This is a genomic window from Streptantibioticus parmotrematis (assembly GCF_019890615.1).
GTDB lineage: Bacteria > Actinomycetota > Actinomycetes > Streptomycetales > Streptomycetaceae > Streptantibioticus_D > Streptantibioticus_D parmotrematis.
The window spans coordinates 1-56,853 of record NZ_JAINVZ010000028.1 but is presented as its reverse complement, the minus strand read 5'-3'; the positions used below and the strand labels follow the sequence as shown (position 1 = coordinate 56,853).

Below are 56,853 nucleotides of genomic sequence, written 5' to 3'. Positions count from 1 at the left end.
CACGACGTACTGCACGACGCGCTCACCGAAGACCTGGCCGCCGACGCCTCCGCCACCCCGGCCGGCCGGCCCCGCACCTCCCTGCCCGACACCGTCCCCTGCGGCGGCCCCGTCCAGCCGGTCCGGGGCGCGGGACTCCCCGGCGGGCGCCGCGAGAGCGCCCTGCGCGCCGGTGCGGGCGCCGGCGCCGCGGCCGCCGTCCGGCAGGCCGCCGCCCTCGACCGCTCCGCCGCCCCCGACGCCCTCCTGCGCGACCCGCGGCCCGCCCCCCTCGTCCTCGCCGCGTGCAGCGGAGGCGCCGACTCCATGGCGCTCGCCTCCGCCCTGGCCTTCGAGGCCCGCAAGCTGGGCGTGCGGGCCGGTGCCGTCACCGTCGACCACGGCCTGCAGGCCGGCTCCGGCGCCCGCGCGCTCGACGTCGCCGCCCGCCTGCGCGACCTGGGCCTCGACCCGGTCGAGGCGGTCGGCGTCACCGTGGGCCGCCAGGGAGGCCCCGAGGCCGCCGCCCGCGACGCCCGTTACGCCGCCCTGGAGCGCACCGCCCGCGACCTCGGCGCCACCGCCGTCCTGCTCGGCCACACCCGGGACGACCAGGCGGAAACCGTTCTCCTCGGCCTCGCCCGCGGCTCCGGCACCCGCTCGCTGTCCGGCATGGCCGCCGTCTCGGGACCCGGCGGCCGCTACCGGCGCCCCTTCCTGCTGCTGGACCGCGACACCACCCGCAAGGCCTGCCTGGTGCAGGGCATCGACGTATGGGAGGACCCGCACAACGCCGACCCCGCCTACACCCGGGCCCGGGTGCGGCACGAGGCGCTGCCGGTGCTGGAGAAGTCGCTCGGCCGCGGGGTGGTCGCCTCGCTGGCCCGCACCGCCCAGCTCTTCCGCGACGACGCCGACGCCCTCGACCAGTGGGCCGCCTCCGCCGGGCGGGACGCGGCGGTCGACGGTGACCCGGACGGCGCGCTCGCCGTCGACCGGCTGACCCCGCTGCCCGCCGCGGTGCGCCGCCGGGTGCTGCGGTCGGCCGCGGTGGGCGCGGGCAGCCCCGCGGGATCGCTGTTCGCACGGCACGTGGAGGAAACCGACCGCCTGGTCACCGACTGGCGTGGTCAGGGCCCCATCAACCTGCCCGGGGGCGTCGAGGCCCGCCGGTCGGATGGCAGACTGGTCTTCCGGCGCGCAACCGCAGCCGAATGACTGATCGACGTTCCGAGCCGGCAGGCCTTGCAGGAAGTAGCGCGGGTGAACGAGAAGGACATGGGCACCGACCTGGAGAAGGTGCTCCTCAGCAAGGAAGAGATCGACGCCAAGCTCGCCGAGCTGGCGGCTGAGATCGACCGGGACTACCAGGGCAAGGACCTGCTGATCGTCGGCGTCCTCAAGGGCGCCGTCATGGTCATGGCGGACCTGGCCCGGGCGCTGTCCACCCCGGTGACCATGGACTGGATGGCGGTCTCCTCGTACGGGGCGGGCACCAAGTCCTCCGGCGTGGTCCGCATCCTCAAGGACCTGGACACCGACATCGCGGGCCGTGACGTCCTGATCGTCGAGGACATCATCGACTCCGGTCTGACCCTGTCCTGGCTGCTGTCCAACCTCAGCTCCCGCGGCCCTGCCTCGCTCCAGGTCTGCACCCTGCTGCGCAAGCCGGAGGCGGCCAAGGTCGCCATCGACGTGAAGTACGTCGGCTATGACATCCCCAACGAATTCGTCGTCGGCTACGGGCTGGACTACGCGGAGAAGTACCGCAACCTCCCCTTCGTCGGCACCCTCGCTCCGCACGTCTACGGCGGCTGACCGGCGGCTGACACCGCGGGTCGAACGGCGGGCCGCCATTCGGATGCCCCTGATGGAACCGAACGCGGTTTCTCGCCGTTGGAGCAAGGGAAGAGGGGTTTGTTAACGGTCCTCGGCAGCTTGGAGTGACAATGCTGAGGTACCGTCCGAAGGTCGGGTCATACACCTAGCTAGCGCACGGCGGCCGAAAAGTGGCCGTGGTGCTCTCACTGTGGCAGGAGGGACGGGGCGTCGCCGCCCCGCATGGATGGACGTCAAACGCTACTTCCGTGGGCCGGTCATGTGGATCGTGCTGGCCGTCCTCGCCGTGGTCGTCTTGATGCAGGTCGTCGGTTCCTCGGGCGGCTACAAGACAGTGGACACCGGCCAGGTCGTCGCCGCGATCGACTCGGGCCAGGCCCAGTCGGCCAAGATCACCACCGGCGATTCGCAGACCATCCAGGTCCAGCTGAAGTCGGGCGCGAAGGTCGACGGCAAGGACCTGGGCAGCAAGATCCAGGCCAGTTACGCGACCTCGCAGCAGGCGACCGAGGTCATCAACAAGCTCCAGACGCAGATCAGCGACCACCAGCGCGGCGGCACCCAGCTGTCCGACGGCTACACCGTGTCGCCGTCGAAGCAGAACCCGTTCGTCGGCATCCTGCTGTCGCTGCTGCCGTTCGTGCTGATCGTCGTGGTCTTCCTGTTCCTGATGAACCAGATGCAGGGTGGCGGCTCCCGGGTCATGAACTTCGGGAAGTCCAAGGCCAAGCTGATCACCAAGGACACCCCGAAGACCACGTTCACCGACGTCGCCGGAGCGGACGAGGCGGTCGAGGAGCTCCAGGAGATCAAGGAGTTCCTCCAGGAGCCCGCCAAGTTCCAGGCCGTCGGCGCCAAGATCCCCAAGGGCGTGCTGCTCTACGGCCCGCCCGGCACCGGCAAGACGCTGCTGGCCCGCGCCGTCGCGGGTGAGGCGGGCGTGCCGTTCTACTCGATCTCCGGTTCCGACTTCGTCGAGATGTTCGTTGGCGTCGGCGCCTCCCGGGTCCGCGACCTGTTCGAGCAGGCCAAGGCGAACGCCCCGGCCATCGTCTTCGTCGACGAGATCGACGCCGTCGGCCGGCACCGCGGCGCGGGCCTCGGCGGCGGCCACGACGAGCGCGAGCAGACGCTCAACCAGCTGCTCGTCGAGATGGACGGCTTCGACGTCAAGGGCGGCGTCATCCTGATCGCCGCGACCAACCGGCCGGACATCCTCGACCCGGCGCTGCTGCGCCCGGGCCGTTTCGACCGCCAGATCGCCGTGGACCGTCCCGACCTCCAGGGCCGCCTGGAGATCCTCAAGGTCCACCAGAAGGGCAAGCCGGTCGCCCCGGACGTCGACCTGCAGGCCGTCGCCCGCCGCACCCCCGGCTTCACCGGCGCCGACCTGGCCAACGTGCTCAACGAGGCCGCCCTGCTGACCGCCCGCAGCAGCGAGAAGCTGATCGACAACGGCTTCCTGGACGAGGCGATCGACCGCGTGGTCGCGGGTCCGCAGAAGCGCACCCGGATCATGTCGGAGAAGGAGAAGAAGATCACCGCGTACCACGAGGGCGGTCACGCCCTGGTCGCGGCGGCCTCTCCGAACAGCGACCCGGTGCACAAGATCACCATCCTGTCGCGCGGCCGGGCCCTGGGCTACACCATGGTCCTGCCCGACGAGGACAAGTACTCCACGACGCGCAACGAGATGCTCGACCAGCTCGCGTACATGCTGGGCGGGCGCGCCGCCGAGGAACTGGTCTTCCACGACCCGACCACGGGTGCGGCCAACGACATCGAGAAGGCGACCGCGACCGCCCGCGCGATGGTCACGCAGTACGGCATGACCGAGCGGCTTGGCGCGATCAAGTTCGGCCAGGACAACTCCGAGCCGTTCCTCGGCCGTGAGATGGCTCACCAGCGCGACTACTCGGAAGAGGTCGCGGGTCTGGTCGACGAAGAGGTCAAGAAGCTCATCGAGACCGCGCACAACGAGGCGTGGGAGATCCTGGTCGAGAACCGCGACGTCCTCGACAACCTCGTTCTGGCCCTCCTGGAGAAGGAGACGCTGAACAAGGAGGAGATCGCCGAGGTCTTCAAGCCGGTCGTCAAGCGCCCGCCGCGTCCGGCCTGGACCGGCTCCTCACGGCGGACCCCCTCGACCCGTCCGGCGGTGCTCTCCCCGCGGGAGCTGGCCCTGACCAACGGTGCGACGACCGCCAACGGCGCCACCCCGCCGTCGGTCTCCACGGTCAAGAAGCCGGCCGACACGGTCGAGCTGCCGGAGGACTCGGGCAACGGCGACAGCTGACGCCCGGGCGGACCGGCTCCGGCCCGGGTCCGCCCCCGGAATGAACGCCGCGTCCCCCAGGGTTCTAGCCTGGGGGACGCGGCTTTTTCGCACGTGCGCGCGCACGCTGTCAAGGAACGAGGCTCATATGACCGACCCGGTGACGCTGAACGGCGTCGGCCCTGCCGGCGAGTTCGACGAGAAGCGGGCCGAGAACGCGGTCCGGGAACTGCTCATCGCGGTGGGCGAGGACCCCGACCGCGAGGGCCTGCGCGACACCCCCGGCCGGGTGGCCCGCGCCTACAAGGAGATCTTCGCGGGCCTGTGGCAGTCCCCCGAGGACGTCCTGACCACCACCTTCGACCTCGGTCACGACGAGATGGTGCTGGTGAAGGACATCGAGGTGCTGTCGAGCTGTGAGCACCACCTGGTCCCCTTCGTGGGAATGGCTCACGTCGGGTACATCCCGTCCCAGGACGGCAAGATCACGGGCCTGTCCAAGCTGGCTCGCCTCGTAGACGTCTTCGCCCGGCGCCCTCAGGTGCAGGAGAGGCTGACCACGCAGATAGCCGACTCCCTGATGCGGATACTGGAGCCGCGCGGTGTGATCGTCGTCCTGGAGTGCGAGCACATGTGCATGTCCATGCGCGGAGTGCGCAAGCCCGGCGCCAAGACCATCACCTCGGCGGTGCGCGGTCAGCTGCGCCACCCCGCAACCCGCGCGGAGGCGATGAGCCTGATCATGGCCAGATAGCACCAACTGTCAGTGCTGCCTCGTAACGTCCCTTCTGGTGTACTCGGTCTCAGGCAAGGGGCGAACCGATGACGGGAGTGCCAGGCAGGCAGGTCGTCAACGTGGTGGGTGGCCGCAAGAGGGCGCGGGACGTCAAACCGGGAGATCACTTGTGGAGCCTGGTGGACGGTAGGACAGTCGAGACCACTGTCCTGTCCGTCCACTCGCGGGCATCACGCCGTCATGTGGAGGTCGTGACCGGGCGAGCCGCCTTCCAGCTGGGAGAGGGCCACAGCCTGGCGTCGAACGAGGGCTGGGTCCCCGTAGGGAGGACGACGGGAACGCTGGTCGAGGGGACCCAGGCACGGAAGCTGTGCCGGACACGCCTCGACCCCGTCCCCGGTTACGACTTGGGCTATCTGGTGGGAGCAACGTGCGCGGACGGTACCGTGCGCGGCAACTATGTGTCGCTCGTCGTCAACGACCGAGGCTTCGCCGCGCGGTTCGCCGAATGCCTGACGTCCTCGACGGGACTGCCGGCGTCGCTGGAGCCGGTATCGCGACCATCGGGGTACCTCGGACGGGACGTACCAGGCTTCCGGGTCCGCGTGGTGTCCTCCTACCTCGCTGATCTGCTGCGTCAATACGTGGGCGGGGACGCCCACCACCTGCGCCAGCGCTTTCCACGCGTGGTCCTGCGTGACCAGGACACCCTCACCGGCTTCCTGGACGGGTACATCGATGGTGACGGGTGCCGGTCCAAGCAGTGGCGGGGGCGGGTCGTCGTCAGCGCCAACGTGCCGTTCCTGGCGGAACTGGCCACGGTCATCGGGGCCCGGTTCACTCCGCGCACGAACGAACGTTCCTCACACTTATGCGTGTCGGACCGCTGGACCGAACGCGGGTCCTTCCACCCCGAACCGCACCCACTGCATCTGGTGGAGTCCGAGTGGACCCGGGTGACGCAGGTCCGCCCAGTGGTCGCCGAGGGCCGCAAGCCCTACACGCTCTACGCCTTCACTCTGGCCCCGCATGAGTCGTTCCTGGTGAACGGACACTTGGTCGGGACGGCTTGATGCGGACACCACCGCGGCCAGGAAGACATCGCCTTCCTGGCCGCTTCGTGCCACGAACGGGTCGCCGCCCCGGTCGGGGCCGGGGTCACTGCGACAGGTGCTTGCTCAGCTGGTCGAGGGCGGCCGGCAGCTCCCGGTTCCACGTGCTGAAGTTGTGGCCGCCGCTGGGCAGGATGATCGACGCGACCTGCATCGGCTCCTTGACCGCCTTGATGAACGCCTGCGTCGCCTTGTAGTTGCCCTCGCCCTTGCGGCTGGTCGTCACCAGGGCCCACACGTCGGGGGACGGCTTGTGCTTCAGCCACCACATCATGTCGCTCTCGTCCTTCAGCTGCGCGCTGCCGCCGAACAGGTCGCCGGTCGTCGGGTCGTCGTGCGTGCTGTAGTAGCCGGACAGCGAGACCGACGCGGAGAACGCCTCCGGGTGCTGCATCGACATCTTGACCGCGCAGTACCCGCCGGTGGAGTCGCCCATGATGCCCCAGTTCTGCGCGGTGTGGCCGACCCGGTAGTTGGCCGAGATGGCCTGGCGCAGGTCCTGGGTGAAGAAGGTCTCGACCTGCGGGCCGTGCGGGACGTCCATGCACTCCGTGTCACGCGGCGGCACCACGGTGGGCCGCAGCATCACCAGGATCGTGGGCTGCATCTGCCCCTTCTGGATGTGCTCGGTCGCCGTCTGCGGGTACTTCATCCGGGTGATCAGCGACTCGGCGGTGCCCGGGTAGCCGGTCAGTATGACCGCGGCCGGGAAGTCCTGCTTGCTGAAGCCCGGCTGGAAGTACTGCGGGGGCAGGTAGACGTAGGCCGGGGTGACGATGCCGGTCTTGGCCCCCTTGATCTCCACCTTGTCGATCCGCCCGGCCCGCGCGGGCACGCCGCCCCCCGGCACCCCGACCGGCTCGTGCCCCTGCATCTGGAGGCCCAGCTTGCCCGGGGTGCCGCCGGAGGAGTAGTCCACGACCTGCCCGGGGGCCTGGTCGGTGCCGAGCAGGTCGGCGAAGGAGGAGTAGAAACCGAAGTAGGAGTTGATCCCCAGGCCCAGTGCCGCCAGGATCGACAACTGACCGCCCACCAGCAGCCCGACCCGCCCGGCCACGGGCCGCACGCCGCTGCGCGACAGCCGGGGCCACAGCCAGATCGTGGCGCAGAACATGGCCACCGCGATGACGGCGACCAGGACCAGGAGTTTCTTGCTGGTGAGACCCATGAGGCGCTTTCCGTTCGGTGGTTCGGCCGTTCCGGCTCCGGGAGTGGAACCCCGGGGGCCGCGTTCACGTCCTAGAGGGCGCCTGACGCAGCGCGTGGGCGTTCAAGGGCAGAAAGATCCGCTTATCGGGGCTGGGAGACCGATGTCTGCACAGAAAGATGCCGAATGCCTCAATGGGGTTCCGTCAGAGGACGGCATCGATGACTGAGGCGTCTGCCACACGGAAGCGCCGGGTGGTCCTCGTACCCGGGTCGAAAGCACCCGCTCTGGTGGGTACGGTGTGCGCCCTGATCGGGCTGCTGAACCTGGCCAACGGCATCATTCCGCGGTTCCGGCACAGCCGTATCCACACCTGGGCGGGATATCTGCCGGGCACGGTGAGCAGCATCGCGGCCGCCGCGTCGATCATCGTTGGCCTCCTGCTGCTGATGCTCGCCCACGGCCTCAAGCGCCGCAAGCGACGTGCCTGGACGGCCGCGGTGGTCCTGCTTCCGGCGGGTGTGGCCGCGGAAGCGCTGCACCACCACGTGTCGCCGGTGGACGTCGTGCTCTCGATCGGACTGTTCGTCACGTTGCTGACCCATCGGGAGCAGTTCGCGGCGCTCTCCGATCCTCGTACCCGTTGGCGCGCGATCTACAACTTCGTGGTGCTCAGCGTCGTCTGTTTTGGTATCGGATTGCTGATCGTCAGTTCCCACCCGAAGTCGGAAATGGGCGATCCCGGTTTCCTCGACCGGTGCCAGACGGTCTTCTACGGGCTCTTCGGCCTCGGCGGTCCGGTGCACTACGCCTCGGACCGCACCGCGGACCTGGTCGGCTACTCGCTCGGCGGCCTCGGCTTCCTCATCCTGTTCACCACCGCGTACCTGGTGCTGCGCCCCGAGCACCCGACCGCGGTGCTCGGCGCGGAGGACGAGGAGCGGCTGCGGGCGCTGCTGTCCAAGCACGGGCGGCGCGACTCGCTGGGCCACTTCGCGCTGCGCCGCGACAAGTCCGTGATCTTCTCCGCCACCGGCAAGGCGGCCATCTCCTACCGCGTCATCTCCGGCGTCATGCTCGCCAGCGGCGACCCGATCGGCGACGTCGAGGCCTGGCCCGGCGCCATCGAGCGGTTCATGGAGGAGTCCAGGGCACACGCCTGGATCCCGGCGGTCGTCGGGTGCAGCGAGACCGGCGGCGAGGTGTGGACCCGCGAGACCGGCCTCGACGCGCTGGAGCTGGGCGACGAGGCGATCGTGGAGACCGAGTCGTTCTCGCTGTCCGGCCGGGCGATGCGCAACGTGCGGCAGATGGTCAAGCGCGTCGAACGCAACGGCTACACCTGCCGGATGCGCAGGGTGAGCGAGCTGACCGAGGAGGAGCGGGCCCGGGTCCGCTCGGCGGCGGCCGACTGGCGCGGCACGGACACCGAGCGCGGCTTCTCGATGGCGCTGGGCCGCTTCGGCGACCCGGAGGACGGCGACTGCGTGGTCGTCACCGCGCACAAGACCGAGGAGAACGACTCCTCGCCGCACGGCGACCTCAAGGCCGTGCTGCACTTCGTGCCGTGGGGCAAGGACGGCATCTCGCTGGAGCTGATGCGCCGCGACCGCTCGGCCGACGCCGGGATGAACGAGCTGCTGATCGTGCACGCGCTCAGCAACGCGCCGGAGATGGGCATCGCGCGGGTGTCGCTGAACTTCGCGATGTTCCGCTCGGCGCTGGCCCGCGGCGAGCGGATCGGCGCCGGCCCGGTGCTGCGCTTCTGGCGCGGCCTGCTGGTCTTCCTCTCCCGCTGGTTCCAGATCGAGTCGCTGTACAAGTTCAACGCGAAGTTCCAGCCCGTCTGGGAGCCGCGGTTCATGGTCTTCCCCAACAACCGCGACCTGCCCCGGATCGGCTTCGCGGTGATGCAGGCGGAGGCCTTCATCACCCTGGAGCTGCCCGCCCGGGTGCGTCGCTGGATCCCCGGGGTCAGCCGGGAGCCGCGCCAACGGGAGTGCGCGCATCCGCAGGACAAGCGAGTGACCCCGCTCGGCCGTAACGCCGCCTGACCGACGCACGGGCCGTGAGGCCGCCTGACCGACGCACGACGCCGTGAGGCCGCCTGACCGCCCGCGCCCCGCCGCGCACCGCCTACGCTTTGGGTATGAGTACGTTGCGAGGCCGGGTGGCGGGTCTGCCCGATTGGGACCGCTGCGCGGTGATGGGCGTGGTGAACGTCACGCCCGACTCGTTCAGCGACGGCGGGCTGTGGTTCGACCCGGAGCGTGCCGTCAAGCACGGCCTGGACCTGATCGCCGCCGGCGCCGACCTGGTCGACGTCGGCGGCGAGTCCACCCGCCCCGGCGCCCGCAGGGTCGACGAGCCGGAGGAGCTGCGCCGGGTGATCCCGGTGGTGCGCGAGCTGGCCGCGGCCGGTGCGGTGGTCAGCGTGGACACCATGCGCGCGTCGGTGGCGGAGCGGGCCGTCGAGGCGGGCGCCCGCCTGGTCAACGACGTCAGCGGCGGCCTGGCCGACCCGGCGATGCTCTCCGTGGCGGCGGACGCCCGCGTCCCGTTCGTGGTCATGCACTGGCGCGGCGCGAGCATCGACATGAACTCCCGCGCGCTCTACGGCGACGTGGTGGCCGAGGTCGTCGACGAGCTGCGGGAGCGGCTGGACGCGGTGGTCGCGGCGGGCGTCGACCCGGAGCGCGTGGTGATCGACCCGGGCCTGGGCTTCGCCAAGGACGCCGGTCACGACCTGGCGCTCGTCGCGCACCTCGACCGGCTGCGCGCGCTGGGCCGCCCGCTGCTGGTGGCCGCCTCCCGCAAGCGGTTTCTCGGCCGGGTGCTGGCCGGTGGTGAGGGCGATCCGCCGCCCGCGCGGGAGCGGGACGCGGCGACCGCGGCGGTCTCCGCGATCGCGGCCCGCGAGGGCGCCTGGGCGGTGCGGGTGCACCAGGTCCGGCCGACCGCCGACGCGGTGCGGGTGGCCCGGGCCGTCGAGGCGGCGACGTGACGGCGGCCGACGCGGGCGGTGCGGGCGGTGCGGACGACGGCGCCGAGCGGGCCGACCACGAGGCGGTCGAGCGCGCCAACCAGGCGTTCTACGACGCCGTGGAGGCCGGTGACCTGGAGGTCCTCGGCGAGCTGCTGCTCGACGGGGAGCAGGGCGAGTCGGTCAGCGTGGTGCACCCGGGCTGGCCGGTGCTGCGCGGCCGCGGCCACGTGCTGCGCTCGTACGCGCTGATCATGGCGAACACCGACTACATGCAGTTCTTCCTGACCGACGTGGAGATCGCGATGGCCGACGGCACCGCGATCGTGACGTGCAGCGAGAACATCCTCAGCGGCGGCCCCGCGCAGGAGGACGGGTCGGCCGGGGAACTGGTCGGCGGTCTGGTCGTGGCCACGAATGTGTTCCGCCGCACACCCGAGGGCTGGCGGCTGTGGTCCCACCATGGATCGCCTGTGCTGTCCGACGGCCCCGACGAGGAGGACGAGGGGACCGGTACCGCCGGGGGGTACCCGCAGGGACCGGACGAGTCCGCCTGAGCCGCCCGGCGCATGACGGGCCGTCAGCCGGGCCAACGCCGTGCACACGATCGAGCCAAGAATCCGGCCGGAGGGGAGTGCGGCCCCGGCACGCAGGGTAGGGGCGCGTCCACCGGGGGACCCCCGTGGGAACGGGCTGTCGGTGGCCGAAGGTAGATTCGGCTCGTAGCTTTCGCAGGGCGGCCCTCCATACGGAGGCGGGACGGCGCCCGTACGTCTCGACCAGCAGGAGGATGTCTCGTGGATCGCGTCGCGCTGCGCGGCCTGAAGGCCCGTGGACACCACGGGGTCTTCCCCCGGGAGCGGGAGGAGGGCCAGACCTTCCTGGTCGACCTCGTGCTCGGCCTCGACACCACCGAGGCCGCCGCCGGGGACGACCTGACCCGGACCGTCCACTACGGCATCGTGGCCGAGCAGGTCGCCGCCGTCGTGGCGGGTGAGCCGGTCAACCTGATCGAGACGCTCGCCCAGCGCATCGCCGACCAGTGCTTCACGCACGAGGTGGTGCGGGAGGTCGAGGTGACCGTGCACAAGCCGGACGCCCCGATCACCGTCCCGTTCGACGACGTGTCCATCACCATCCTCAGGAGGCGCCCGTGAGTTCCGACCCGACCGTGCAGCCGGTCCCCGCCTCCGTCGAGGAGCGGGTCGACGCGGCCGACAGCACGCTGAGCAACCCCAAATGGGCCGTGGTCTCCATCGGCGGCAACCTCGGCAACCGGCTGGAGACCCTCCAGGGCGCGGTGGACGCGCTCGCGGACACCCCGGGCCTGCGGGTCAAGGCCGTCTCGCCGGTGTACGAGACCGAGCCGTGGGGCGTCGAGCCCGGCACCCAGCCGAACTACCTCAACGCGATCGTGCTGCTGAAGACGACGCTTCCGCCGTCGTCCCTGCTGGAGCGCGCCCACGCCATCGAGGAGGCGTTCTACCGGGTGCGCGACGAGCGCTGGGGCCCGCGCACCATCGACGTGGACATCGTCGCGTACCAGGACGTGGTCAGCGAGGACCCGGAGCTCACGCTGCCGCACCCGCGTGCGCACGAACGCGCCTTCGTCCTCGTACCGTGGCACGACGTGGACCCGCAGGCTCAGCTGCCGGGCCGCGGTCCGGTCACCGAGCTGCTGGCGGGGCTGGACGCATCCGACGTACGGGAGCGCGAGGACGTGGAACTCCGGCTCCCGGAGTAGACGTTGCCGCTTCGGCGGCGACGTGTGGAGGAGACTTCGTGAAGCAGCTGCGGTTCCGGGTGCTCATCGGGCTGTTCGTGGTGGCCGGCGTGCTGGCCTGGGCGGGGGCCCGGCTGTGGAACGCGGTCGGCGTGCTGCCCGGCGTGCCGGTCGCCGCGCCCATCGTGCTGGCGCTGATCGCGGTCGTCATCCTCGGCACGGCGCTGAGCCTGCGAGCCCGGCTGCGCGCCCAGCGCGACCGCGAGCCCGACGCCAAGGGCGTCGACCCGCTGGTGGCCGCCCGCGCGGTCGTCTTCGGCCAGGCGAGCGCCCTGGTCGCGGCGCTGGTCGCGGGCGTCTACGGCGGGGTGTGCGTCTACCTGATCGCCTCCCAGCTGTCCGTCCCCGCCCGCCGCGACCAGGCGGTCTACGCGGGCTTCGCGGTGGTCGCGGGCGCGGCGGTGGTGGTCGCGGCGGTCTTCATGGAACGCGTCTGCAAGCTCCCGGACGACGAGGACCAGGGCCCGGACAACGCGACGAAGGCGTAGCGGGGGAGAGCGACGAAGGCGTGAAGGGGGCCGGAGGCCCGGCGGGGCTCACGAGCCCGCGACCGACTCCAGCTGCTCCACCCCGGACACCGACCTGCGCAGCGCCTCGTGCAGCCCCGCCGGGGTCAGGACGCCGCGGAAGCGCTCGTCGTCGTCGAGGACCGCGACCCAGCCCGCGTCGTGCTGGAGCATCACGCTGAACGCCTGCTTCAGCGACGCGCCCAGCGGCAGCCACGCCTCCATCCGGCGGGCGTGGTCGCGTACCGCCGCGCCGTCCGCCAGCGCCTCGCGGGCCACCCAGCCGTGCAGCGCGCCGCCCGCGTCCAGCACGACCGCCCACCGCGCGTCCTGCGCCGCCAGCCGCTCGGCCGCCGCCTCCACCGCGTCGTCCAGCCGCACCACCGGCGGCTGCTCCAGGTCGTCCTGGCCGATCGCGGTCACCGACAGCCGCTTGAGCCCGCGGTCGGACCCGACGAAGTCGGCGACGTACGGCGACGCGGGGGCGCCCAGCACGGTGGCCGGGGTGTCGAACTGCTCGACGCGCCCGGCGCCGTAGACCGCCATGCGGTCGCCGAGCCGCACGGCCTCCTCGATGTCGTGGGTGACGAACAGCACCGTCTTGCGGACCTGCCGCTGAAGCCGGAGGAACTCGCTCTGGAGGTGTTCGCGCACCACCGGGTCGACCGCGCCGAACGGCTCGTCCATCAGCAGCACCGGCGGGTCCGCGGCGAGCGCCCGGGCCACGCCGACGCGCTGGCGCTGGCCGCCGGAGAGCTGGTCGGGGTAGCGGTCGCCGTGCACGGCCGGGTCGAGGCCGACGAGGTCCAGCAGCTCCGCCGCCCGCTCGCGGGCCTTCCGTCGCGACCAGCCCAGCAGCTGCGGCACGGTAGCGGTGTTCTCCAGCACGGTCTTGTGCGGGAACAGGCCGACCTGCTGGATGACGTAGCCGATGCGGCGGCGCAGCTTCACCGGGTCGACACCGGCGATGTCCTCGCCGTCGACCAGGATGCGGCCCTCGGTCGGGTCGATCAGCCGGTTGACCATCTTCATCGTGGTCGTCTTGCCGCAGCCGGACGGGCCGACGAGCGTGACCAGCTCGCCCTCGGCGACCTCGAACGACAGGTCGTCCACGGCCGTGGTGCCGTCCGGGTAGCGCTTGGTGACGTGCTCGAAGCGGATCATGCGCCCTCGTTGCTCGCGGTCTGCGGGAGCCCCCGACCGTAGGTCTGCGGGTGCCTCGACCGTACCCTGCCGCCCGGATGTGAAGGCCGTGTTGCCGGGATGTGGCGGTCCGGGCCGGTTGTCAGTGGCCCGGGTTAGGCTCGCGGAGCACTTGGAGAGACGGGAAACGGACGAGACGGGGGAGGTGCGCGATGGCGGCTGACAACTGCCTGGTGGCCAACGACTGGATCTGCGGTGAGTACGTGCGCACCCGCGCGCACGACCTGACCGCCGCGACGCTCCAGCACCTGTGGATCACCGGGGTCTCGGTGGCGCTCGCGCTGGTGGTGGCCTTCCCGCTGGCGCTGGTCGCGCGGCGGTGGAAACCGGTCGCCGGGCCCGTGCTGGGCTTCACCACCGTGCTCTACACGATCCCCTCGCTCGCGATGTACTCACTGCTGCTGCCGGTCTTCGGGATCTCCGCCTCGGTGGTGGTGACCGGCCTGGTGCTCTACTCGCTGACCATCCTGGTGCGCAACATCCTCGCCGGACTCCAGGCGGTGCCGGAGGACGCCAGGGAGGCGGCGCGCGGCATGGGCTACGGGCCGCTGCGGCTGCTGCTGCGGGTCGAACTGCCGCTGGCGCTGCCCACGGTGATGGCGGGCCTGCGCATCGCCACCGTCTCCGCGATCTCGCTCACCACGGTGGGCGCCATCGTCGGCTACGGCGGCCTGGGCAACCTCATCTACGACGGCATGAACACCCTGTTCAAGGCCGAGGTGCTGACCGCCTCGGCGATCTGCGTGGCGCTCGCGATCGCCGCCGACCTGCTGCTGCTCGGCGTGCAGCGGCTGCTGACGCCCTGGACGCGCACGCGGCGCACGGCCCGCTCCGCCCGGCCGTCCCGGGCCCGTACCGGAGAGGCGGCGGCCTGATGGACGCGATCGGCCAGGCGTGGACCTGGCTCACCACCGGCGCCAGCTGGTCCGGCGCCGACGGCATCTGGCACCGGCTGGGCGAGCACGTCTACCTCACCGTCGTGTGCCTGGCGATCAGCTGCGTGCTGGCCCTGCCGGTCGCCCTGGTCCTGGGCCACCTGCGGCGCGGCGGCACGCTGGCGATCAACCTGTCCAACGTCGGCCGCGCGGTGCCCACCTTCGCGGTGCTGGTGCTGCTGGTGCTCAGCCCGCTGGGGCGGTACGGGCAGTGGCCGACGGTGATCGCGCTGGTGCTGTTCGCCGTGCCGCCGCTGCTGACCAACGCCTACGTCGGCATGACCGAGGTCGACCGCGACGTCGTGGAGTCGGCGCGCGGGACGGGCATGACCGGCGGCCAGATACTGCTGCGGGTCGAACTGCCGCTGGCCTTCCCGCTGATCATGACCGGGGTGCGCACCGCCGCCGTGCAGATCGTCGCCACCGCCACCCTCGCCGCGCTGCCGGGCGGCGGCGGTCTGGGCCGGCTGATCACCGCGGGCTTCGCCCAGCAGCACACCTACCAGGTGGTGGGGGGCGCGGTGCTGGTCGCGGCGCTGGCGCTGCTGGTCGAGGCGGTCTTCGCGGGCGCGGCACGGCTCGGCGACCCGCTGCGCCACCAGCGCCGCTCGCGCCGCAAAGAAGTCAATTCCCGTGGACTGTCGAAGAGATGGGTGACCGAATGAACAAGGGCCTGGGCGGCGTGCGTGCCGTGGGCGCGGTGTCGGTGGCGGCGATCCTGGCCGCCTCGCTGTCCGCGTGCGGCGGCAAGTCGCTGGAGGACAAGGGCGGTTCCGCCTCGGCCTCCGGAGGCAGCAAGGGATCGCTGGTCATAGGATCCGCCGGATTCACCGAGAGCGAAGTGCTGGCGCAGTTGTACGCGAAGCTGCTGTCGAACGCCGGTTACTCCACCTCGGTCAAGACGGTGCAGAACCGCGAGCTTTATGAACCGGCTCTGGAGAAGGGCCAGATCGACGTCGTTCCGGAGTACGCGGCGACCCTCGCGGAATTCCTCAACCAGAAGGTGAACGGCGCCTCCGCGCGTCCCGTCGCCTCTCCCGACGTGACCTCCACGGTGGCCGCGCTGACGAAACTCGCCACCCCGCGCGGCCTGAAGGTGCTGCCCGCCGGCCAGGCGGTGGACCAGAACGCGTTCGCGGTCTCCCAGTCGTTCGCCACCCAGCACCACCTCAAGACCCTTTCCGACCTGGGCAAGTCGGGCGTGAAGGTGAAGCTGGCGGCCGGTGACGAGTGCCCGGACCGCCCGTACTGCGAGCCGGGCCTGAAGAAGACCTACGGCATCGACGTCACCGGCATCGACCCCAAGGGCGTCGGCACCCCGCAGTCCAAGCAGGCGGTCAAGGACGGCACCGACCAGCTGGTGCTGACCACCACCACCGACGCGACGCTGGACCAGTTCGGCCTGGTGCTGCTCACCGACGACAAGCACCTGCAGAACGCCGACTACGTGCTGCCGGTGGTCAACGCGGCGCACGCCGGGTCCGCGGGCGTCGCCGACGCGCTGGACAAGCTGACGAAGGTGCTCACCACCGCCGACCTGACCCAGCTGGACAAGCAGGTCGACGCGGACCGGGAGAAGCCCTCCGACGTCGCCGACGCCTATCTGAAGTCGAAGGGCCTGCTCAGCAGCTGAGCCATCGGGAGAACCGAGCGACCGGGAGAGCCGAGTGACCGGGAGCTGAGGGATCGGGAGCGGGGCCCGGCAAGATCGTTCTTGTTGGGCGGAATGTGTTTGCGTGAATGCCCTGCGTGTATATCGGGCCCCGCAATCCCCTATGTGACACAACAGGTGGTGCGAAATCGGGCCGTCGGCTCCCGCCCGCTGCTTTTCCACGCTAAGTTTCAAGCCATGCCCCGTGGACGACACCGCCATTCACCGCCACTGCACCGGCTTCTTCCCCCTTTGACGGTCGCCGGGTCCGCCTCGGTCGTCGCCGTCGGCGCCTGGTTCAGTCCCACCGGTGACGACGGCGTGGTGCTGCGCGTGCTGGTCGCGGCGGCGGCCGCCGCCGCGTGCGCCGGGGCGGTCCTGCTGCGGCAGTGGGACCGTTCCGCCGGCAAGCGGGTCGCCGACCTGGAGGCCGCCCGGGTGCGCGACGAGTGGCACACCGACGAGCGCATAGCCGAGCTGGAGAGCGACGTCGAGGAGTCCCGCGAGCTGCGCCACCGCCTGGAGCGCGAACTGCGCGCCAAGCGGGCCGAGGTGGGCCGCCTGCGCGGGGAGCACGCCGCGCTGCTGCGCCGGTACGCGACCGCCGAGAGCGAGCGGGCCCGCGCGCTGGAGAGCCGTCGCCGCCTCGCCATCGAGGCCGCCGCCGCGCCGAAGGCGATCGACGCGCCGGCCACCGTGGCGGTCGGCCCGGACGCCTACCGCAGGGCCGCCGAGGCGCTGCGCGACTTCGGCCGCAACGCCGCCCGCCAGAAGGCCGACGCCACCGTCGAGGAGGCCCGCCACCGCGAGCCCGCCGACACCGGCGACGACCGGCTCGTCCCGGCGACCGCCACGACCACCGCCACCGCCGTCCTGCCGTACGCGCAGCCCAAGCGCCCGGTGGGCAGGCCGCAGGGCGGCTTCGACTTCTTCGGCGTCCACAAGACGCCCGCCGCCGACGACCTGGCGGACGTGGTCGGCGACGAGGCCGTCGCCCTCAGCAGGAGCGCCGAGCGGGAGCCGGGCCCGGCGCGGGACGCCGAGGACGCGGCGGTCATCGACCTGACCGCGCACGACGAGACCGAGCAGATCGACGTGACGGTGCTGCGGGCCCACTCGTAGCCCCCGTACCCACATGACAGGAGGGGCGCGGCCACCGTGGCCGCGCCCCTCCTGTCACGTCATGTCCGTTGCCGGGAAGCCTACTTGTCGATGTCGCCGACGACGAAGAACAGCGAGCCGAGGATCGCCACCATGTCGGCGACCAGGGTGCCCGGCAGCAGTTCGGTGAGCGCCTGGATGTTGTTGTACGACGCCGAGCGCAGCTTGAGCCGGTAGGGGGTCTTGTCGCCCTTGGAGACCAGGTAGTAGCCGTTGATCCCGAGCGGGTTCTCGGTCCAGGCGTACGTGGTGCCCTCGGGGGCCTTCAGCACCTTCGGCAGCCGCTGGTTGATCGGGCCTGGCGGCAGCTGCGTGAGGCGGTCCAAGCAGGCGTCGGCCAGCGCCAGGGAGTTGTGGGTCTGCTCCAGCAGGCATTCGAACCGCGCCAGGCAGTCCCCGTCGGTCCGGGTGACCACCTTCAGCACGTCGCCCAGTTCGCCGTAGGCGAGGTACGGCTCGTCGCGGCGCAGGTCGAAGTCGACGCCGCAGGCGCGGGCGATCGGCCCGGACACCCCGTAGGCGTGCACGGCCGCCGGGGTCAGGACGCCGACGCCGCGGGTGCGGCCGCGGAAGATCTCGTTGCCGAGCACCAGCCGGTCGTAGACGTCCATCCGGGAGCGCACGTCGGCCACCGCCTGCCGGGCGCGGCCGAGCCAGCCGGCCGGCAGGTCCTCCTTGAGGCCGCCGACCCGGTTGAACATGTAGTGCATCCGGCCGCCGGAGATCTCCTCCATCACGTTCTGCAGTTCCTCGCGCTCCCGGAACGCGTGGAAGACCGGGGTGATGCCGCCGAGTTCCAGCGGGTAGGAGCCGAGGAACATCAGGTGGTTGAGCACCCGGTTCAGCTCGGCGAGCAGGGTGCGGGTCCACACCGCGCGCTCGGGGACCTCCATGCCGAGCATCCGCTCGACGGCCAGCACCACGCCGAGTTCGTTGGAGAAGGCGGACAGCCAGTCGTGCCGGTTGGCCAGCATGATGATCTGCCGGTAGTCGCGGGCCTCGAAGAGCTTCTCCGCGCCCCGGTGCATGTAGCCGATGACCGGCTCGGCCTCGCGGATCCGCTCGCCGTCCAGGACCAGGCGCAGGCGCAGCACGCCGTGCGTGGAGGGGTGCTGCGGGCCGATGTTGAGCACCATGTCGGTGCCCTCGGCGGCTCCACCGATGCCGACCGTCGTCTCCGTCATGCCCCCAGTCTCTCAGCCCCCGGAGCCTGCCTCCGGTCCCGGTGCCCCTGGTCGGGGGACGTCCAGCGCGGGCGGCAGTGCGACGCGTACCGGCTGGGCGAGCCAGGTGAACGCGCCGAGCCCGCCGGGGGCGGTCAGCTCGGCCGCCTCGCCCGCCGCGGCCAGCGCCCGCACGTAGCCCGCCGGGTCGCGGGAGGCCAGTTCCAGCGGCGGCCTGGCCCCGCTCACCCCCAGCGCCCGCAGCGCGTCACGCTGGGTGAGCAGGGCCGCGCCGGGGCCCCGGCAGGCGTCCAGGGCGACGTGGGAGGTCAGGTCGCACGAGCCGTCCGGCACAGGCCGCACCTCGCGCCCGCCGCGGAAGCCGGTCAGGGTGCCCAGCGGCGGGCGGGCGCCGCGTTCGTGCGCGTAGTCCACCGCGACGGCGAGCCCCTCGGCCAGTGAACCGGCCGCAGCGGTCCAGGCGAGGTCGCGCGGCAGCCCGATCTCGGCGCGCGCCCCCGGTTCACCGGCGATCGGCCACCAGCGCTCCAGCCACCGCGCGTCCGCGCCGTCCACCACCGCGCCCGGCCGCTCGGTGCCGTCGTCGCGCACCTCCACGTAGCGCGGCACCCCGTCCTCCCCGGTCTCGGCGACGTCGACCGGCACGTTGTCCAGCCACTCGTTGGCGAACAGCAGCCCGCGCGGGCCTTCCGGGATCCGGTCGCTCCAGCGCACCCGTGCGTCGAGACCGGCGGGACGCGGGGCGCGCTCGACCGCGTAGGGGACGAGCCGGGCGGCCAGCGCCTTCGGCACCTGCTTGAGCACCCCGGTGGTCAGCTCGCCGCGTCCGGCGCCCACGTCGACCAGGGCCAGCTCGTCGGGGTGGCCGAGGGCCGCGTCCACCTGCTCCAGCAGCCGCGCGACCGCGCCCGCGAACAGCGGCGAGGCGTGCACCGAGGTCCGGAAGTGCCCGGCGGGGCCGGGCCCGTCAGGAGTCACGAAGAAGCCACCGGGCCCGTACAGCGCCCGCTCGGTGGCCTCCCGCCACCCGCACCACCGCGTCGTCACCGCTCCACCGTAGGCGGCGCGACCGCGTGGCCGAGCCGCCGCCCCCGGCGCGGGCGCGGTGCACCCGGAGTCCACCTTGGGGAGTACGCGCCCCGCGCAGGATCGCTCTACCGGCTGACCCCCGCACACAGAACACGTGCCTACGCTGGGTGACGTGCAGCGCCTCTACGACTTCCTCCGCAGACACCCGACCGGGGTCGACTCCTTCTGGGCCGTCCTCCTGCTCGGTATGTCGGCGTTGCAGGTCGTCGCGGAGAGCACGCACCCGTACCGCATGCGGCTGGCGATGGCCGGGATATCGGGGCTGCTGTGCCTGGTGTGGGCGCTGCGCCGGCGCTACCCGGAGAAGATGCTGCTGCTCGCGATCGCGGCGGGCGTCGCCCAGCTGGCGCTCGACACCCAGGTGGTAGTCGCCGACTTCGCGATGCTGATGATCGTCTACACGGTGGCGTCCTGCGGTGCTCGCTGGGCCTCGCGGGTCGCCCTGGTCGGCGCGCTGAGCGCGGCCACGCTGGCCGACTGGCGCTGGCCGTCCGGCGTCGACAGCAGCGGCAACCGGATCGTCAGCGTGGTCTTCCTGACCGTGCCGTTCGCGCTGGCCTGGGTGATCGGCGACAGCGTGCGCACCCGCAGGGCGTACTACGCGCAGCTGGAGGAACGCGCCGAGCGGCTGCACCGCGAGCGGGAGGCGCAGGCCAAGGCCGCGGTGGCCGCGGAGCGCGCCCGGATAGCGCGTGAGCTGCACGACGTGGTCGCGCACAACGTGTCGGTGATGGTGGTGCAGGCGGACGGCGCGGCCTACGTGCTGGACTCCTCGCCGGACCAGGCCAAGCAGGCGCTCGGCACGATCTCGCAGACCGGCCGCCTGGCGCTGGCCGAGATGCGCCGCCTGCTCGGGCTGCTGCGCGCCTCCGACGACAGCGGCGGCGAGTACGTGCCGCAGCCCGGCGTCGACCAGCTCGGCGACCTCATCGAGCAGGTGCGCGGCGCGGGCCTGCCGGTGGACTTCGCGGTGGCCGGCCGCCCGCGCCCGCTGTCCTCCGGCGTCGAGCTGACCGCGTACCGCATCGTGCAGGAGGCGCTGACCAACACCCGCAAGCACGGCGGCCCCGACGTCAGCGCCACCGTGCAGCTGACCTACGGCGACGCCGAACTGCGGATGCTCATCGAGGACGACGGCCGCGGCGCCCAGCGCGAGCACTACGAGGACGGCGCGGGCGGGGCGGACGGCCTCGGCCAGGGCCTGATCGGCATGCGGGAGCGGATCGCCATGGTCGGCGGCACGATCGACACCGGCCCGAGGCCGGGCGGCGGCTTCCGGATCGCCGCGGCCCTGCCCCTGAAGCCGGCCCGCTGACCCGGCCCGGCCCACCCCCGCGAGACCCTCGGCACGACCCCCGTAACCCTGCCGTACGCTCCCGAGACTCGGCCGTACGTCCCCCGAGACCCGACGAATGATGAGGCCCCCATGGCGATCCGCGTGATGCTCGTCGACGACCAGGTGCTGCTGCGCACCGGTTTCCGCATGGTGCTCCAGGCGCAGCCCGACATGGAGGTCGTCGCCGAGGCCGGGGACGGCGGGGAGGCGATCGAGGTGCTGCGCACGGCCGAGGTCGACGTGGTGCTGATGGACGTGCGCATGCCGAAGATGGACGGCGTCGAGGCGACCCGGCGCATCTGCGGCGGCGAGCAGGAACGCGACGGCGGGCCCCGGGTCCTGATCCTGACCACCTTCGACCTCGACGAGTACGCCTTCGCCGCGCTCAAGGCCGGGGCCAGCGGCTTCATGCTGAAGGACGTGCCGCCCGCCGAACTGCTGACCGCGATCCGCGCGGTGCACAGCGGCGACGCGGTGGTCGCCCCCTCCACCACCCGCCGCCTGCTGGACCGCTTCGCGCCGCTGCTGCCGCACACCACGCAGCCCACCAGCCCGCAGCTGGGGCGGCTGACCGAGCGCGAGCGCGAGGTGCTGCTGCTGGTCGCCCAGGGGCTGTCCAACGGCGAGATCGCCCAGCGCCTGGTGCTGTCCGAGGCCACCGTCAAGACCCACGTGGGCCGCATCCTGACCAAGCTCGAACTGCGCGACCGGGTGCAGGCGGTGGTGCTGGCGTACGAGACGGGCCTGGTCCGCGCGGGCGGCGCGGCGTAGCCACCCCAGCCGCCACCCCGTAGCCGCCGCACCGACCGCGAGGCCGCCGACCGCAAGGCGCCGCACCGACCGCGACGCCGCCGAACGTTAGGCCACCGCCCCGACCGCGAGCCCGCCACGCCTCGGCCCTCCTGCGTCCGCGACCCTTCGCGTAGCATTGACGAGAATGCGTCCGGTACCCGTGTGAGGACTGGAACGGAAGGCGACCGAAGCGTGAACGCATCGCACACTCCCGGGCCCAGGTCCGGTGGGGTCGAGGACCGCCCGGCCCGGCTCACCGTCGGCGTGGTTGGCGCCGGACGGGTGGGACCCGCCCTCGCCGCCGCGCTGCGGCTGGCCGGACACCGCCCGGTGGCCGTCTCCGGGGTCTCCGACGCCTCCCGGCGCCGCGCCGCCGCCCTGCTGCCGGACGTGCCGCTGGTCGAGCCCGCCCAGGTGCTGGCCCGCGCCGACCTGGTGCTGCTGACCGTGCCCGACGACGCGCTGTCCGCCCTCGTGACCGGGCTCGCCGAGACCGGCGCGGTACGGCCCGGGCAACTGCTGGCGCACACCTCCGGGCGGTACGGGGCCGCCGTGCTCGACCCCGCGCGCCGCGCCGGGGCGCTGCCGCTGGCCCTGCACCCGGCGATGACCTTCACCGGCACCACCGTCGACGTCCAGCGCCTGGAGGGCTGCTCGTTCGGGGTGACCGCGCCGGAGGAACTGCGGCTGGCCGCCGAGGCCCTGGTGGTCGAGATGGGCGGCGAGCCGGAGTGGATCGCCGAGGAGAACCGCCCGCTGTACCACGCGGCGCTCGCCATCGGCTCCAACCATCTGGTCACCCTCGTCGCCCAGGCCCGCGAACTGCTCCAGGCGGCGGGCGTCGCGCACCCGGGACGGATGCTCGGCCCGCTGCTCGGCGCCGCCCTCGACAACGCGCTGCGCTCCGGCGACCAGGCGCTCACCGGCCCGGTGGCGCGCGGCGACGCCGGCACCGTCGCCGCCCACCTCGACCAGCTGCGGGCGCACTCGCCGCAGACGGTGGCCAGTTACGTCGCGATGGCCCGGGCCACCGCCGACCGCGCCCTGGTCAACGGGATGCTCAAGCCGGAACTCGCCGAACCCCTGCTGGACGCGCTCGCCGACCGGCCGGACGACCAAGGAGCCCGATGACCGTGAAGCTGCTGCGCACCGCGGACGGGCTGCGCGCCCCGCACCGCGGGCGGCGTGCCGTGGTGATGACCATGGGCGCGCTGCACGAGGGCCACGCCACGCTGATCCGCACCGCCCGCGACCACGTCGGCGCGGACGGCCAGGTCGTGGTCACCGTCTTCGTCAACCCCTTGCAGTTCGGCCCGGGCGAGGACCTCGACCGCTACCCGCGCACCCTCGACGCGGACGTCGGGACGGCCGCCGCGGCCGGCGCCGACATCGTGCTGGCGCCGTCCGTCGAGGAGGTCTACCCGGGCGGCGAACCGCGGGTGCGGATCGCGGCCGGGCCGATGGGCGAGCGCTACGAGGGCGCCGCCCGCCCCGGGCACTTCGACGGCATGCTCACCGTCGTCGCCAAGCTGCTCCACCTCACCGCCCCCGACGTCGCGTTCTACGGCCGCAAGGACGCCCAGCAACTCGCCCTGATCCAGCGGATGGCGGCCGACCTGAACTTCGGCGTGGAGATCGTCGGCGTGCCCACCGTGCGCGAGCCGGACGGCCTGGCCCTCTCCAGCCGCAACCGCTACCTGACCGCCCGGGACCGCGAGACCGCGCTGACGCTGTCGCGCGCCCTGTTCGCCGGCCGCGACGCGCTGGACGCCGGGCCCGACGCCGTACGGGAGGCGGCCCGCGCCGTGCTGGAGAAGGCGGACGGGATCGACCTGGACTACCTCGCGCTGGTGGACCCCGCCGACTTCACCGAGGCGGGACCGGCGCACACTGGCCCGGCCGTCCTCGCGGTGGCCGCCCGGGTCGGCACCACCCGGCTGATCGACAACCTGCCCCTGGAGTTCGGGCCCCCGCAGTCCGGGCCCGCGGAGTTTGGAGCGTTCCGATGAGCGACATACGTCTGCTGGCCCCCGCGCCCGGCTGGGCGATCGACGCGGACGTGGTCGTCGTCGGCTCCGGCGTCGCCGGGCTGACCACCGCGCTGCGCTGCGCCGCGGGCGGCGCCCGGGTCACCGTGGTCACCAAGGCTCGCCTCGACGACGGCTCGACCCGCTGGGCGCAGGGCGGCATCGCCGCGGCGCTCGGGGACGGCGACACCCCCGCGCAGCACCTGGACGACACGCTGGTGGCGGGCGCCGGGGTGTGCGACGAGAGCGCGGTACGGCTGCTGGTCACCGAGGGCCCCGACGCGGTACGGCGGCTGATCGCCTCCGGCGCCCGCTTCGACACCTCCGAGTCGAACGGCGAGATCCTGCTGACCCGGGAGGGCGGCCACCACCGCAGCCGCATCGTCCACGCGGGCGGCGACGCCACCGGCGCCGAGGTCTCCCGCGCGCTGGTCGAGGCGGTGCGCACCGCGGGCATCGAGACGGTCGAGAACGCCCTCGTGCTGGACCTGCTCACCGACAGGGGCGGCCGCACCGCGGGCGTGACGCTGCACGTGATGGGCGAGGGGCGGCGCGACGGCGTCGGCGCGGTGCGGGCCCCGGCGGTCGTGCTGGCCACCGGCGGCATGGGCCAGGTCTTCTCGGCCACCACCAACCCGGCGGTCTCCACCGGCGACGGCGTGGCGCTGGCGCTGCGGGCCGGCGCCGAGGTCAGCGACCTGGAGTTCGTCCAGTTCCACCCGACGGTGCTGTGGCTGGGCCCGCAGGCCGAGGGCCAGCAGCCGCTGGTCTCCGAGGCGGTCCGCGGCGAGGGCGCCCACCTGGTCGACGCCGACGGCGTCCGCTTCATGCTGGGGCAGCACGAGCTGGCGGAGCTGGCCCCGCGCGACATCGTGGCCAAGGCGATCACCCGCCGGATGCAGGAGCACGGCACCGATCACATGTACCTGGACGCCCGGCACTTCGGCGCCGAGATGTGGGCCAGGCGCTTCCCGACCATCCTGGCCGCCTGCCGGGCCAACGGCATCGACCCGGTGAGCGAGCCCATCCCGGTCGCCCCGGCCGCCCACTACGCCTCCGGCGGCGTCCGCACCGACCTGCGCGGCCGCACCACCGTGCCGGGACTGTACGCGTGCGGCGAGGTGGCCTGCACGGGCGTCCACGGCGCCAACCGGCTCGCCTCCAACTCCCTGCTGGAGGGCCTGGTCTTCGCCGAGCGCATCGCCGACGACGTCCTCACCCGCGAGCGCCCCGCGCCGGGCGCCCCGGTCCTGCCCGGGCCGTCCCGGGCGCCGCTGCTGGAGCACGGCGCGCGCTACGAGATCCAGCGCGTCATGACGGCGGGCGCGGGCGTGCTGCGCAGCGCGGAGAGCCTGGCGGGCGCCGCCGCCGCGCTGGAACGCGTCCACACGCGGGCCGTCGAGGACCTGGCCCGCGACGAGAAGACCGCGGAGCCCTGCGTGGAGACCTGGGAGGCCACCAACCTCAGCCTGGTCGCCCGCGTCCTGGTCGCCGCCGCGGCCCGCCGGGAGGAGACCCGCGGCTGCCACTGGCGCGAGGACCACCCGGAGCGCGACGATGCCGCCTGGGCCCGGCACCTCGTCGTGACCCTCGCCCCGGACGGCACGCCCGCCGTCCGTACCACCCCCAGCACGGACTTCCCGCCCGTCGAGACCCCGGAGCACTCCGCATGAGCACCCCCGACCTGCCCCTGATCCAGATCGGCCGCCCCGGTGAGGGCGCGGGCGGCGGCTGCGGTGACGGCTGCGGCTGCGGGGGCGACGACGCGTACGCGCTCGACCCGCTGGAGTGCGGCCTCGACCCGGACCTCGCGCAGCTGCTCGCCGACGCCGGGCTCGACCCGGTGCAGGTCGAGGACATCGCGCACATGGCCATCGAGGAGGACCTCGACGACGGCGTGGACGTCACCACGGTGGCGACCATCCCCGAGGACGCCGTCGCGGTGGGCGACTTCACGGTCCGTCAGCCCGGCGTGGTGGCGGGCCTGCGGATCGCCGAGGCCGTCCTGTCGGTGGTGTGCACCGACGAGTTCGAGGTCGAACGGCACGTGGAGGACGGCGACCGGGTCGAGGCGGGCCAGGTGCTGCTGAGCGTGCGCACCCGCACCCGTGACCTGCTCACCGCCGAGCGCAGCGCGCTGAACCTGCTGTGCCGCCTGTCCGGCATCGCCACCGCCACCCGCGCCTGGGCCGACGCGCTGGAGGGCACCAGGACCCGGGTGCGCGACACCCGCAAGACGACGCCTGGCCTGCGCGCCCTGGAGAAGTACGCGGTGCGCTGCGGCGGCGGCGTCAACCACCGCATGTCGCTGTCGGACGCGGCGCTGGTCAAGGACAACCACGTGGTCGCGGCGGGCGGCGTGGCGCAGGCCTTCCGCGCGGTGCGCGAGGAGTTCCCCGACCTGGCGATCGAGGTCGAGGTGGACACGTTGCACCAGGTGCGCGAGGTGCTGGACGCGGGCGCCGACCTGATCCTGCTGGACAACTTCACCCCCGCCGAGACCGAGGAGGCGGTGGCGATCGTCGCCGGGCGGGCCGCGCTGGAGTCCTCCGGCCGCCTCACTCTGGACGTCGCCCGCGCCTACGCGGAGACCGGCGTCGACTACCTGGCGGTCGGCGGGCTCACCCACTCCTCGCCGATCCTCGACATCGGCCTGGACCTGCGCGAGCAGGCCGCCGACGGCACCGCGGACGCGGAGGGCTGAGCGGCATGCTCCTGACCATCGACGTCGGCAACACCCACACCGTGCTCGGCCTGTTCGACGGCGACGAGATCGTCGAGCACTGGCGGATCTCCACCGACGCCCGGCGCACCGCCGACGAACTCGCGGTGCTGTTGCAGGGGTTGATGGGCAGGCACCCGCTGCTCGGCGACGACCTGGGCGACGGCATCGACGGCATCTCGATCTGCTCGACGGTGCCGTCGGTCCTGCACGAACTGCGCGAGGTGACCCGGCGCTACTACGGCGACGTGCCGTCGGTGCTGGTGGAGCCGGGCGTCAAGACCGGCGTGCCGATCCTGGCGGACAACCCCAAGGAGGTCGGCGCCGACCGCATCATCAACGCGCTCGCCGCCGTCCACCTGTACGGCGGCCCGTGCATCGTCGTCGACTTCGGCACCGCGACCACCTTCGACGCGGTCTCGGCGCGCGGCGAGTACCTGGGCGGCGCGATCGCCCCCGGCATCGAGATCTCGGTGGAGGCGCTGGGGGTACGCGGCGCGCAACTGCGCAAGATCGAGCTGGCCCGGCCGCGCAGCGTCGTCGGCAAGAACACGGTCGAGGCCATGCAGTCCGGCATCCTCTACGGCTTCGCGGGCCAGGTGGACGGCATCGGCGAGCGGATGGCCAGGGAACTGGCCGACGACCCCGACGACGTCACGGTCATCGCCACCGGAGGGCTCGCCCCGCTGGTGCTGGGCGAGTCGTCGATCATCGACGAGCACGAGCCCTGGCTGACCCTGATCGGCCTGCGGCTGGTGTACGAGCGGAACGTCTCGACGGGCTGAACGCCTCGACGGGCCGAGGGACGCGCCCGGGCGGACGCGCGCTCCCCGGGCGCGCCCGGCCGGACGCGCACACCGGACGGGCGCGGACACGCCGGGCGGCTGGTCGCGTCGGCGCGTCGTGGGGCGCGCGGCGACGGCGACCCGCCGGGTGAACGCAATCCGCAACATTTGTCCGTTTAGTACGTAAAGTCGGCGCATGCCCACGCCACACGGGACCCGAGGCGGCATGGCGTTCAGCGCGGACGAACTGCGCGTCCTGCGGCGCGCCCTCGCCGACGCCCTCCGCACCGCAGCGACCACCACGACGGCCGCGGACCGCCGCGCCCCGGACGCCATCGCGTTCCCGGCGCCCGCGCGCGACGCCGCCGCGCCGTTCCCGCCGTTCCCGCCGATTCCGGCGCCCGCCCGTGAGCCCGGAACGGCCCGGGAGTACCGCCGGCTGGCCGCCGCGCTGGACGAGGCGGTGCACGAGGGGGCGCGCCTGCGGGCGTTCCTCCTCGCCGACCTCGCCCTCTACCGCGACGCGCTGCCCGGCACCGCCGCCGACTATCTGGAGCGGCTGGCCGAGGCGCTGGACGCCGGTTACCTGCCCGCCCAGGACGACCTGGACGCGTTGCGCTCGCTGGAGCGACTGCCGTGCGGCGAGGCGGAGGCCTACCGCAGGGACGGACTGCGGCGCCGCTGCGAGGAGCTGACGGGCCGTCCCCGGAGCGTGCCGCTCGGCGAGGGCCGGCCGGCCGACCGCGCCCGGCTGTCGACGGTGCCGGGCGGGCGGGTCGTCAGGCCGGCCGGACCCGGTGCGCTCGACGTCCTGATCCCCGTCCCGGCGTCCGGCGCGACGGCCCGCGGCGCCCGCGCGGGCGATCCCGCGCCGCCCGGGCCCGCCCCGGAGCCGGAGCCCGACCCGGACCGGCGGGTGCCGACCCCCGCCGAGCTGTGGCCGCCCCGCCGCCGGGGCGCGCCGGAGCCCGGCGAGAGGACGGCGCGCCACGCCGTCGGCCGCTGAGTCGTATCGGCCACGCCCCCGCGGCGGAATTGCTCACAGAATTCGCACAACATTCCTGGCCCGGGCCGCTTCCCGTACCGCACTCCGCTCGACGCACCACCTGGGCGCGGGGCGGGAAACCGGCGTGGCTACTCTGGAAGTCGCGCAAAGGCGCCTCCGGAGAACGCTCCGGGGAACCCGGAGAAGGAGTGAGCGAACCGTGGAGTACGTCTCGGCGCTGGTACCGCCCCTGGTGATGGCGGTCGCGTTCACGGCCCTCGTCGTCACGATCATCAAGCACCAGGGCGGCGCCAACAAGTCCCGTGAGGACGCGGCCGTCGACAGCATGCTGGCGCGCGCGGAAGCCGCCAAGGAGACCGCCGAGCAGTAGACGGACGCGGGGTGGACAGAGGGCGGACCGGGGATCGCGATCGGCCGCCCGGGTGATCCTCGGCGGTGTCCTTCCGTGGAACCACCCTTAACGCTCCGCACCGAAAAAAGCCGCATCCGTGACATTTGCCTCTACAATTCAGGTGTGCCACGGCCATTGGGAGATCTCGAAGACGCGGTCATGACCAGGGTGTGGCAGTGGAACCGCCCGGTCACGGTCCGCGAAGTCCTCGAAGACCTACAGCAGGAACGGTCCATCGCCTACACGACGGTGATGACCGTAATGGACAACCTGCATCAGAAGGGCTGGCTGCGCCGCGAACACGAAGGGCGCGCCTATCGCTATGAGGCCGTTTCCACGCGTCCCGCCTACGCGGCCGCACTGATGCACGAAGCCTGGGCCGCGAGCGACAACCCCGCCGCGGCCCTTGTGCAGTTCTTCAGCATGATGTCCCCGGAACAACGTGAAGCCTTGCGGGACGCTTCGCGCATCGTGCAGCCCGAAGCGCCGCCCGACGGTACCGACGCGCCCGGACAGGGCACCGGTTCCGGCGCCCCACCCGCCGAACCCGGGGAAGGCGGCGGGCGATAGCGTCCGGCTATGTCGTCAGCCGCGCCGGGGTCCTCCCTCTCCAAAGTGCTCACCGTCCGCCGCGCCAGGACCAGTGATGTCCCCGCGGTCCGCGCCTTGCTGGACGGCTATGTGCGCGACCGCATCCTGCTCGGCAAGCCCACCGTCACCCTTTACGAGGACATCCAGGAGTTCTGGGTCGCCGAACGCGACGAGGACGCCGAGGTCGTCGGATGCGGCGCGCTGCACGTGATGTGGGAGGACCTCGCCGAGGTGCGCACCCTTGCCGTCCGGCCGGATCTGCACGGCAAAGGCGTGGGACACCTGGTGCTGGGCAAGCTGTTGCAGACGGCACGTTGGCTCGGCGTACGGCGAATTTTCTGTCTCACCTTCGAAGTCGACTTCTTCGCGAAGCACGGCTTCGTGGAGATCGGTGAGACTCCGGTGGACACGGATGTCTACAGCGAGCTGCTGCGTTCCTATGACGAGGGTGTCGCCGAGTTCCTCGACCTCGAACGAGTGAAGCCGAACACCTTGGGCAACAGCCGCATGCTCTTGCATCTGTGATCGGTTATGTCCGAATCGCGCCATGCGCACGTCCTACTCACACAACCATGCCGGGACTGGTTCCGCCCAAGGGTTTGAGTTTTCCGGGGAAAAGCGGTTTGCTTTTACCCGTACTCCTTTATCCCGGGGCCTCCCCGGACCATATCGATGAAAGGGAAGCCCGTGGCGCAGAAGGTCCAGGTTCTTCTCGTTGACGACATCACCGGCGGCGAGGCCGACGAGACCGTGACGTTCGCCCTCGACGGCGCGACGTACGAGATCGACCTCACTACGGAGAACGCGGACAAGCTGCGCGGTCTGCTCGCCGATTACGTGGACGCCGGCCGCAAGACCGGTGGCCGTGCCTCGCGCGGCCGGGCGCGTGCCTCGCGTGCCGCCGGCGGCAGCGGTTCCGGCCCGGACACCGCCAAGATCCGCGCCTGGGCCAAGGAGAACGGCTACGAGGTCAACGACCGCGGCCGCGTCCCCGCCACCATCCGCGAGGCGTACGAGAAGGCGCACGCCTGACCGGTCCGGTGGCCCGACCACCGCGCCTGAGCAGCCGTCAGGAGCCGGGCCCGGTGGCACTCGGTGGCCACCGCCCCGACCAGCGACGCGAGATCCACGGGACGCCTGTCCCCGTTGTCGACGTTCTCGACGTTGTCGGTGTTCTCAGCGTTCTCAGCGTTCTTGCTTTCCCCGTCGTCCTTCGCGCCGGTGCCGACGCCGACACTCGTGCCGACGCGCAGGGACGGCAGCGTGGGTTCCACTTCGTGCCCCGGCACGGGAGGCCGTAGCCAGTACGCCTCCCGTGCCGCACGCGTGCCCGCGGCCGGCACCGCCCGCGGGCCCCACGGCGCGGGCCGCGGCGCCGGAATCCGGTCACCCGCTCCCCGTACCGCCAGGTCCAGCGGGATGCCGCTCCACTCCAGCCAGTCGAGCAGCCCGGGCAGCTCCGCCCCGGAGCCCGCGGCCACCAGCAGCAGCGCCCGGCCGCCCAGCGCCGCCGCGGGACCGGTGCGCGCGAATCGCCGCAGCACCGCGAGCCCGGCCGCCAGCGGCACGTCCAGCACGTCGAACCGCACGCCGGTGAGCAACCCCGGCGCGTCGTCCGTACCACCGGTCGGCCAGCCCAGCTCGCTCGCGTACCACTCGCGGATGCCCGCCCGCTCACGGGTGCGTGTGACGCCCATGCCCGGAGCAACTGCCGGACGCCGCAAGGGTTACGCACGGTTCCCTCGGAATCGCCCCCGGTGACCGCGATCGGGGCGCGACCGGCCCTGATCCGGCGCGAGGTTGTTCGCTGGTAGCAGACAGCAAGGGTGCGCGCCGCATGGATTGTCAGGGTGAGCGGGTAAGAAAGTCCTAGTGGGATGGGGCGACCGGAAGGCCGGAGAGGTGGGCGTTCGCCACGGGCGTACGGGATAACGGTTCATCCGCCTGGCCTGCGGGAACATCGTCTCGCACCATCGGGTTGGAGGCGTTGTCGGCTGTGCGGGGCGGAACTGACCGCATGGGTGTCGACGGTTGAAGTGAGCTGTCCCGCTCGCCGGGACTAGCATGCGGAAGGACAGGGAGGGGACCGGCCCCGATCTGCCTGACCGCTCTGAGGAGCGATTAACGATGTTCGAGAGGTTCACCGACCGCGCGCGGCGGGTTGTCGTCCTGGCTCAGGAAGAAGCCCGGATGCTCAACCACAACTACATCGGCACCGAGCACATCCTCCTGGGTCTGATCCACGAGGGTGAGGGTGTCGCCGCTAAGGCCCTGGAGAGCCTCGGCATTTCGCTTGAGGCGGTCCGCCAGCAAGTGGAGGAGATCATCGGCCAGGGCCAGCAGGCCCCGTCCGGCCACATCCCCTTCACGCCCCGTGCGAAGAAGGTCCTGGAGCTGTCGCTCCGCGAGGCCCTCCAGCTCGGCCACAACTACATCGGTACGGAGCACATCCTGCTCGGCCTGATCCGCGAGGGCGAGGGCGTCGCCGCCCAGGTCCTGGTCAAGCTGGGCGCCGACCTGAACCGGGTCCGGCAGCAGGTCATCCAGCTGCTCTCCGGCTACCAGGGCGGCAAGGAGTCGGCCACGGCCGGCGGCCCCGCCGAGGGCACGCCGTCCACCTCGCTGGTCCTCGACCAGTTCGGCCGCAACCTCACCCAGGCTGCTCGTGAGTCCAAGCTCGACCCGGTCATCGGGCGCGAGAAGGAGATCGAGCGGGTCATGCAGGTGCTGTCCCGCCGTACCAAGAACAACCCCGTCCTCATCGGCGAGCCCGGCGTCGGCAAGACCGCCGTCGTGGAAGGCCTGGCCCAGGCCATCGTCAAGGGCGAGGTCCCCGAGACGCTGAAGGACAAGCAGCTCTACACGCTGGACCTCGGCGCCCTGGTCGCGGGCTCGCGCTACCGCGGTGACTTCGAGGAGCGCCTGAAGAAGGTGCTCAAGGAGATCCGCACCCGCGGCGACATCATCCTGTTCATCGACGAGCTGCACACCCTGGTGGGCGCGGGTGCCGCCGAGGGCGCGATCGACGCCGCCAGCATCCTCAAGCCGATGCTGGCCCGCGGCGAACTGCAGACCATCGGTGCCACGACGCTCGACGAGTACCGCAAGTACCTGGAGAAGGACGCGGCCCTGGAGCGCCGCTTCCAGCCCATCCAGGTCGCCGAGCCGTCGCTGCCGCACACCATCGAGATCCTCAAGGGCCTGCGCGACCGCTACGAGGCGCACCACCGCGTCTCGATCACGGACGCCGCCCTGGTCGCGGCCGCCACCCTGGCCGACCGCTACATCTCCGACCGCTTCCTGCCGGACAAGGCGATCGACCTGATCGACGAGGCCGGCTCCCGGATGCGCATCCGCCGGATGACCGCTCCGCCGGACCTGCGCGAGTTCGACGAGAAGATCGCCGACGTGCGCCGGGAGAAGGAGTCGGCCATCGACTCCCAGGACTTCGAGAAGGCAGCCTCCCTGCGTGACAAGGAGAAGCAGCTGCTGTCGGCGAAGGCCAAGCGGGAGAAGGAGTGGAAGGCCGGCGACATGGACGTCGTCGCCGAGGTGGACGAGGAGCTGATCGCCGAGGTCCTGGCGACGGCCACCGGCATCCCGGTCTTCAAGCTCACCGAGGAGGAGTCCTCGCGCCTGCTGCGCATGGAGGACGAGCTCCACAAGCGCGTCATCGGCCAGAAGGACGCCATCAAGGCGCTCTCCCAGGCCATCCGCCGCACCCGTGCGGGGCTGAAGGACCCCAAGCGTCCCGGTGGCTCGTTCATCTTCGCCGGCCCGTCCGGTGTCGGTAAGACCGAGCTGTCCAAGACGCTGGCGGAGTTCCTCTTCGGCGACGAGGACGCGCTGATCCAGCTCGACATGTCGGAGTTCAGCGAGAAGCACACCGTCTCGCGGCTCTTCGGCTCGCCCCCCGGCTACGTGGGGTACGAGGAGGGCGGCCAGCTCACCGAGAAGGTGCGCCGCAAGCCGTTCTCGGTCGTGCTCTTCGACGAGGTCGAGAAGGCCCACCCGGACATCTTCAACTCGCTGTTGCAGATCCTGGAGGACGGTCGCCTGACCGACTCCCAGGGCCGGGTCGTGGACTTCAAGAACACGGTGATCATCATGACCACCAACCTCGGCACCCGGGATATCTCCAAGGGCTTCAACCTCGGCTTCGCCGCCGCGGGTGACGTCCAGGCGGGCTACGACCGGATGAAGGCGAAGGTCGGCGAGGAGCTCAAGCAGCACTTCCGGCCGGAGTTCCTCAACCGTGTCGACGACATCGTGGTCTTCCACCAGCTCAGCGAGGACGACATCATCCAGATCGTCGACCTGATGGTCGCGAAGGTGGACGAGCGCCTCAAGGACCGCGACATGGGCATCGAGCTCAGCCAGGACGCCAAGTCGCTCCTGGCGAAGAAGGGCTACGACCCGATCCTGGGCGCCCGGCCGCTGCGCCGGACGATCCAGCGCGAGATCGAGGACGCGCTGTCGGAGAAGATCCTCTTCAGCGAGCTGCGCCCCGGTCACATCGTGGTCGTCGGCACGGAGGGCGAAGGCGAGAGCAAGACCTTCACCTTCCGCGGCGAGGAGAAGGTCACCGTCGCCGACGCGCCGCCCATCGAGGCGGCCGGCAGCGGCGGCACCGGCCCGAACCTGTCGAAGGACGCGTAAGCGGATCGCTCACCACATCCGCTGAGGGGCTGCCCCCGGCCACCGTTTCCCACGGTCGCCGGGGGCAGCCCCTTCTCCACGCCCGCATGCCCGCATCCCCCTCAAGCGCGGGCGTACGAGACCTCGCGCAGCACCCGCCCCAGCGTCGCCGGGCTCAGCGGCCCGTCGTCGGAGCGGGCGGCCACGAAGCCGTCGGGCCGCACCAGCAGCGCGCCGTCCTCCGGCAGCCCCACCAGCGCCGCCCAGGCGCCCTCGGGGTCGCGCAGCGGCGCGTCGGCGTCGGCAGGGCCGCCGACGCGCCGCACGGCCAGGGGGAGGTCCTTGGCGGCCCGGTCCCAGGCGGTGGAGCCGGTCAGCAGGGTCCAGCCGCGGCCGAACAGGTCCAGCGTGGAGAGCGTCCGGCCGTCGGCCGCCTGAAGCGGGACGTGCGGGAACCGGGTCCCGCTCTGGCCGGTGAGCGCCTCGACCGGGAGCTGTTCGCGGCCGTCCGGGGTGTGGCGGTAGCGCGTCATCACCGCGTCGGTGTCCAGGTGCCGGGCGAGGACGTCCGCGTTGTCTTTGGTGGGGACGCCGTAGCGGGTGAGGAATTCGGTGCGTAGCCTGGCCTGCTCCACGGCGAGCACGGCACGGGGGCGGCGCTCCGGCCGGTAGGTGTCGAGCAGCTCCTCGCGGGAGCGGCCCTCCAGCACGGCGGCGAGCTTCCAGGCGAGGTTGTGGGCGTCGGCGATGCCGGTGTTGGCGCCGAACCCGCCCCAGGGTGCGTGCCGGTGCGCGGCGTCCCCGGCGAGGAAGATCCGGCCACGCCGGTACTCGTCGGCGACCGCAGTACCGGTGTCCCAGGCGCCGCGGGCCAGCAGCTCGATGCCCAGGCCGTCGGCGAACGGGCCGATCGCGGCGCGGATCAGGTCGAGGCAGCGCGCGTCGGGGTAGTCGGCGGGGGTCTCGGCGGCCGGGTCGTACTCCAGGTGGAAGGTCCACTCGTCGGTGTTGTTCTTGGCGGCGAAGAGCCCGGCGACGCGTTCGTTCCGTATCTCGCACTGGCTGAACGTGGCGTCCCGGACCAGCTCGGTCAGGTCGGCGCGGAAGAAGAGGTTGAGGTAGTGGTGGGTGGGCGGCTGCCGGGTGGAGGCGATGCCCAGCGCGGTGCGCACGCCGCTCGCCGCGCCGTCGGCGGCGATCAGGTAGTCGGCGCGCAGCGTCTCGGTGCGGCCGCTCGCCCGGTCGGTCAGCGTCGCCCCGACGTGGTCGGCGTGCTGGGCGAACGCGGTCAGTTCGGTGCCGAAGCGCAGGTCGGCGCCGCGTTCGCGGGCGATGTCGCGCAGCACCGGCTCCAGCACCACCTGCGGGCAGAAGCAGAAGTGCGACGGGCTCGCCGACTGCCCGAGCGGTCCGCCGCCGCGGTCGGGCCGGCCGAGTCCCATCTCCAGCGGTGCGGAGTCGCCGAGGGTGCGTCCGGTCCTGGCGCCGCCGAACCGCCCCATCCGCAGCGCCGTGGCGCCCGCGGCCTGCACGCGGTCCTCGACGCCGAGCTGGCGGAAGATCTCCACCGAGCGGGTGTGCAGGCCGCGCGAGCGGGGCAGCGGGGACGGTTCGGCGGCCCGTTCCACCAGCACGTGGTCGATTCCGTGGTGATGCAGGCAGAGCGAGGCCGACAGCCCGACGAGGCCGCCGCCGACGACGAGTACGGATGGCATGGCAACTCCCTGGTGATCCCGGTCGGCACCGCCCGGCGCGGCGTCGATTCTTACACTCGACTATAAAAATATCGTCCAGGGTAAAAATCCTCCGACGGTAGGATCTGCCGCGATGCAGGCTGCGACGAGCGGAGGAGGCGGACGGCCCATGGCGGGCGGCGAGCGCGGGACGGGACTGCGGGAGCGCAAGAAGCGCGAGACCCGGGAGCGGATCGCGAACGCGGCGATGGAGCTGTTCGTGGAGCGCGGCTTCGACCGGACCACGGTGGCCGAGGTCGCGGCGGCCGCCGACGTCTCGGTGAAGACCGTCTTCAACTACTTCCCCGCCAAGGAGGACCTGTTCTTCGACCGGGACGAGGAGGTCGAACGGCTCTGGCTGGACGCGGTCCGCGACCGCGCGCCCGGTGAGCCGCCGCTCGCGGGGCTGCGCCGCCGGGTGCTGGCCCGCAACGGCGACCGCCCCACCGGGCCCGGCGTGGCGTTCCGCCGGGTGATGATGGGCAGCCTGCACCTCCAGGCCAGGGGCCAGCAGATGTGGACGCGGCACGAGACGGCGATCGCGCAGGGCCTGGCCGAATTGTGGGGCCTTCCCGAGGGGGACCCCACGGCGCTGGTCGTCGCCCACCAGGTGCTGTCGCTGCACCCGCTGGCGCTGCGCCTGACCGAGGAATGGGCGGCGGCCGGAATGCCCGCCCAGGAGATCGACGCCAGGGTGCGGCGGCTGATCGACCGCGGTTTCGACCTGATCGAATCGGGTCTCGCGGCGACGGGCTGACGAGCCGACCGGCTGCCGGACCGAATTCGTCCCGGATTCAACGAGGAGAATTCCTCCGCGGAATGCCCGGATCTTATGAGTGGAAAGCGAATATTGCCCGATTTACGGGTGGGAGTACGGCCTTCCCTCGCGGCCCGCGAATAGCCCGCCGCGCGGCCGGAGGGAAATGCCTCCCCTCACGCGTTCGCGCCGTTTTCCAGGACGTCGTCCGCTTCCGGATCGTCCGCCTCCGGCAGCCGCAGTTCCGCGATGGCGCCGCCGCCCTCCTCCTCGGACGCGTTGTCGAACGAGAGCGTCGCGCCCAGCACCCTGGCCTGGCCCGCCGCGATCGTCAGGCCCAGGCCGTGACCGCTGCCGGCCCGTGAGCTGTTGCCGGTGCGGAACCGGCTCGGCCCCTCCCGCAGCAGCACCTCGGGGAAGCCGGGACCGTGGTCGCGCACCCGGATGACCGCGCCGTCCACCGTGACCTCGACCGGGCCCCTGCCGTGCCGCTCGGCGTTGGCCAGCAGGTTGCCGAGGATGCGCTCCAGACGCCGTGCGTCGGTCTGCGCCCAGGCGTCCCGTACGACCTCGACGCGGGCCTCGGGCGCGAGCCGGGCGACCCGGCGGCGCACGAACTCCGGCAGGGCGACCTCCTGGAGCTCGGCGCGCTCCTCCGCGCCGTCCAGCCGCGCCACCTCCAGCACGTCCTCCACCAGGGTGCGCAACGCCTGCGCCCGGTCGCGCACCAGCTCCGAGGGGCGGCCGGGCGGCAGCAGTTCGGCAGCGGTGACCAGGCCGGTGACGGGGGTGCGCAGTTCGTGGGCGATGTCGGCGGTGACCCGGCGCTCGGCCTCCAGCCGGTCCTGGAGCGCGTCGGCCATCGCGTCGACCGCCCGGGCCAGCTCGTCGGTCTCGTCGCGCACCCGGCGCCCGATGGAGTCCCGTACGCGCACGTGGGTGTCGCCGTCGGCCACCCGGCGGGCGGCCAGCGCCGCCTTGCGCAGCCGCCGCGACAACTGCCCGCCGACCAGCACGCTGAGCGCGGAACCGGCCAGCACCACCGCCACGCAGCCCGCGACCAGCACACCGTCGACGCTCTCCAGGATCGAGGTGGGGTCGGTGAAGCGGCTGTTGATGCTGAGGATGTGGTTGCCGGGCAGCGGGGTGGAGGCCCAGATGATCGGCTCGCCCGCGGTGTCCTGCACGTCGGTGGCGCGCTGGCCCTTGGCGGCGGTCACCCGCAGCCCGGCCGGCAGCTTCGGGTCGTCGAGGCGGGCGTGGAAGGTCAGCTGGTGGTTGGACTCGTACATCTTCGCCGCGATCTGCAGGCGGGTGTCCTGAAGGTCGCGGGCGTTGTTGAGCATGCTGACGCGGGCGGCGTTGTGCACCACGAGCGCCATCGCCAGCGCGACGAGCGCCGAGACCACGGCGATCGCCGCCGTCAGCTTCCAGCGCAGGCCGGGCCAGCGCAGCCCGGGCCGGTTGAACTCGGACACCGCGGATCAGGCCCTGAGCTTGTATCCGAAACCGCGCACGGTCTCTATGCGGTCCTGCCCGATCTTGGTCCGCAGCCGCTGCACGTGGACGTCGACGACGCGGGTGTCGCCGCCCCACTCGTAGTCCCACACGCTGGTCAGCAGGCGGTCGCGGGAGAGCACCGAGCCCGGCGCGGTGGAGAACTCCAGCAGCAGCCGCATCTCGGTCGGGGTCAGCGCCACAGGTTCGCCGTCCCGTCGTACCTCCATGCCGTCGGTGTCGATCTCCAGGTCACCGAAGCGCAACGGGCCGCTGTCGTCGCAGGCCGCCGCCTCGGGACCGCCGCCGCCCGCAGCGTGCCCGAAGCGGCGCAGCACCGCGCGGATCCTGGCGACCAGCACGGCGGAGTCGAACGGCTTGGTCACGTAGTCGTCGGCGCCCGCCTCCAGGCCCAGCACCACGTCGATGGAGTCGGCCCGCGCGGACAGCATGATCACCGGCACCGTGGACTCGTCACGGATGCGGCGGCACAGGCTCACCCCGTCGAGCCCGGGCACCATCACGTCGAGCAGCGCGATGTCGGGCTTGGCGGCCCGGAACGACTCCAGCCCGACGATCCCGTCCGGCACCGCGGTCACCTTGAAGCCGTCGCGCTCCAGGGTGAGCTGCGTCGCCTCGCGGATGACGTCGTCGTCCTCCACGAACAGGACATGCGTCTCAGCCATTCGCCTTGTTTCCATAGTCGCTGTGGGTGCGGGAGGTCTCGGTGAAGCGGTCCCCGGACCAGTGGTAGGTGATCACGTCCTCGCCGGACGGGCAGCACACCGAGTCGCCGGGGCTGTAGACCTGGCGGGTCAGCTCCAGGTCGCTCTTGTCGATGTCGATGTAGACCGGCGGCTGCTCGTCACCGAAGACGTCGGTGTACCGGCCATTCTCCATACGGTAGACGTAACTACCCAATCCGACCCCATCGCCGCAGCTGGAGACGTTTATCACCACATCGGGCACGGAATTGCCGGTCAGGTTCCCGTAGCTGGTGTCGATGGGGTACTCGTCGCCGCCGCAGGGCTTGAGGTCGGACTTGATCTCGGCGCCCACCTTGGGGTCCTTGCGCAGCAGCGTGACCGGGTCGATCTTGTCCACGCCGGTCGCCTTGGGGGGCGGTGGCGAGGTGTTCACCGCCGAGGTCGCCGCGGTCCCCTCGACGCGGACGCCGCCGCTCTCGGCACAGCCGGTCACCAGGACCAGCGGCACGAGCGCGGCGGCGAAGAACGCGCATCTCGCGGGGTCTATGCGGCGCACGCGTCCTCCCTCAGCTCCTGCCGTGCTCCGTGGCCCGCGCCGTAGCCGCAGGCGTTCCGCTCCAGTTCCTCGCGCAGCCGGGCCAGGGCGCGGTGCAGGGTGCTCTTCACCGTGCCCGTGGACATGCCCAGCGCCAGGGCGGTCTCCTCGGTGCTCATCTGCTCCCAGTGTCGCAGGACGACGACCTGGCGCTGCTTGGGCGCGAGGGCGGCCAGCGCGGCGAGCAGCATCGCACGGTCGGCGTGCTGCTCGGTACCGTCGTCGACGCTCGCGTCCGGCAGGTTCTCGGTGGGCACCTCGTCCAGCTTGCGCGAGCGCCACCACTCGGTACGGGTGTTGATCATGACGCGGCGCATGTACGCGTCGGCCAGGCCCTTGTCGGCTATCCGGTCCCAGCGCGGGAACGTGCGGCACAGCGCGGTCTGCACCAGGTCCTGCGCGTCGACCGGGTCCGGTACCAGGCGGCGTGCGCTGCGCAGCAGGGAGTCCTGCCGCGTCCGCACGTACTCCTCGAAGTCCAGCGTCCTGCCGTCCGTCGCAGTGCCAGTCGCCATGACCGCCTCCATCCGTCCCGTTCGTCACACAGCCGTGGTCGCCCCTGGCCGCGCTCGCTCCTGTGATCCGCCGACTGGTCAGGCCGACGCACAGGACGCTAGGGAGGGGCTGTTGCGGAATGACGCGCGCCGACCGCACAGGAGGCTCACAGCAACCCGTCGATTGTGTAACAGAGGGAACCCGGGGGCCCGGATGTCACTCCAGGGGGAGCCGGTAGACACCCTGCGCGACCGGCTCCACCAGGCCGTCCGCCACCAGGCCGTCCAACGCCCGTGCGCGTTGTACCGGTTCGTCCCAGACCGCGTCCATTTGTTCCTGTGTAACGGGTCCGGTGGCCTCGCGCAGCACTGCGAGCAGCATGCCGCGCACCTGGCGGTCGGTGCCCGCGTAGGTCTGGCCGCGCCGCGGCGGCCCGTCGTGCGCCGGGAACCCGGCCAGCCGCCACGCGCAGCGCGCCGCCACCGGGCAGCGCCCGCAGTCCGGCGTGCGGGCGGTGCACACCAGCGCCCCCAGTTCCATCGTGGCCGCCGCCCAGCGCGCCGCGGTCGCCTCGTCGTCCGGCAACAGCCGCTGCGCCAGGCGGCGTTCGGCGGCGGTCGTGGCGTTCGGCGGGTACTGGACGCCGGTCACCACGCGGGCCAGGACCCGGCGCACGTTGGTGTCGAGCACCGCGTGCCGCCGTCCGTACGCGAACGACGCCACCGCCGCCGCGGTGTACTCGCCGACCCCCGGCAGCGCCAGCAACGCGGCGTGGTCGTCCGGGACTTCGCCGCCGTGCCGCTCGGTGATCGCGGTCGCGGCGGCGTGCAGGCGCAGGGCGCGGCGCGGGTAGCCGAGCCGCCCCCAGGCGCGCACGGCCTCGCCCGGCGGCTCGGCGGCCAGGTCGGCGGGGCGGGGCCAGCGCTTGAGCCACTGCTCGTAGACCGGCAGCACCCGGCTGACCGGGGTCTGCTGGAGCATGAACTCGCTGACCATCACCCCCCACGGCCCCGCCTCGGGCCGCCGCCACGGCAGGTCGCGGGCGTGCGCGGCGAACCAGGCGTTGACCGGGGTGTGCAGGGTGGCGGCGTCGGCGGCCGGGGCGCTCGGCGCGGCATCCGTGGCCGGGGGCGGGGTGGGGGTGGTCGCAGTCATGGCACCACCGATCCTGGCACGTCCGGCGCGGCGACGCCGGAACGGGGCACAACGGGACGCCAACGGGCCCGGTCGGGGACCGTGTTGGACGGCCGGGTGACCACGGACGAGGCGGCGGTGTGACCGTGGACGAGGCGGCCGTGTGACCGCGGGCGGGTGCGCGGGATGATGATCGTGAAAAGAGTGCGTTCGTGCGGCGGGTGGTGCACGGACGCGTCGCCGATCTCCCATAGAGTTTGCGCGTGGGCAACGTGCGCAATCCGGTGGGCCCCCTGCCGTCCTCCATCTACTGGCGGCGGCGGGCGGTTGTGCTCTGCCTGTTCGCGGCCCTCGTCGCGCTCGTCGTGTGGGCGCTGACCTCCGGCGGCGGTTCCTCCGGGAACCACACCGGTGCCCAGGGGCCCGGCGGCCACGGCCGCACCCCGCTGCCCTCGATCACCCCGGGCCCGTCCACCAGCCAGACCGGGATCACCACGGAACCGGGCGGGCGCACCGGTGGAACGGACTCCGGAGGCGCCGGTTCCGGTGGCGGGTCGGGCTCCGGCGGCGACGACGGGACGGGTGCCGCGGGCGGTTCGGGCTCCGCGGGCGGCTCCGGGTCCGGCGGGTCGAGCGGCTCCGGCTCCGAGGGCGGCACCTCCGGCGGCGCGCTGGCGGCCGGGACGACGCTCGCGGACTGCGGGGGTTCGCAGGTGCGGCTCTCGGTGCGCAGCGAGAAGCCGTCCTACGCGGCGGGTGAGCGGCCGCGCTTCGTGCTGACGGCGGTCAACTCGGGCGGTGGCGCCTGCAAGGTGAACTTCTCCGCCGTCTCCGCCGTGGTCACCGTCACCGACTCCTCCGGTCACCACGTCTGGGCGTCCGACGACTGCCCGGCGAGCCGGTCCGCGTACCTCGTGGCCGTCCCCGCGCACGGCACCGCCACCTACGACGTCGACTGGAACCGCGCCGAGACCGCCCCGCAGTGCGCGACGCCGTCCGCTCAGTCGGCGGGCTCCGGCACGTACCGGGTCGAGGTCGCGGCGAGCGGACTGGGCACCGCGGAGACGGACTTCACGCTCTCCTGATCGCGTTCGCAGAGGCGTCCGCCCCGCGCGGCGCTCTCAGACGTACCGCTCCAGGATGGACGACTCCGCCAGCCGGGACAGCCCCTCGCGCACGGAACGGGCCCGTGCCTCGCCGACGCCCTCCACCATCTGAAGATCGTCCACGCTCGCCGCGAGCAGCTTCTGCAGCCCGCCGAAGTGCTCGACCAGCCGCTCGATGACGGTGTTCGGCAGCCGCGGCACCTTCGCCAGCAGCCGGTAGCCGCGCGGGCTGACCGCGCCGTCCAGCGACTCGGGCGAACCGGTGTAACCCAACGCCCGTGCCACCGTGGTCAGTTCGATCAGCTCGCTCTGCGGCAACGCGTCCAGCTCGGCCAGCGCGTCGCCCACCGAACGGGTGCGCTTCGCGGTCGGCTCGGGCACGTAGTCCCGTACCACCAGCTCCCGTTCCGGCTCCACGCCCGCGATCAGCTCGTCCAGCTGGAGCGAGAGCAGCCGCCCGTCGGTGCCCAACTCGACCACGTACTCGGCGATCTCGGTGGCGATCCGGCGCACCATCTCCAGCCGCTGCGCGACCGCCGTCACGTCGCGGACCGTCACCAGGTCCTCGATCTCCAGCGCGGACAGCGTGCCCGCCACCTCGTCCAGCCGCAGCTTGTAGCGCTCCAGCGTGGCGAGCGCCTGGTTGGCGCGGGACAGGATCGCGGCGGAGTCCTCCAGCACGCGGCGCTGGCCCCCGACGTACAGCGCGATCAGCCGCATCGACTGACTGACCGACACCACGGGGAAGTTGACCTGCTTGCTGACCCGGTCGGCGGTGCGGTGCCGGGTGCCGGTCTCCTCGGTGGGGATCGTCGAGTCGGGCACCAACTGCACGCCGGCGCGCAGGATCTTGGTGATGTCCTTGTCGAGGATGAGCGCGCCGTCCAGCTTGCACAGCTCGCGCAGCCGGGTCGCGGTGAACTCCACGTCCAGCACGAAGCCGCCGGTGCACAGCGACTCGACGGTCTTGTCCATGCCCAGGACGATCAGCCCGCCGGTGTTGCCGCGCACTACGCGCTCCAGGCCGTCCCGCAGCTCCGTACCCGGTGCCACCGCGCTCAACGAGGACCGCATCAGGCCGTCGCCGCCGGAAGATCCTGCCCGGTCGTTGGCTGCCACTGCACTCCTCCGGTCGTACGGATTCCGGTCGCACGGATGCCCGGCGCACGGGCGAGACCGGGGCAAAGTCTACCGGGGGGCGCACGAGGGGCGCGGGCTTCACCCCCACCGGGCATGGTCCGGGGGAGCGGGAGGGGTGACGGGGCCGGTGCTGTGTGCGCGGCCCGGGGGCCGCGCCCCTTGCACGGACCCTCGCGGGTGACGGGCGGGCGTGGCACGCCGAGGCGTCCCCGGGGGTTCCGGTGCCGGGCGGGGTGTCGGATGACGGTACGGGTGGGCGGGTGGGACGACCCCCTCAGCCGCGTCGCGGCAAGACCCGCAGCGCTTCCCCCACGTCCGCGACCTCCGTGACCTTCATGCCCGCGGGGACCTTCCCCGGGTCCTGCGGCACCAGCGCGTGCGTGAAGCCCAGCCGGGCCGCCTCCGCCAGCCGCCGCTGCACGCCGGTCACCCGGCGCACCTCGCCGGCGAGTCCGACCTCCCCGATCGCCACCAGGTTCTTCGGCAGCGGCGTGTCGCTCGCCGCGCTGGCCAGCGCCAGCGCCACCGCGAGGTCCGCGGCCGGTTCCGACAGCCGTACACCGCCGACCGTCGCGCTGTAGATGTCGCACTTGCCGATCTGGTGGATGCGCCCGCGCTGCTCCAGCACCGCCAGCATCATCGACACCCGGGAGGTCTCCAGGCCCGAGGTGGTCCGCCGCGGCGAGGGGATCTGCGAGGCCACGGTGAGCGCCTGCACCTCGGCGACCAGCGGCCTGCGCCCCTCCAGCGTGACCGTCAGGCAGGTGCCCGGCACCGGCTCGTCGCGCCGGGTCAGGAAGAGCCCGCTGGGGTCGGCCAGGCCCGTGATCCCCTCGTCGTGCAACTCGAAGCAGCCGACCTCGTCGGTGGCCCCGTAGCGGTTCTTCACCCCGCGGATCAGCCGCAGCCGCGCGTGCCGGTCGCCCTCGAAGTGCAGGACGACGTCGACCAGGTGCTCCAGCAGCCGCGGGCCCGCGATCGCGCCGTCCTTGGTGACGTGGCCGACCAGGATGGTGGACATCCCGCGCTCCTTCGACGCCCGGATCAGCGCCCCGGCCACCTCCCGCACCTGTGCCATCCCGCCCGGCGCCCCGTCGATCTCCGGCGACGCCACCGTCTGCACCGAGTCCAGCACCAGCAGCGCGGGCTTGACGTCGTCCAAGTGCCCCAGCACGGCCGACAGATCGGTCTCCGCGGCCAGGTAGAGGTGGTCGTTGATCGCGCCGATGCGGTCGGCACGCAGCCGCACCTGACCGGCCGACTCCTCGCCGGTGACGTAGAGCGTGCGCGCCGACTCGCCCGCCGCCTTGGCCGCCACGTCCAGCAGCAGCGTGGACTTGCCGACGCCCGGCTCGCCGGCGAGCAGCACGACCGCGCCGGGCACCAGGCCGCCGCCCAGCACCCGGTCCAGCTCGGGCACGCCCGTGCCGCGCGCGGTGGCCCGGCGGCCGTCGACCTGCCCGATGGGCCGCGCGGGCGCGGTGACCCGGCCCGGCGCGGTGGTGCGGACGGCGGGCGCGCCGCCGTACTCCTCGACCGTGCCCCACGCCTGGCACTCGCCGCACCGGCCCAGCCACTTGACGGTGGTCCAGCCGCACTCGGTGCAGCGGTAGGACGGTCGGTCCTTCGAAGCGGTACGCGTACGGGCAGCCATGGGTGTCACCGTAGCGGCGGGGTACGACAGCGCCCCGCCGTCCGGCGGCGGATCACGGCGGAACGCGGCCGATGACGGCGGACGACGGCGGCTGACGGCGGACGAGCGGTGCGGCGGTGTCCGCGCTTCGGTGCGCCCCCGCTGCACCCGGTTCCCCTCGTCGCCCACACGAATCGCTCAACTGTCCCCTTTAGTGGGTGAAGTCCACCCGAAAGCGTTAAAGCTCTCCTCCAGGGGTAGGAGGGGGCGCGCCTGCCGCCTACCGTCGGCCAGTGATGAGCAGGTCTGAGCACTCCCCGTCGCACCACCACATCACCGGCGCACACCGGGCGGTCTCGCGTGTGCCCCGGCGCACGACCGCGGGCGCGCTCCCCGACCATCCGCCCGCGCAGGACGAGCCGTACCTCGACGGTCTGTTCACCTACTGCCTGTCCGTGCTGTGCGAGCACGACGCGGCCGTCGCCGCGCTCGGTGACACCCTCGCCGTCGCCGAACGCACCCGCGGCAGGCTGCGCGACCCGCGCCTGCGCCGCGCCTGGCTGTACGCGCTCGCCCGCTGGGCCTGCCTGCGCCGCCTCCCCCGCCGCCGTCCCGCGACGCGGCCGGACCCGTCGGAACCGGACCCGTACGGCGAGACGGCGTCCCGGCACCGCGCCGAACTGGCCGCGCTGGCCTGGCCGGAGGCCGCCGGCACCACCCCCGAGCAGCGCGAGGCCATCGAACTCGCGGTACGCCACCAGCTCACCGAAGCCGAGATCGCCGCCGTCCTGGGCACCGACCCGGACCGCGCCCGCTCCCTGGTCTCCCGCGCCGCCTGCGAGATCGAACGCACCCGCACCGCGCTGGCGGTCGCCGAACTCGGCCACTGCCCCTCGGTCGCCAGGATCGCCGGGGACACCCGCGTCCTGCTGGGCAACGCCCTGCGCAGCGACCTGGTCCGCCACGTCGACGAGTGCCCGGTCTGCCGCCACACCGCGGAACGCGCCGACGCGGCGGGCCCGTGGCCCGGCACCGCCACCCCGGCGGTCCTCGGCATCGTCGAGGCACCGCGCCAGGCCGCGTACGCCGCGATGCTGCGCTCCCAGCGGGCGATCCGCGCCGGCGTGCGCGACCCGCGCGGCGGCGCCGCCCTCGTGCCGCACTTCGACCGCAGGGGCTTCCCGCTGGACGACAAGGAGCGGGCCGCCCGGCGCGCCCTGATCCGGCACCGCGCGGTCACCACGACCGTGGTCGCCGCCGTGGTGGCCGCGCCCGCGCTCACCCTGTGGGCCGCCTACCGGCACGCGCCGCAGACCGGCGAGGGACAGGAGGCCAACCCGGTCTCGGCCACCGAGTCCGACGGCAAGGACGACTTCGGCCGCGACCGCACCGGCGGTTCCGCCGCCGCCCCCGGCCGTGCCGCCCCGAGCGCGTCGCCGTCGCGTTCGGCGAGCGGGACGCCCTCGCCCTCGCGGGCCTCCGCCTCGCCCTCGGCCCGGGCGGGCACGCCGACGCAGGCCGGGCCGGGCTGGATCACGGTGGCCGCGCAGCCGCAGGGCGACGACACCGTCATCACGGTCACCGACGAGGGCGGCTCGCCGGTGCGCTGGACGGCCACGACCCACGCCTCCTGGCTCCAGCTCAGCGAGACCGCGGGCGAACTGGGCCCGGGGCAGAGCGTCACCATCACGGTCGCCGTCGACCACGACAGCGAACCGGCGGGCGCCTGGCGCGGCCGCGTCGTCTTCGAGCCGTCCGGTTCCGCCGTGGTCATCGAGGGTCAGGGGGCGACCCCGCCCCCCACCGGCACGCCCACGCCGACGCCCACCCCGACCCCGACGGCCACTCCGGTGCCGTCGGCGTCGTGAGCGGGAAGCGTCACGCGGTGGGCGGCACCGGGTCCGCCGGGTGCGGCGCCATCGGCAGTTGCGCGGCGAGCCGGGCCTCGCACAGCTCCACCAGCCGCTCGTACGCGGCCGGGCCCATCAGCTCGACCAGCTCGGGCCGGTAGGAGACGTAGACCGGATCGCTCGCGCCGTGCGCGGACAGGGCGTTCGTGCACCACCAGTGCAGGTCGTGGCCGCCGGGGCCCCAGCCGCGCCGGTCGTACTCGCCGATGGAGACCACCAGCACCCGGGTGTCGTCCGGCCGGTCCACCCAGTCGAAGGTGCGCCGGATCGGCAGCTGCCAGCACACGTCCGGCTTGGTCTCCAGCGGCTCGCGGCCCTCCCGCAGCGCCAGGGTGTGCAGCGCGCAGCCCGAGCCGGCCGGGAAGCCGGGCCGGTTGAGGAAGACGCAGGCGCCGTCGACCCGGCGGGTCTGCCGGTCGCCGTCCTCGTTGACCTCCGCCCAGCCGTCCGGGCCGGTCCCGGTCGCGTGGTACTGCCACAGCTCGGGGGTGAGCCGCGCCGCGTGCTTGGCCACCCGCTCCTCGTCCTCCTCGTCGGAGAAGTGCGCGCCGAGCGTGCAGCAGCCGTCACTGGCCCGGCCCGCCTCGATGCCCTGGCAGCCACGGCCGAACACACAGTTCCAGCGCGAGGTCAGCCAGGTCAGATCGCAGCGGAAGACCTGTTCGTCGTCGGCCGGATCGGGAAACTCCACCCACGCCCGCGCGAAGTCGAGCCCGACCTCGTCGGCCACCGTCTCGCGGTACTTCTTCTTGGACTTCGCCTTTGCCGCATTTGCCACGCAGCCCAGGGTAGGTCCTGGGTGCCGCCATGGCGGGGCACGGATCGCGCTAGCGTCTTCGCCATGCGACTCGGAGTGCTCGACGTGGGATCCAACACCGTTCACCTGCTGGTGGTGGACGCTCACCCGGGCGCGCGCCCGCTGCCCGCCTACTCGCACAAGGCGGAGCTGCGGCTGGCCGAACTGCTCGACGCGGACGGCGCGATCCGCGAGGACGGCGTGGAGCGGCTGGTCGCCCACATCGCCGAGGCCCGCCAGGTCGCCGAGGACAAGGGCGTCGAGGAGGTCCTGCCGTTCGCGACCTCCGCGATACGCGAGGCGCCCAACGGCGAACGGGTGCTGGCCCGCGTCGCCGACGAGACCGGCACCACACTGACCGTGCTGTCGGGCGAGGACGAGGCCCGGCTGACCTTCCTGGCCGCCCGCCGCTGGTTCGGCTGGTCGGCGGGCCGGCTGCTGGTGCTGGACATCGGCGGCGGCTCGCTGGAGGTCGCCTACGGGATGGACGAGGACCCGGACGCGGCGATCTCACTGCCGCTGGGCGCGGGCCGCCTCACCGCGTCCGCCCTGCCCGGCGACCCGCCGGGCCCCGAGGACGTACGGGCGCTGCGCAAGCACGTACGAGCCGAAATCGCCCGCACGGTGGCGGAGTTCGCCCGCCTGGGCACGCCCGACCACGTCGTCGGCACGTCGAAGACCTTCAAGCAGCTGGCCCGCATCGCGGGCGCGGCGCGCTCGGCGGAGGGCGTGTACGTACCGCGCCACCTGGGCCGGTCGGCGCTGGAGCAGTGGGTGCCGAGGCTGGCCGGCATGACCACGAGGGAACGCGCGACGCTGCCCGGCGTCTCCCCGGGCCGCGCGGGACAGCTGCTGGCGGGGGCGCTGGTGGCGGAGGCGGCGATGGATCTGCTCGGCGTGGACGAACTGGAGATCTGCCCGTGGGCGCTGCGGGAGGGGGTCATCCTGCGGCGGCTGGACCATATGGCGTGAGCGGGCCTTTCCACGGAGTGTTCCTTCTGCGCCGCTGCGCGGCTTGAGGGGGCGGAGGCGGGGGCCATCGGTGCTGCGCACCTGCCTGTGATGCCCGGGCGCTGCGCGACCGGGAGGGGGCAAGGGTTCCCGGATTAGTTGTCTCACCGTTGTCTCCGACAAGTATCTAGCGGTGACAACTCGTTGCCGGAGACAAGGGTGAGACAACTAATCCAGGAACCGTCCTCGCCTTCGGACTCCGTAGGCCGGACCCGGGCGCGAAGCGATCGGGTGTCGAAGGCAGGTGCGCAGCACCGTGGGCACCCCGCCTCCGCCCCCTCAAGCCGCGCAGCGGCGCAGACGTGACACTTCGCATCCGAGGCGCGCAGCGCAGAAGTGACACTCCGCACAAGACCCCGCCCGCCACGCCCCCAGGGCCGAAATCGCGTGACGTCCCCGCCGCCCCCGCACCCCAGGGCCGTACGCTGTTGCCCGTGACCGACCCAGGAGACGACCCCCAGGCGTACGGCGTGCCCCGCGGGCGCGCCGTGTCCGTGCCGGAGGCCAAGGTCGCGCTGTCCACCGCCTCGGTCTACCCGGAGTCCACCGCGACCGCCTTCGAGATCGCCGCGCGTCTCGGCTACGACGGCGTCGAGGTCATGGTGTGGACCGACCCCGTCAGCCAGGACGTGGAGGCGCTGCGCCGCCTGTCCGACTACCACGGCGTTCCCGTCCTCGCGGTGCACGCCCCCTGCCTGCTGATCACCCAGCGGGTGTGGTCCACCGACCCGTGGACCAAGCTCCAGCGCGCCCGCAGCGCCGCCGAGCGCCTCGGCGCCTCGACCGTCGTGGTCCACCCGCCGTTCCGCTGGCAGCGCAGCTACGCCCGCGACTTCGTGCGCGGCGTGTGGCGGATGGCGGACGAGACCGACGTGCGGTTCGCGGTGGAGAACATGTACCCGTGGCGCTACCGCGACCGCGAGATGCTCGCCTACGCGCCCGACTGGGACCCCACCACCGAGGACTTCCGCCACTTCACCGTCGACCTGTCGCACACCGCCACCGCGCGCAACGACGCGTTGGAGATGGTCGGCCGCATGGGCGACCGCCTCGCCCACGTCCACCTCGCCGACGGCAACGGGTCGGCCAAGGACGAACACCTGGTGCCGGGCCGCGGTACGCAGCCGTGCGCCGCGCTGCTCGAACGGCTGGCCGCCTCCGGGTTCACCGGGCACGTGGTGGTCGAGGTCAACACCCGCCGTTCGCTGTCCGCCGCCGAACGCGAGGCCGACCTCGCCGAGGCGCTCGCCTTCACCCGGCTCCACCTGGCCTCCGCCGCCCGGGTCGGCCGCCGCTGACCGAGGACTGAACGCCGCGTCCGCCATTCGGACAGCGCGTCCAGATCTTGGGCGCCGGGCGTACCCTCGGAAGGATCTGGACCACGCCGCGAAGCGTGGCGGGACGTCGAAGGAGTGGAGCAACCGTGCCCGAGCTGAGGTCACGTACGGTCACCCACGGCCGCAACATGGCGGGAGCGCGCGCCCTTCTGCGCGCCGCCGGAGTCGAGCGCGAGGACTTCGGCAAGCCGATCATCGCGGTCGCCAACAGCTTCACCGAGTTCGTACCCGGCCACACCCACCTCCAGCCCGTCGGCCGCATCGTCTCCGAGGCGGTCAAGCGCGCCGGCGGCATCCCGCGCGAGTTCAACACCATCGCCGTCGACGACGGCATCGCCATGGGCCACGGCGGCATGCTCTACAGCCTGCCGTCCCGCGACCTGATCGCCGACTCCGTCGAGTACATGGTCGAGGCGCACTGCGCCGACGCGCTGGTCTGCATCTCCAACTGCGACAAGATCACGCCCGGCATGCTGATGGCCGCGCTGCGCCTGAACATCCCCACCGTCTTCGTCTCCGGCGGCCCGATGGAGGCCGGCAAGGCGGTCCTGGTGGACGGCACCGTGCGCACCGGCCTCGACCTGATCTCCGCCATGTCCGACGCGGTCTCGGAGACCGTCAGCGACGAGGACCTCGCCCGCGTCGAGGAGGCCGCCTGCCCGACCTGCGGCTCCTGTTCCGGCATGTTCACCGCCAACTCGATGAACTGCCTGGTCGAGGCGCTCGGCCTGGCCCTGCCCGGCAACGGCTCGGTGCTCGCCACCCACACCGCCCGCAAGGCCCTCTACGAGGACGCCGGCCGCACGGTCGTGGAGATCACCAAGCGCTACTACGAGCAGGACGACGCCACCGTCCTGCCGCGCGCGACCGCCAACCGTGCCGCGTTCGAGAACGCCATGGCCATGGACATCGCCATGGGCGGCTCGACCAACACCATCCTCCACCTGCTGGCCGCCGCCCGTGAGGCCGCACTCGACTTCACGATGGACGACATCGACCAGCTCTCGCGCGGCGTGCCCTGCCTGAGCAAGGTCGCGCCGTCCAGCGCGTACCACATGGAGGACGTGCACCGCGCCGGTGGCATCCCCGCCATCCTCGGCGAACTGCACCGCGCCGGCCTGCTCAACGAGGACGTGCACGCGGTGCACTCCGCCTCGCTCGCCGACTGGCTCAAGCAGTGGGACGTGCGCGGCGGCTCCCCGTCACCGCAGGCCGTGGAGATGTTCCACGCCGCGCCCGGCTGCGTGCGGTCGGCCACCGCGTTCTCCCAGTCCGAGCGCTGGGAGTCGCTCGACACCGACGCCGAGCACGGCTGCGTCCGCGACCTGGCACACGCCTACTCGGCCGACGGCGGTCTCGCCGTGCTCAAGGGCAACCTCGCCGTCGACGGCTGCGTGGTGAAGACCGCGGGCGTCGACGAGTCGATCCTGGTCTTCGAGGGCCCGGCCGTGGTCGTGGAGTCCCAGGAGCAGGCCGTCGAGGCGATCCTCGGCAAGCGCGTCTCCGAGGGCGACGTCGTCGTCGTCCGCTACGAGGGCCCCAAGGGCGGCCCCGGTATGCAGGAGATGCTCTACCCGACCGCGTTCCTCAAGGGCCGCGGCCTCGGCAAGGCCTGTGCGCTGATCACCGACGGCCGCTTCTCCGGCGGCACCTCGGGCCTGTCCATCGGCCACGTCTCCCCGGAGGCGGCGGCGGGCGGCACCATCGCGCTGGTCCGCGACGGCGACCGGGTGCGCATCGACATCCCCGCCCGCACCATCGAGGTCCTCGTCCCGCAGGAGGAACTGGACGCCCGGCGCGCGGCCCTCGGCGGCGTCTACGCGCCCAAGGACCGCGACCGCAAGGTCTCCGCCGCGCTGCGCGCCTACGCGGCGATGGCCACCAGCGCCGACAAGGGGGCCGTGCGCGACGTCGACGCGCTCGGGTGACAATCGCGGGGTGAGCGAGACACCACCACAGCCCGACGAAGCCCAGCCCACCGGCGCCCCTGCCCCGGAACCCCTGCGGTTCTTCAGCACGACCTGGGTCGACCACGACGGCGGCTACGCGGCGCGGCGCGCCGGTCTCGGGACCGGCGCGCTGGTCGCCGCCGCGGTCGGCGCGTTCCTGATCCGCTTCGCGTACCAGGGCTTCGACGACGCGAACGTCGGCGGCTTCGTCGAGCTGCTGTTCGTCGTCGCCGTCGCCGTCTGCACCGCGCTGGCCTTCGGCCACACCTGGAGCGGCTTCCAGCGCAGGTCGCAGTCGAGCCGGGCGGACAGCAGGGGCCTGCTGTTCATCGGCTTCATCGGCACCCTGATCGCCTACGCCCTGCGCTGCCTGACCGAGGCCCCCGGCGAGGGCCTGCACCGCGCCGAGTACGAGGCCGCCCGCACCGCGTACGAACGCAAGGCCAAGGCCCGGCGCGCGAGCGGCAAGCGCAAGCGCAAGTAGCGCGCCGCCCCGCCCCGCCCTGCGCCGGGCCGGGCCGGGCTCAGGTGCCGTTGAGGTACGCCAGCACCGCCAGCACCCGGCGGTTGTCGTCGTCCGAGGCGGCCAGGCCCAGCTTGGTGAAGATGCTCGTGGTGTGCTTGCCCACCGCCCCCTCGCTGATGAACAACCGCTGCGCCACCGCCGCGTTGGAGCGCCCCTCCGCCATCAGCTCCAGCACCTCCCGCTCGCGCGGCGTCAGCGCCGCCAGCGGCTCGTCCCGCGAGTTGCTGGCCATCAGCTTCGCGATCACGTCCGGGTCCATCGCGGTGCCGCCCGCCGCCACCCGCCGCACCGCGTCGGTGAACTGCTCCGCGTTGAACACCCGGTCCTTGAGCAGATAGCCCACCCCGCCGCTGCCGTCCGCCAGCAACTCGCGGGCGTACAACTGCTCCACGTGCTGCGACAGCACCAGCACCGGCAGCCCCGGCACCTGGCGGCGCGCCGCCAGCGCCGCCTGCAACCCCTCGTCGGTGAAGGTCGGTGGCAGCCGGACGTCCACCACCGCGACGTCCGGCCGCAAGTCCACCAGCGCCCGCTGCAACTCCGGCCCGCTCTCCACCGCCGCCGCGATCTCGAAGCCATGGGCCTCCAGCAGCCGGATCAGGCCTTCCCTCAGCAGGTAGAGGTCCTCCGCGAGGACAATGCGCACGGCAACTCCAGGGTCACGATGGTCGGGCCGCCCTGCGGACTGCTCAGGGCGAGTACGCCGTCGAACGTACCGAGCCGCCGCTCGATCCCGCGCAGCCCGGTGCCGGAGCCCGACCGGTGGTCCGCGCCGCCCTGCCCGTCGTCGGTCACCTGGACCCGCAGCGCGTCGCCGGTGTGGTGCAGGTCGATCCAGACCCGGCCGGCCCCCGAGTGCCGGGCCGCGTTGGTCAGCAGCTCGCTCACCGCGAAGTACACCGCCGACTCCACCGGAGGCTCGGCCCGCCCCGGCAGGTCCTCCACCACCTCCACCGTCAGCGGGCTGTCCAGCGCCAGCGCCCTGATCGCGTCCGCCAGACCACGTTCCGCCAGCACCGGCGGATGGATGCCGCGCACCAGACCGCGCAGCTCCTGCAACGCGTTCGCCGACGCCTCGCGCGACTGCGCCAGCAACTCCCTGGCCGCCTCCGGGTCGGTCTCCATCAACTGCTCGACCGCACCCAGGTTCAGGCCCATGGCCACCAGCCGCGCCTGGACCCCGTCGTGCAGGTCGCGCTCGATGCGGCGCAGCTCCGCCGCCTGCGTGTCCACCGCGTCCGCGCGGGTCTCGGTCAGCCGCTGCACCCGCTGCTCCAGCGCCGCGTTGCGCGGCGGCTCCAGCAGCGCCACCGACCAGCGCCGGTACGCGGTCAGGGACCCCGGCGCGATCAGCCAGCCGCCGACGAACAACGCCGCCAGCATCACGTGATTCAACTCGCCGCTCACCCACAACTGGCCCAGCGAACCGTCCAGCAGGCACAGCGTCGGCACCAGCGTCACCAGCCCCAGCAGCGGCGCGCACGCCAGCCACCTCAGGTCCCGCCAGCTCGCCGGGTCGCCGTACAGCCGCCAGAACTCCACCTCCCAGGAGGACCGCTCCTTGCGCTCGATCCGGTCCCCGTAACGGAACTTCCCGCCGGGCAGCCGCTCCCCGGTCAGGGCCGGGCGGTACGCCTCCGGCACCTCGTGTCCGAAGACCTCCGCCAGCATCCGCCGCTGCCGCCGCGCGAACCACCGCGTCGTGCGCAACGCCGGAGGCCCGACGAACGGCAGGCAGACCGTCAACGCGACCCCCACCACCGCGACGAGCAGCCCGAAGACGGTGCCGAGCGACTGGCCGGACAGCCGCAGGCCCAGCGCCACCGCCTTGCGGCGCTCGATGGCCTGCTCGTGCCGCTGGGCCCGCCGCAGCTCGTGCCGCTCCCGCCGCCGCTCGTGCCGTTCCCGGTGCCGTTCGCGCTGCTCGCGCACCCGCTCCCGGTGCGCCTCCTGGTGCCGGCGCCACTGCTCGCGCTGCTCGCGGACCATCTCGGTGTGGACGGCCATCTGCTCGCGGCGGTGCTCCTCGTGCCACTCCCGCACCTGCGAACGCCACTCGCCCCGGTCGCCCCGGTACGGCCCGTAACCCCGTCGTTCCCTCATGCCAGCAGTGTCGGTCAGCCGGACCCTTCGCGGCATTGCCAGGAGCGCCCCGATCGGGGTGGGGGTAGGCCCACCCCCGTCCGGGGCCTTCGCCCGCCCGCGCCGTGAGACGGCCGCACGCGGCACCCCGCGCCGGTGCGAGGATGAGCGCAGCACGGCAGATACGCGTAACCCCGCAAGGCTGAGGTGAGCCGCTCCATGACCCAGAAAGTCGCCGTCCTTGGCACCGGCAAGATCGGTGAGGCGCTGCTGTCCGGCATGATCCGCGCGGGCTGGGCGCCCGGCGAACTCCTGGTCACCACCCGCCGCGCGGACCGCGCCGCCGCACTGCGCGAGCGCTACGGCGTCGCCTGCGTCACCAACGCCGAGGCCGCCAAGACCGCCGACACCCTGATCCTCGCCGTCAAACCGCAGGACATGGCCGCCCTCCTGGACGAGCTGGCCCCGCACGTCCCGGCCGACCGCCTGGTGATCTCGGCCGCGGCGGGCGTGCCCACCGCGTTCTTCGAGGAACGCCTCGCCGAGGGCACCCCGGTGGTCCGCGTCATGCCCAACACCCCGGTCCTGGTCGACGAGGGCATGTCCGTCATCTCGGCCGGCAGCCACGCCACCGAGGAGCACCTGCGGCGCACCGAGGAGATCTTCAACCCGGTCGGCAAGACGCTGCGCGTGCCGGAGAAGCACCAGGACGCGGCGACCGCCCTGTCCGGCTCGGGCCCCGCGTACTTCTACTACCTGGTCGAGGCCATGACGGACGCCGGCATCCTGCTCGGCCTGCCGCGCTCCCAGGCGCACGACCTGATCGTGCAGTCCGCCATAGGCGCCGCCGTGATGCTCCGCGACAGCGGAGAACACCCCGTCAAGCTCCGCGAGGCCGTCACCTCCCCGGCCGGCACCACGATCAGCGCCATCCGCGAACTGGAGAGCCACGGAGTACGAGCCGCCCTGCTCTCCGCCCTGGAAGCAGCCCGCGACCGCAGCCGCGAACTGGCCGAGGGCAAGAGCTGACCCGGAACGCACCGGCGGGAGGGGCGCGGAACGCACCGGCGCGAGGGGCGCGCGAGCCCGTGCGCCCCTCCCGCGTCCCGCTTCACTCCCGGCCCAGCAGCCCCACCGCCGCGAACGCCGCGTCCACCGTCGGCCGGGCCAGCGCCCGCGCGCGTTCCGCACCCTCGCGCAGCACGTCCGCCACGATCTGCGGCCGGGCGCACAGCTCCGCGTGCCGCTCCCGCACCGGCCGCAGCACCTCCACGACCGCCTCGGCGGTGTCCTTCTTCAACGCGCCGTAGCTGTCGTAGTCCTGCGCGAGCCGTTCCGGGTCGCCGTCGGTGCAGGCGGCCAGGACGTCCAGCAGGTTGGCGACGCCGGGCCGCTCCTCGCGGTCGTAGGCCACCTCGCCGCCGCTGTCGGTCACCGCGCGCATGACCTTCCTGCGGATCGCCTCCGGCTCGTCCAGCAGGTAGATGATCCCGGCGGTCGCGGCGTGCGACTTGCCCATCTTCGACGTCGGGTCCTGAAGGTCCATCACCCGCGCCGCCACCGGGGGACGCGTCGCCCTCGGCACCGTGAAGGTGTGCCCGTACCGCTGGTTGAAGCGCACGGCCAGGTCCCGCGTCAGCTCGACGTGCTGCGTCTGGTCCTCGCCGACCGGCACCTCGTCCGCCTGGTACGCCAGGATGTCCGCCGCCATCAGCGCGGGATACGTCAGCAGCGACAGCCGCACACTGCGCCCGCGCGCCCGTTCCTGCGCCTCCTTCTCCTTGTACTGGATCATGCGCCGCATCTCACCGTCGCTCGCCGTGCACTCCATGAGGTACGCGAGCCGGGTGTGCTCGTCGACGTGGCTCTGGACGAACAGCGTGCAGACCTGGGGGTCGAGCCCGGCCGCCAGCATCAGCGTCGCCGCCTGCCGGCTCAGCCTCCGCACCCGCCCCGGGTCGTGGTCGACGGTCAGGGCGTGCAGGTCGACCACGCTGAACAGGGCGTCAGCGGCGTGCTGGTCGACCTGGACCCACCGGCGCAGGGCGCCCAGGTAGTTGCCCAGGGTCAGGTGGCCGGTGGGCTTGATACCGCTGAAGATGCGCGTCATCTCGTCTGTCTCCCGACGGGTCGGGGCCGCTGCCCGCGGTGGCCGCCGTCCGGGTGGAGATACGCGAACGGCCGCCGAAGCGGCGGCCGTTGGATCGCATGCGCTGGAGGTCGGCCGCCGTCAGGCGGCCCACCACTGGTGCGCGAGCGCGTGCGAAGTCATGCGGGAAGCGTAGCCGACATCACCGCGTGGCGTGGTTTGAACGCGCCAGACTCGCTGGTGTAGAGTCGAACAGTTGCCACGCCCCGAGAGGGGCAAACGGCAGCCACTCCTGCCGCCCGGCGGCACACCACTACTGCAGGGCCTCCCCAACGGGATGTGTTTCGGCTTGCCCGGAATTGCATTCGACCGGCTCGATTATGAGTCGGCGGGGAAATCCGCTAACGTAGTGGACGCGCCGGAAGGCGCGAAACAAAATCCCGCCGGCGGGAATCGGGTCCGAAAAGATCTGATAAGCTGGAAAC

At 72.7% G+C, this 56,853-nt stretch carries 53 protein-coding genes (1 of these 53 only partly in view); 36 read left to right on the top strand and 17 right to left on the bottom strand.

Translation table 11 applies throughout. The features are described from left to right. The 5 genes from tilS to K7472_RS28460 form a co-directional block, all read left to right on the top strand. A protein-coding gene (gene tilS, locus K7472_RS28480) for a tRNA lysidine(34) synthetase TilS (RefSeq protein ID WP_222981461.1) crosses the window boundary here: on the top strand, window positions 1-1,197 show its 3' portion. The gene continues 54 nt to the left of window position 1, outside the view; only the last 1,197 of its 1,251 coding nucleotides appear in the window; the start codon falls outside the window, past its left edge; the stop codon is at window positions 1,195-1,197. 60 nt (window positions 1,198-1,257) lie between these two features. Continuing rightward, complete coding sequence (gene hpt / locus K7472_RS28475) at window positions 1,258-1,797, top strand: hypoxanthine phosphoribosyltransferase (RefSeq protein ID WP_222981503.1); 540 nt, start codon at window positions 1,258-1,260, stop codon at window positions 1,795-1,797. Between the two features lie 247 nt (window positions 1,798-2,044). Next, window positions 2,045-4,114 (top strand): ATP-dependent zinc metalloprotease FtsH, encoded by a 2,070-nt coding sequence (ftsH, locus tag K7472_RS28470; protein ID WP_222981458.1) that lies wholly within the window; start codon window positions 2,045-2,047, stop codon window positions 4,112-4,114. A gap of 127 nt (window positions 4,115-4,241) precedes the next feature. Beyond that, a complete protein-coding gene (folE, locus tag K7472_RS28465) occupies window positions 4,242-4,847 on the top strand; it encodes a GTP cyclohydrolase I FolE (protein ID WP_222981456.1) in 606 nt (201 codons plus the stop codon). A gap of 233 nt (window positions 4,848-5,080) precedes the next feature. Then, window positions 5,081-5,902: a hypothetical protein gene (locus K7472_RS28460; RefSeq protein ID WP_308014128.1), complete on the top strand. Its 822-nt coding sequence runs from the start codon at window positions 5,081-5,083 to the stop codon at window positions 5,900-5,902. A gap of 85 nt (window positions 5,903-5,987) precedes the next feature. Here K7472_RS28460 and K7472_RS28455 read toward each other — a convergent pair whose 3' ends face one another. Continuing rightward, window positions 5,988-7,109 (bottom strand): alpha/beta hydrolase, encoded by a 1,122-nt coding sequence (locus K7472_RS28455; RefSeq protein ID WP_222981453.1) that lies wholly within the window; start codon window positions 7,107-7,109, stop codon window positions 5,988-5,990. Window positions 7,110-7,309: 200 nt separating this feature from the next. Between K7472_RS28455 and K7472_RS28450 the strand changes: the two genes are divergently transcribed. The 6 genes from K7472_RS28450 to K7472_RS28425 all read left to right on the top strand — a co-directional run bounded on the left by K7472_RS28450 (window position 7,310) and on the right by K7472_RS28425 (window position 12,342). Next, on the top strand, window positions 7,310-9,142 hold the full coding sequence (locus K7472_RS28450) for a phosphatidylglycerol lysyltransferase domain-containing protein (protein ID WP_222981452.1): 1,833 nt from the start codon (window positions 7,310-7,312) through the stop codon (window positions 9,140-9,142). A 95-nt stretch (window positions 9,143-9,237) separates the two neighbouring features. Further along, on the top strand, window positions 9,238-10,092 hold the full coding sequence (gene folP / locus K7472_RS28445; protein WP_222981451.1) for a dihydropteroate synthase: 855 nt from the start codon (window positions 9,238-9,240) through the stop codon (window positions 10,090-10,092). Beyond that, the gene (locus K7472_RS28440) at window positions 10,089-10,628 is read left to right on the top strand and encodes a nuclear transport factor 2 family protein (protein WP_222981450.1); all 540 of its coding nucleotides are present in this window, start codon (window positions 10,089-10,091) and stop codon (window positions 10,626-10,628) included. The genes folP and K7472_RS28440 overlap by 4 nt, the downstream gene beginning before the upstream one ends. Before the next feature lie 240 nt (window positions 10,629-10,868). After that, window positions 10,869-11,228 carry a dihydroneopterin aldolase gene (folB, locus tag K7472_RS28435; RefSeq protein WP_222981449.1) on the top strand — a complete coding sequence of 120 codons (360 nt, stop codon included), beginning with the start codon at window positions 10,869-10,871 and terminating at the stop codon, window positions 11,226-11,228. Then, a complete protein-coding gene (folK, locus tag K7472_RS28430; protein ID WP_109448759.1) occupies window positions 11,225-11,815 on the top strand; it encodes a 2-amino-4-hydroxy-6-hydroxymethyldihydropteridine diphosphokinase in 591 nt (196 codons plus the stop codon). The genes folB and folK overlap by 4 nt, the downstream gene beginning before the upstream one ends. A gap of 38 nt (window positions 11,816-11,853) precedes the next feature. Beyond that, complete coding sequence (locus K7472_RS28425) at window positions 11,854-12,342, top strand: DUF3180 domain-containing protein (RefSeq protein ID WP_222981448.1); 489 nt, start codon at window positions 11,854-11,856, stop codon at window positions 12,340-12,342. A gap of 48 nt (window positions 12,343-12,390) precedes the next feature. Here K7472_RS28425 and K7472_RS28420 read toward each other — a convergent pair whose 3' ends face one another. Then, the gene (locus K7472_RS28420; RefSeq protein WP_222981447.1) at window positions 12,391-13,524 is read right to left on the bottom strand and encodes a betaine/proline/choline family ABC transporter ATP-binding protein; all 1,134 of its coding nucleotides are present in this window, start codon (window positions 13,522-13,524) and stop codon (window positions 12,391-12,393) included. 191 nt (window positions 13,525-13,715) lie between these two features. On the opposite strand from K7472_RS28420, the gene K7472_RS28415 reads away from it, so the two are divergent. The 4 genes from K7472_RS28415 (at window position 13,716) to K7472_RS28400 (ending at window position 17,271) form a co-directional block, all read left to right on the top strand. Then, window positions 13,716-14,438, top strand: a complete 723-nt coding sequence (locus tag K7472_RS28415) for an ABC transporter permease (RefSeq protein ID WP_222981446.1) — start codon at window positions 13,716-13,718, stop codon at window positions 14,436-14,438. Beyond that, on the top strand, window positions 14,438-15,163 hold the full coding sequence (locus tag K7472_RS28410) for an ABC transporter permease (RefSeq protein WP_222981445.1): 726 nt from the start codon (window positions 14,438-14,440) through the stop codon (window positions 15,161-15,163). The genes K7472_RS28415 and K7472_RS28410 overlap by 1 nt, the downstream gene beginning before the upstream one ends. Next, window positions 15,148-16,131: an ABC transporter substrate-binding protein gene (locus K7472_RS28405; protein ID WP_252396384.1), complete on the top strand. Its 984-nt coding sequence runs from the start codon at window positions 15,148-15,150 to the stop codon at window positions 16,129-16,131. The genes K7472_RS28410 and K7472_RS28405 overlap by 16 nt, the downstream gene beginning before the upstream one ends. 216 nt (window positions 16,132-16,347) lie before the next feature. Continuing rightward, the gene (locus K7472_RS28400; RefSeq protein WP_222981444.1) at window positions 16,348-17,271 is read left to right on the top strand and encodes a hypothetical protein; all 924 of its coding nucleotides are present in this window, start codon (window positions 16,348-16,350) and stop codon (window positions 17,269-17,271) included. Window positions 17,272-17,351: 80 nt separating this feature from the next. Here the strand turns inward: K7472_RS28400 and K7472_RS28395 are convergent, their stop codons facing one another. Next, a complete protein-coding gene (locus K7472_RS28395; RefSeq protein ID WP_222981443.1) occupies window positions 17,352-18,494 on the bottom strand; it encodes an NADH-quinone oxidoreductase subunit D in 1,143 nt (380 codons plus the stop codon). A 12-nt stretch (window positions 18,495-18,506) separates the two neighbouring features. Continuing rightward, window positions 18,507-19,541, bottom strand: coding sequence for an SAM-dependent methyltransferase (locus K7472_RS28390; RefSeq protein WP_222981442.1), 1,035 nt, complete (start codon window positions 19,539-19,541; stop codon window positions 18,507-18,509). 154 nt (window positions 19,542-19,695) lie between these two features. Here K7472_RS28390 and K7472_RS28385 point away from each other — a divergent pair, with 154 nt between their 5' ends. The 12 genes from K7472_RS28385 to K7472_RS28330 all read left to right on the top strand — a co-directional run bounded on the left by K7472_RS28385 (window position 19,696) and on the right by K7472_RS28330 (window position 30,265). Beyond that, window positions 19,696-20,898 (top strand): sensor histidine kinase, encoded by a 1,203-nt coding sequence (locus tag K7472_RS28385; RefSeq protein ID WP_222981441.1) that lies wholly within the window; start codon window positions 19,696-19,698, stop codon window positions 20,896-20,898. Between the two features lie 111 nt (window positions 20,899-21,009). After that, the gene (locus tag K7472_RS28380) at window positions 21,010-21,690 is read left to right on the top strand and encodes a response regulator (protein ID WP_222981440.1); all 681 of its coding nucleotides are present in this window, start codon (window positions 21,010-21,012) and stop codon (window positions 21,688-21,690) included. A gap of 213 nt (window positions 21,691-21,903) precedes the next feature. Then, window positions 21,904-22,842 (top strand): Rossmann-like and DUF2520 domain-containing protein, encoded by a 939-nt coding sequence (locus tag K7472_RS28375; protein ID WP_222981439.1) that lies wholly within the window; start codon window positions 21,904-21,906, stop codon window positions 22,840-22,842. After that, complete coding sequence (gene panC / locus K7472_RS28370) at window positions 22,839-23,720, top strand: pantoate--beta-alanine ligase (RefSeq protein WP_222981438.1); 882 nt, start codon at window positions 22,839-22,841, stop codon at window positions 23,718-23,720. The genes K7472_RS28375 and panC overlap by 4 nt, the downstream gene beginning before the upstream one ends. Next, on the top strand, window positions 23,717-25,411 hold the full coding sequence (locus K7472_RS28365) for an L-aspartate oxidase (protein ID WP_222981437.1): 1,695 nt from the start codon (window positions 23,717-23,719) through the stop codon (window positions 25,409-25,411). The genes panC and K7472_RS28365 overlap by 4 nt, the downstream gene beginning before the upstream one ends. Next, on the top strand, window positions 25,408-26,442 hold the full coding sequence (gene nadC, locus K7472_RS28360; protein WP_222981436.1) for a carboxylating nicotinate-nucleotide diphosphorylase: 1,035 nt from the start codon (window positions 25,408-25,410) through the stop codon (window positions 26,440-26,442). Before K7472_RS28365 ends, nadC begins: the two co-directional genes overlap by 4 nt. Window positions 26,443-26,447: 5 nt before the next feature. Continuing rightward, window positions 26,448-27,245, top strand: a complete 798-nt coding sequence (locus tag K7472_RS28355) for a type III pantothenate kinase (RefSeq protein WP_222981435.1) — start codon at window positions 26,448-26,450, stop codon at window positions 27,243-27,245. Between the two features lie 196 nt (window positions 27,246-27,441). Then, window positions 27,442-28,251, top strand: a complete 810-nt coding sequence (locus tag K7472_RS28350) for a hypothetical protein (protein ID WP_252396383.1) — start codon at window positions 27,442-27,444, stop codon at window positions 28,249-28,251. Window positions 28,252-28,450: 199 nt separating this feature from the next. Further along, window positions 28,451-28,621 (top strand): hypothetical protein, encoded by a 171-nt coding sequence (locus tag K7472_RS28345; RefSeq protein ID WP_222981434.1) that lies wholly within the window; start codon window positions 28,451-28,453, stop codon window positions 28,619-28,621. 144 nt (window positions 28,622-28,765) lie between these two features. Then, window positions 28,766-29,212, top strand: a complete 447-nt coding sequence (locus tag K7472_RS28340) for a BlaI/MecI/CopY family transcriptional regulator (protein WP_222981433.1) — start codon at window positions 28,766-28,768, stop codon at window positions 29,210-29,212. Between the two features lie 9 nt (window positions 29,213-29,221). Further along, entirely contained in the window at window positions 29,222-29,758 is a 537-nt protein-coding gene (locus K7472_RS28335) for an amino-acid N-acetyltransferase (protein WP_222981432.1), read from the top strand. Between the two features lie 162 nt (window positions 29,759-29,920). After that, entirely contained in the window at window positions 29,921-30,265 is a 345-nt protein-coding gene (locus K7472_RS28330) for a histone-like nucleoid-structuring protein Lsr2 (protein WP_222981431.1), read from the top strand. Here the strand turns inward: K7472_RS28330 and K7472_RS28325 are convergent. Continuing rightward, window positions 30,196-30,930 (bottom strand): SCO3374 family protein, encoded by a 735-nt coding sequence (locus K7472_RS28325; RefSeq protein ID WP_222981430.1) that lies wholly within the window; start codon window positions 30,928-30,930, stop codon window positions 30,196-30,198. The two genes, K7472_RS28330 and K7472_RS28325, sit on opposite strands and share 70 nt — an antisense overlap. Window positions 30,931-31,360: 430 nt before the next feature. Here K7472_RS28325 and K7472_RS28320 point away from each other — a divergent pair, with 430 nt between their 5' ends. Then, on the top strand, window positions 31,361-33,892 hold the full coding sequence (locus K7472_RS28320) for an ATP-dependent Clp protease ATP-binding subunit (protein WP_222981429.1): 2,532 nt from the start codon (window positions 31,361-31,363) through the stop codon (window positions 33,890-33,892). A gap of 101 nt (window positions 33,893-33,993) precedes the next feature. Here the strand turns inward: K7472_RS28320 and K7472_RS28315 are convergent, their stop codons facing one another. After that, on the bottom strand, window positions 33,994-35,586 hold the full coding sequence (locus K7472_RS28315) for an FAD-dependent monooxygenase (protein ID WP_222981428.1): 1,593 nt from the start codon (window positions 35,584-35,586) through the stop codon (window positions 33,994-33,996). Between the two features lie 112 nt (window positions 35,587-35,698). On the opposite strand from K7472_RS28315, the gene K7472_RS33290 reads away from it, so the two are divergent. Continuing rightward, complete coding sequence (locus K7472_RS33290) at window positions 35,699-36,361, top strand: TetR family transcriptional regulator (RefSeq protein ID WP_289679271.1); 663 nt, start codon at window positions 35,699-35,701, stop codon at window positions 36,359-36,361. A 176-nt stretch (window positions 36,362-36,537) separates the two neighbouring features. Here K7472_RS33290 and K7472_RS28305 read toward each other — a convergent pair whose 3' ends face one another. The 5 genes from K7472_RS28305 to K7472_RS28285 all read right to left on the bottom strand — a co-directional run bounded on the left by K7472_RS28305 (window position 36,538) and on the right by K7472_RS28285 (window position 40,810). Continuing rightward, window positions 36,538-37,839 carry a sensor histidine kinase gene (locus K7472_RS28305; RefSeq protein ID WP_308014127.1) on the bottom strand — a complete coding sequence of 434 codons (1,302 nt, stop codon included), beginning with the start codon at window positions 37,837-37,839 and terminating at the stop codon, window positions 36,538-36,540. Window positions 37,840-37,845: 6 nt separating this feature from the next. Beyond that, complete coding sequence (gene cseB, locus K7472_RS28300) at window positions 37,846-38,544, bottom strand: two-component system response regulator CseB (RefSeq protein ID WP_222981427.1); 699 nt, start codon at window positions 38,542-38,544, stop codon at window positions 37,846-37,848. Continuing rightward, window positions 38,537-39,121 carry an LppP/LprE family lipoprotein gene (locus K7472_RS28295; RefSeq protein WP_222981426.1) on the bottom strand — a complete coding sequence of 195 codons (585 nt, stop codon included), beginning with the start codon at window positions 39,119-39,121 and terminating at the stop codon, window positions 38,537-38,539. Before K7472_RS28295 ends, cseB begins: the two co-directional genes overlap by 8 nt. Then, entirely contained in the window at window positions 39,109-39,675 is a 567-nt protein-coding gene (locus K7472_RS28290) for a SigE family RNA polymerase sigma factor (RefSeq protein ID WP_252396382.1), read from the bottom strand. The genes K7472_RS28295 and K7472_RS28290 overlap by 13 nt, the downstream gene beginning before the upstream one ends. Window positions 39,676-39,871: 196 nt before the next feature. After that, complete coding sequence (locus K7472_RS28285; protein ID WP_222981425.1) at window positions 39,872-40,810, bottom strand: iron-sulfur binding domain-containing protein; 939 nt, start codon at window positions 40,808-40,810, stop codon at window positions 39,872-39,874. Between the two features lie 242 nt (window positions 40,811-41,052). Here K7472_RS28285 and K7472_RS28280 point away from each other — a divergent pair, with 242 nt between their 5' ends. Continuing rightward, window positions 41,053-41,874 carry a hypothetical protein gene (locus K7472_RS28280; protein ID WP_222981424.1) on the top strand — a complete coding sequence of 274 codons (822 nt, stop codon included), beginning with the start codon at window positions 41,053-41,055 and terminating at the stop codon, window positions 41,872-41,874. A gap of 36 nt (window positions 41,875-41,910) precedes the next feature. Here the strand turns inward: K7472_RS28280 and disA are convergent, their stop codons facing one another. Further along, entirely contained in the window at window positions 41,911-42,969 is a 1,059-nt protein-coding gene (gene disA, locus K7472_RS28275; protein WP_222981493.1) for a DNA integrity scanning diadenylate cyclase DisA, read from the bottom strand. Window positions 42,970-43,309: 340 nt separating this feature from the next. Next, complete coding sequence (radA, locus tag K7472_RS28270) at window positions 43,310-44,689, bottom strand: DNA repair protein RadA (RefSeq protein ID WP_109448710.1); 1,380 nt, start codon at window positions 44,687-44,689, stop codon at window positions 43,310-43,312. Window positions 44,690-44,964: 275 nt separating this feature from the next. Between radA and K7472_RS28265 the strand changes: the two genes are divergently transcribed. Continuing rightward, window positions 44,965-46,536: a BACON domain-containing protein gene (locus K7472_RS28265; protein WP_222981423.1), complete on the top strand. Its 1,572-nt coding sequence runs from the start codon at window positions 44,965-44,967 to the stop codon at window positions 46,534-46,536. Window positions 46,537-46,546: 10 nt separating this feature from the next. On the opposite strand, the gene K7472_RS28260 is transcribed toward K7472_RS28265, so the two are convergent. Continuing rightward, a complete protein-coding gene (locus K7472_RS28260) occupies window positions 46,547-47,356 on the bottom strand; it encodes a DUF3109 family protein (protein ID WP_308014126.1) in 810 nt (269 codons plus the stop codon). Window positions 47,357-47,419: 63 nt separating this feature from the next. Here K7472_RS28260 and K7472_RS28255 point away from each other — a divergent pair, with 63 nt between their 5' ends. The 4 genes from K7472_RS28255 (at window position 47,420) to K7472_RS28240 (ending at window position 52,155) form a co-directional block, all read left to right on the top strand. Further along, on the top strand, window positions 47,420-48,346 hold the full coding sequence (locus tag K7472_RS28255; RefSeq protein ID WP_222981422.1) for a Ppx/GppA family phosphatase: 927 nt from the start codon (window positions 47,420-47,422) through the stop codon (window positions 48,344-48,346). Between the two features lie 473 nt (window positions 48,347-48,819). Continuing rightward, window positions 48,820-49,683, top strand: a complete 864-nt coding sequence (locus K7472_RS28250; protein WP_308014125.1) for a sugar phosphate isomerase/epimerase family protein — start codon at window positions 48,820-48,822, stop codon at window positions 49,681-49,683. A gap of 125 nt (window positions 49,684-49,808) precedes the next feature. Continuing rightward, window positions 49,809-51,650 (top strand): dihydroxy-acid dehydratase, encoded by a 1,842-nt coding sequence (ilvD, locus tag K7472_RS28245; protein ID WP_222981421.1) that lies wholly within the window; start codon window positions 49,809-49,811, stop codon window positions 51,648-51,650. A 10-nt stretch (window positions 51,651-51,660) separates the two neighbouring features. Then, window positions 51,661-52,155: a hypothetical protein gene (locus K7472_RS28240; protein WP_222981420.1), complete on the top strand. Its 495-nt coding sequence runs from the start codon at window positions 51,661-51,663 to the stop codon at window positions 52,153-52,155. A gap of 40 nt (window positions 52,156-52,195) precedes the next feature. Here the strand turns inward: K7472_RS28240 and K7472_RS28235 are convergent, their stop codons facing one another. Continuing rightward, a complete protein-coding gene (locus tag K7472_RS28235) occupies window positions 52,196-52,843 on the bottom strand; it encodes a LuxR C-terminal-related transcriptional regulator (RefSeq protein ID WP_222981419.1) in 648 nt (215 codons plus the stop codon). Next, window positions 52,807-54,300, bottom strand: coding sequence for a sensor histidine kinase (locus K7472_RS28230; RefSeq protein ID WP_252396380.1), 1,494 nt, complete (start codon window positions 54,298-54,300; stop codon window positions 52,807-52,809). Before K7472_RS28230 ends, K7472_RS28235 begins: the two co-directional genes overlap by 37 nt. A gap of 198 nt (window positions 54,301-54,498) precedes the next feature. Here K7472_RS28230 and proC point away from each other — a divergent pair, with 198 nt between their 5' ends. Beyond that, window positions 54,499-55,308 (top strand): pyrroline-5-carboxylate reductase, encoded by an 810-nt coding sequence (gene proC, locus K7472_RS28225; protein WP_222981418.1) that lies wholly within the window; start codon window positions 54,499-54,501, stop codon window positions 55,306-55,308. Between the two features lie 82 nt (window positions 55,309-55,390). On the opposite strand, the gene trpS is transcribed toward proC, so the two are convergent. After that, window positions 55,391-56,389 carry a tryptophan--tRNA ligase gene (gene trpS / locus K7472_RS28220; RefSeq protein ID WP_222981417.1) on the bottom strand — a complete coding sequence of 333 codons (999 nt, stop codon included), beginning with the start codon at window positions 56,387-56,389 and terminating at the stop codon, window positions 55,391-55,393. Window positions 56,390-56,853 lie beyond the last annotated feature (464 nt).

Bases quoted from the DNA above. Each gene is read 5' to 3' on its own strand.
- hpt (WP_222981503.1), top strand. From the start codon at position 1,258: ATGGGCACCGACCTGGAGAAGGTGCTCCTCAGCAAGGAAGAGATCGAC.
- ftsH (WP_222981458.1), top strand. From the start codon at position 2,045: ATGGACGTCAAACGCTACTTCCGTGGGCCGGTCATGTGGATCGTGCTG.
- folE (WP_222981456.1), top strand. From the start codon at position 4,242: ATGACCGACCCGGTGACGCTGAACGGCGTCGGCCCTGCCGGCGAGTTC.
- K7472_RS28455 (WP_222981453.1), bottom strand. From the start codon at position 7,109: ATGGGTCTCACCAGCAAGAAACTCCTGGTCCTGGTCGCCGTCATCGCG.
- K7472_RS28450 (WP_222981452.1), top strand. From the start codon at position 7,310: ATGACTGAGGCGTCTGCCACACGGAAGCGCCGGGTGGTCCTCGTACCC.
- folP (WP_222981451.1), top strand. From the start codon at position 9,238: ATGAGTACGTTGCGAGGCCGGGTGGCGGGTCTGCCCGATTGGGACCGC.
- K7472_RS28420 (WP_222981447.1), bottom strand. From the start codon at position 13,524: ATGATCCGCTTCGAGCACGTCACCAAGCGCTACCCGGACGGCACCACG.
- K7472_RS28415 (WP_222981446.1), top strand. From the start codon at position 13,716: ATGGCGGCTGACAACTGCCTGGTGGCCAACGACTGGATCTGCGGTGAG.
- K7472_RS28410 (WP_222981445.1), top strand. From the start codon at position 14,438: ATGGACGCGATCGGCCAGGCGTGGACCTGGCTCACCACCGGCGCCAGC.
- K7472_RS28405 (WP_252396384.1), top strand. From the start codon at position 15,148: ATGGGTGACCGAATGAACAAGGGCCTGGGCGGCGTGCGTGCCGTGGGC.
- K7472_RS28400 (WP_222981444.1), top strand. From the start codon at position 16,348: ATGCCCCGTGGACGACACCGCCATTCACCGCCACTGCACCGGCTTCTT.
- K7472_RS28395 (WP_222981443.1), bottom strand. From the start codon at position 18,494: ATGACGGAGACGACGGTCGGCATCGGTGGAGCCGCCGAGGGCACCGAC.
- K7472_RS28380 (WP_222981440.1), top strand. From the start codon at position 21,010: ATGGCGATCCGCGTGATGCTCGTCGACGACCAGGTGCTGCTGCGCACC.
- panC (WP_222981438.1), top strand. From the start codon at position 22,839: ATGACCGTGAAGCTGCTGCGCACCGCGGACGGGCTGCGCGCCCCGCAC.
- K7472_RS28365 (WP_222981437.1), top strand. From the start codon at position 23,717: ATGAGCGACATACGTCTGCTGGCCCCCGCGCCCGGCTGGGCGATCGAC.
- nadC (WP_222981436.1), top strand. From the start codon at position 25,408: ATGAGCACCCCCGACCTGCCCCTGATCCAGATCGGCCGCCCCGGTGAG.
- K7472_RS28355 (WP_222981435.1), top strand. From the start codon at position 26,448: ATGCTCCTGACCATCGACGTCGGCAACACCCACACCGTGCTCGGCCTG.
- K7472_RS28350 (WP_252396383.1), top strand. From the start codon at position 27,442: ATGCCCACGCCACACGGGACCCGAGGCGGCATGGCGTTCAGCGCGGAC.
- K7472_RS28335 (WP_222981432.1), top strand. From the start codon at position 29,222: ATGTCGTCAGCCGCGCCGGGGTCCTCCCTCTCCAAAGTGCTCACCGTC.
- K7472_RS28325 (WP_222981430.1), bottom strand. From the start codon at position 30,930: ATGGGCGTCACACGCACCCGTGAGCGGGCGGGCATCCGCGAGTGGTAC.
- K7472_RS28320 (WP_222981429.1), top strand. From the start codon at position 31,361: ATGTTCGAGAGGTTCACCGACCGCGCGCGGCGGGTTGTCGTCCTGGCT.
- K7472_RS28315 (WP_222981428.1), bottom strand. From the start codon at position 35,586: ATGCCATCCGTACTCGTCGTCGGCGGCGGCCTCGTCGGGCTGTCGGCC.
- K7472_RS33290 (WP_289679271.1), top strand. From the start codon at position 35,699: ATGCAGGCTGCGACGAGCGGAGGAGGCGGACGGCCCATGGCGGGCGGC.
- cseB (WP_222981427.1), bottom strand. From the start codon at position 38,544: ATGGCTGAGACGCATGTCCTGTTCGTGGAGGACGACGACGTCATCCGC.
- K7472_RS28290 (WP_252396382.1), bottom strand. From the start codon at position 39,675: ATGGCGACTGGCACTGCGACGGACGGCAGGACGCTGGACTTCGAGGAG.
- K7472_RS28285 (WP_222981425.1), bottom strand. From the start codon at position 40,810: ATGACTGCGACCACCCCCACCCCGCCCCCGGCCACGGATGCCGCGCCG.
- disA (WP_222981493.1), bottom strand. From the start codon at position 42,969: ATGCGGTCCTCGTTGAGCGCGGTGGCACCGGGTACGGAGCTGCGGGAC.
- radA (WP_109448710.1), bottom strand. From the start codon at position 44,689: ATGGCTGCCCGTACGCGTACCGCTTCGAAGGACCGACCGTCCTACCGC.
- K7472_RS28265 (WP_222981423.1), top strand. From the start codon at position 44,965: ATGAGCAGGTCTGAGCACTCCCCGTCGCACCACCACATCACCGGCGCA.
- K7472_RS28255 (WP_222981422.1), top strand. From the start codon at position 47,420: ATGCGACTCGGAGTGCTCGACGTGGGATCCAACACCGTTCACCTGCTG.
- K7472_RS28230 (WP_252396380.1), bottom strand. From the start codon at position 54,300: ATGAGGGAACGACGGGGTTACGGGCCGTACCGGGGCGACCGGGGCGAG.
- proC (WP_222981418.1), top strand. From the start codon at position 54,499: ATGACCCAGAAAGTCGCCGTCCTTGGCACCGGCAAGATCGGTGAGGCG.
- trpS (WP_222981417.1), bottom strand. From the start codon at position 56,389: ATGACGCGCATCTTCAGCGGTATCAAGCCCACCGGCCACCTGACCCTG.